Origin of the sequence: Luteibacter jiangsuensis (assembly GCF_030812295.1) — a bacterium.
GTDB classification, from domain to species: domain Bacteria; phylum Pseudomonadota; class Gammaproteobacteria; order Xanthomonadales; family Rhodanobacteraceae; genus Luteibacter; species Luteibacter jiangsuensis_A.
In genome coordinates this window covers 341511-399181 of record NZ_JAUSSK010000004.1, presented here as the reverse complement: position 1 = coordinate 399181, position 57671 = coordinate 341511, and the positions used below count along the sequence as shown (strand labels likewise).

The window sequence follows — 57671 nt, the reverse complement described above, 5'->3', positions numbered from 1 at the left end:
GCGTTCGACGATGTCCAGCAAGGAGACCGTCAAGTGGGAAGACGGTAACGAATACCCGGTGATCAAGCTCGATATCAGCAGCCACTCGCACCCGTTCTATACGGGCAAGCAGAAGACGCTCGACATCGGCGGCCGCGTCGACAAGTTCCGCCAGCGTTACGGCAAGAAGTAATCACCGAAATCCGCGCGCCGCCTGCGGGGTGGCGTTTCGCGAGGATCGACGGACACGGGGCGAGCCCACGGCTTGCCCCGTGTCTTTTTGCGTCCACGGATTGTCCTATGGTCGAACGGACGTTCGAACAGGCTCTGTGCGATAATGGGGAACTTCGGCTGCACGTAGTGGCCGGTACGACACCTTCCCCAGGGTGCCGTTTCCCCAAATCGTCGAGAAGAAGAGGAGCTCGCCGTGTCCGACGCCAAAACCGTCAAATTGGTCGATGAATCCAACAAGCCCGTGAGCGAACTGCCGGTCATCGGCGGCACGCTCGGCGCCGAGTGCGTCGACATCGGCACGCTGTACAAGGACACCGGCTACTTCACCTACGATCCGGGCTACGGCAGCACCGCCAGCACCAAGAGCGCCATCACCTACATCGACGGCGACAAGGGTGTCCTGCTGTATCGCGGCTACCCGATCGAACAGCTCGCCGAGAAGTCCACCTTCCTCGAGACCTCGTACCTGCTGCTCAACGGCGAACTGCCCAGCAAGACCGAGTTCGCGAAGTTCGAGCACGACATCACGCATCACTCGATGATGCACGAGAACCTCAAGTTCTTCCTGCGCGGCTTCAACCACGACGCGCACCCGATGGCCATGCTGGCCGGCTCGATCGCTTCGCTTTCGGCCTTCTACCACGACAAGCTCGACGTCGATAACCCGGAAGACCGCAAGCTCGCCGCCATCCGCCTGATCGCGAAGATGCCGACGATTTCCGCCGCCATCTACCGCCATTCGATCGGCTGGCCGACGCGTTATCCGCGCAACAACCTCGAGTACGTCACGCGCTTCCTGCACATGATGTTCGAAGTGCCGAGCGAACCGCTGGAACTGAACCCGGTCGTCGCCAAGGCGCTCGACCTGCTCTTCATCCTGCACGCCGACCACGAGCAGAACGCCTCCACCTCCACGGTCCGCCTGGTCGGTTCGACCGGTGCCAACCCCTACGCGTCGATCGCCGCCGGCATCACCGCGCTCTGGGGCCCGGCCCACGGTGGTGCGAACGAAGCCGTGCTCAAGCAGCTCGAGGAAATCGGTTCGGCCGACAAGGTCGAGACGGCCGTCAAGCGTGCGAAGGACAAGAACGACTCCTTCCGCCTGATGGGCTTCGGTCACCGTGTGTACAAGAACTTCGACCCGCGCGCCAAGATCATCCGCGAAATGTGCCACAAGGTGCTCAACGAGCTCGGCGTCAACGACCCGCTGCTCGACGTCGCGATGAAGCTGGAAGAAGCCGCGTTGAAGGACGATTACTTCGTCGAGCGCAAGCTCTACCCGAACGTCGACTTCTACTCGGGCATCATCTACAAGGCGCTCGGCATCCCGACCGAGATGTTCACCGTGATGTTCGCCATCGCGCGCACGTCCGGTTGGATCTCGCACTGGATCGAACAGCACGAGACCCCGGGATCGCGCATCGGCCGCCCGCGCCAGATCTACACCGGCGCCGACGTTCGCGATTACGTGCCGAACGACAAGCGTTAAGAAAAAAGCCCCGCGAAAGCGGGGTTTTTTTTGCTCGATGCCTGGGAAAGACTCGGTGCCAGGGAAAGGAGCGCTCCGGTGGGAAAATCGCTCCTGTGGGAGCCGACCTTGTCGGCGATCCCGCGGCAGCGGGCCAGGTCAAGGCAAGCACCCGTCGCCGACAAGGTCGGCTCCCACCAGGACGCTTTCACCATCCGGCACCCACCAGAGTGCTCTCACCATTCGGCTCCCACCATGAGGTCGGTCCTCGCCAGGAGTGCCGACCCGGTCCATTTCCGGCCGTCAAGACGACGCATTGAAGGCGGCGATATCCTCTTCCGCCATCAGCTCCTGCACCATGGCTGCCGTGGCGCGGCGCATCGGACGTTCGTCCACGCGATCCAGTGGCGCCTGACGCAGCGCATCCATCGGCAGCACGGTCAGGTCGAACGGAATGCCGTCGGCACCGAACAGCAGTACCGGATGTTCGCTTTGGGCAGTGCCGCCCGACCACCGTAGCCGCCGTGTCTGGGTTTCCAGCGGAATGCCTTGCTCGCGCAGGAACAGGCCAGGAGCGTCCGGATCGTCGCTGAAGACATGCAGGCACACGGCGGAATGCTCGTCCGCCGTGCCTTCGAGAACGGCGCCGACCAGGCGCGCATCGAAACCGCGAAGGAATCGCATCGCCTCGACCGCGGCCTCGCGCCGGGCGCGTAGCGCCTGTGGCTGGGTGTCGCCATGGAACAGGCGCTGATGTTCACGCAGCGCGTCCTCGATCTCGTTGTTGCGGGGCAGGGCCTGCGTGTCGACGATGCCGAGCCGTTCGGCGGCCTTCACCTTCGCGTGGTGGAAATCCCGGATACCGTGCTCGCTCATCAGGCGTGCCGCCTCCTGGGCGACAAGGACGCGATTGCGCTGCGTCCGGTCCTGGGCATGGATCCTGTGGTGTTCGCCTCGTGCCATGACTCACCCCCGTATGGTGTGAACGTGTGCCAGGCGCGCGACCGCTGGCTCGGCGCGCGCGTCAGAAGATGTCGTAGGCGTGTTCCTGCTGTTCCTCCTGCTGTTTTTGTGTCGCCTGCTCGCGAAGACGATCGACGTCCTCGACCTTCATGATCTCGTTCATGCCGCCCGGCGAGGGCAGGCCGGAGCCCGGATCGATCTGCACCGTGGCGATACCCGGCGGCATCGCCAGCATGTGCGATGGCTTGTCCTTGAGGAACGCACCCATGTAGTCCATCCAGATGGGCAGCGCGGCCTTGGCACCGAACTCTCCACGTCCCAGCGAACTGAAATCGTCGAAGCCGACCCAGACCGCCGTGGACACATCGCCGTTGAAGCCGACGAACCAGGCATCACGATGATCGTTGGTGGAACCGGTCTTGCCCGCGATGTCGTCGCGGCCCAGGGCCTTCGCCGCGGCACCGGTGCCGCGCTTCACCACATCCTGCATCAACGAGGTGACGAGGTAGTCGTTGCGTACGTCGATCACGTGTGGCGCCAGTTTCGGAGATTCCGAAGCGCTCGCGTGGGCGTCGGCGGGAAGCACGGCGTCGCCGGTGCCACTGCCCGCCGCCGTGCTCGAGGTTGCCGGACGCGCGGGAATCAAGGCTGTCGACGCCTGCGTCGGCGGCCCCGGCAGGGTCGGGTTCAACAGGCGCTCCTGGCATTCCGCACACGCCCGCTCGGGATTGGCGAGGTAGACGGGATTGCCGTCGCGGTCGTCGATCCGCGAGATGAAATACGGCGTGACGAGGTAGCCGCCATTGGCGAACACCGCGTAGCCACGGGCCATGCTCATCGGTGACACGGACGCCGTGCCGAGCGCCAGCGACAGGTTTTGTGGCAGTGCGTCCGGCGTGAAGCCGAACCGGGTCATGTATTCCCGCGCGAAGCGCAGGCCGATGGCGTCGAGCAAGCGTACCGAGACCAGGTTCTTCGACTTCACCAGGGCTTCGCGCAGGCGCATCGGGCCGTCGAACTTGTTGTCGTCGTTGGCCGGCGTCCACATGCCATCCGGGCGTGAGGGATCGGGGAAGGCCACGGGGGCGTCGTTGACGATGGAGGCGGGCGTGAAGCCGCGCTCGAAAGCCGCCGAATACAAGTAGGGCTTGAAGCTGGAACCCGGCTGACGGGCGGCCATCACGGCGCGGTTGAATTTCGAGCGCACGAAGCTGAAACCACCGACCAGCGCGCGCACGGCGCCATCTTCCGGGTCGAGCGAGACCAGGGCGGCCTGTACCGCGGGGATCTGGGTGAGGCGCCATTCGAGCTGGGCCGGTTCCGCCTTGGGTGCCGGTACGTCCTTGCCTTCTTCCGCGGCGCCGCTGGCGACGTCCTCGTTCACGTCGTCTTTCGCCGCGCGGAACAGGCGGACGACATCGCCACGCTTGAGCACGGCATCCACGCGGGTCGGTGCCGCGCCGGCGCGTCCTTCGTTGACATAAGGGCGGGCCCAGGCCATGGACTCCAGGCGGAGCGTGACCGTCTCCTTCGGCGAGAGGTACACCTTGGCCTCCTTTGCACCAGTCTCCGTGACGATGCCTGGCATCATGCCGGCGACGCTCGTGTAGCCGGCGAGAACGCGGTCATAGTCCTCCGGACCGGCCTGCGCAGGCAACTCTTCGTGGCCCTCGGGACCGCGATAGCCATGCCGGCGATCGTAGGCCGAGAGGCGCCCGCGCAAGGCCTCGTTGGCGGCGGCCTGGCTGTCGCTGGGCACCGTCGTATGCACGACGTAGCCCTCGGTCAGGGCCTCGTTGCCGAATTTCTCCAGCACCTGCTGGCGGACCATCTCCGCCAGGTACGGGGCGTCGACCTCGATCTGCTGCTCGTGCGGGAAGGCGTCGTTGGGTTCCTTGATGGCTTCGTCGTATTCGGCCTTCGTGATGAAGCGGTTGGACAGCATCTGGCCGAGCACCCAGTCGCGACGGGCGAGCAGGCGCTTGGGATTGTTCAGCGGATTGACGACCGAGGGGAGCTGGAACGTCGAGGCGAGTGACGCGCTTTCGGCAACGGTGAGTTGGTCCAGCGTCTTTCCGTAGTAATACGAGGCCGCCGCCGCCAGGCCATAGGAACGGTGTCCCAGGAACATCTTGTTGATGTAGAGCTCCAGGATCTGGTCCTTGCTGAGCTCGTTTTCCATGCGCAGGGCGATGAACATCTCCGTCAGCTTGCGCGAATAGAGCTTCTCCGGGCTGAGGAAGAAGTTTCGCGCCACCTGCTGGGTGATGGTCGACCCACCCGGTCCCTTGTCGCCTCCGGAAAGGATCACATGGATGCCGGCGCGGGCGATGCCGTGCCAGTCGACGCCCGGATGGCTATAGAAATCGGCGTCCTCGGCCGATAAGACGGCATTCTTGAGGCGTGCCGGCACGTCGGCGATACGCACGGGAATGCGCCGGGTTTCGCCGAAGGAGGCGATCAGGCGGCCGTCGGAGCTCAGGACGCGGAGGGGAACCTGCATGTGGTAGTCGCGCAGGACGGCGACGGAAGGCAGGCGTGGCGCCAGGAGCCAGTAGGCGACGCCCACGGCGCCAACCACGAACAGGATACCGGCCAGGGCGAGGTACAGCGCATAGCGCAGCAGACGCTTGAGGATTCGCATGGAGGGGGAGGGGTCACCGCCGTATGGGTCGTGGCGGAGTATAGAACCAAGCCGGGGGTTGGGCGGGGAGCCGGGGTTCGACCCGGTATGAGGGGATTTCGCTAACCCAGTGACTGGATTTGTGAATTAGTGCCGGTAAGCGGCCCGACGAGCCGTTGCCAATCTGTTAAGTTTTAGATCTAATGCCTTCGCGCCGAAGACCAATTCCGACAAGGCGCGGGGAAGGGGGAATCGTGGGGCTCTTTACACCCAAGGCGGCGCCGTTGATCGGCGTCGATATAAGCTCGACCGCGGTAAAGCTGCTTCAACTCAGCCAAGCCGGCGGGCGCTATCGCGTCGAACACTACGCCGTCGAGCCGCTCCCACCCAACGCGGTGGTGGAAAAGAACATCGTCGAGGTCGAGGCGGTCGGCGAGGCCATCCGCCGCGCCCTGGCCCGCTCCGGCGCCAAGATCAAGCACGCGGCCGCCGCCGTGGCCGGTTCCGCGGTGATCACCCGCATCATTCCCATGTCGGCCGATCTCTCCGAGGACGACCTCGAAGGCCAGATCCAGGTCGAGGCGAACCAATACATTCCTTACCCGATCGAGGAAGTCAGCCTCGATTTCGAGGTGCTGGGCCCGGTTCGCGACAATCCCGAGATGAATAACGTGCTCCTGGCCGCCTCGCGGACGGAGAACGTGGACATGCGCATCGCGGCGCTGGACCTGGGCGGCCTGACCGCACGGGTCATCGACGTGGAGGCCTTCGCCATGGAGAACGCCTTCGGCATGGTGGCCGACCAGCTCGCGGTCTCCCGCGACGCGCTGGTCGCGGTGGTCGACATCGGCGCCACCATGACGACGCTGGCGGTGCTCAAGAACCAGCGCACGATCTACTCCCGCGAGCAGGTCTTCGGTGGCAAGCAGCTGACCGACGAGATCATGCGCCGCTACGGCCTCTCCTACGAGGAAGCCGGGCGTGCCAAGCGCAAGGGCGGGCTACCCGAATCCTACGAGATGGAGGCGCTGGAGCCGTTCAAGGAATCGCTGGTCCAGCAGGTCAGCCGCCTTCTCCAGTTTTTCTTCGCCGGCAGCGAATACAGCCGCGTGGACCAGGTGGTACTCGCCGGTGGTTGCGCTTCCATCGAAGGCATCACCGAACTGCTCGAACAGCAGCTGGGCGTGCCCTGCGTGGTGGCCAATCCGCTGGCCCGGATGGCCTTGTCCAGCCGCGTGCAGGCCCAGACCCTCGCCCAGGACGCCCCCGCGTTGATGATCGCCGTCGGCCTGGCCATGAGGAGTTTCGACTGATGGCACGCATCAACCTACTTCCCTGGCGCGCCGAACGCCGCAAGCAGCGGGAAAGGGAGTTCTATACCCAGTTGGGCCTCGCCTTCGGCGCCGCGCTGGTGGTGTTGATCGGCTGGTCGTTCTGGATGGATGCCCGCATCGACAACCAGGGCGAGCGGAACACGTACCTGCAGGGCGAGATCAAGCAGCTCGACAACCGCATCGCGAAGATCAAGGACCTGGAGAAGGTCCGTTCCGACCTCCTCCAGCGCAAGCAGATCATCGAGCAACTCCAGGCCAACCGGTCGCAGATGGTCCACTTGTTCGACGAACTCGTGAAGACGATACCTTCCAGCGCCCGTTTGTCGGGCATGAAGCAATCCGGTGATTCCATGTCGCTGGACGGCGTATCGCAGTCCAACTCCAGCGTGGCCGAGTACATGCGCAACATCGAGGCCTCGCCCTGGATGGGTCATGCCGACCTGCGCAAGACGGAGAACACGCACGACGCTTCGCGGATGCCGTACCGCTTCGGCCTCGATGTACACCTGAACCGACCCGGCGACACGCCCGATGGCGCGCCGGCGGGCTCGTCCACCGTCGCCGCCCCGGTCAAGGCCGCCGTCGTTCCCGCGCCGCTGGCCGACGCCGCGCAGGCCGTCGCCGGTGCGCCGGCTCTCGCGGCCCCTGCGCCGGCCCCCGCTTCCGCCCCGACAGGCGCGGCCCCGGCCCCGGCCCCGGTCGCCCCGGCAGGAGCCAAGCCATGAAATTCTTCGACGACCTGCGCAATCTCGATCGCCACAACGTCGGCGGCTGGCCGAAGTCGATCAAGCTGTTCTTCACCGTCCTGGTGTTCGCGGTGGTCCTGCTCGTGGGCTGGTATTTCCAGATCAGCACCCAGCAGGACGACCTGACCAACGCCGAGAGCCAGGAGGACCGGCTCAAGACCGAGTTCTCGCAGAAGCAGGCCAAGTCGGCCAACCTCGAAGCGCTCGAACAGCAACTGTCGGACATGCAGGACATGTTGCGCACCCTGTTGCGCCAGCTGCCCAGCAAGACGGAAATGCCGGAGCTGCTGATCGACATCTCGCAGACCGCGCTGGCCGCGGGCATCGAGAACGAGCTGTTCCAGCCCGGTCCGGAGACGCCCAAGGATTTCTACGCGGAAAAGCCGATCACGTTGCGCATGGTGGGCACCTACCACCAGTTCGGCACCTTCATCAGTGGCGTGGCCTCGCTTCCTCGCGTGGTCATCCTGACGCTGCACGATGTCTCGCTGAGCCCGAAGGACGCGAAGGACGGCAAGGCGGGTTCCGGGCAACTCGTCCTCCAGGGCACGGTGAAGACCTACCGGTACCTCGACGACGACGAGACACCCAAGCCTGCGCAGACGGTGAAGGGGAAGAAGCGATGACACGCGCACACGCCATCCTTCGGCCCGTGGCCCTCGCACTGTTCGCGGCCCTTGCGCTTGCCGGTTGCACGCGCGGTACGTCGGACCTGCGCGAGTGGGTCGATGCCGAGAAGCACAAGAAGGGCGAGCCGATCCCGCCGTTGCCGGTGATCCGCACGTTCGAGACATTCGCCTACCAGGACCAGGGCGCCCGTGATCCATTCAGCCCGAGCACGGCGGAAATGGACACGAGTGTCGCGAATGGTCCACGCCCGGACGAAAACCGTCCGAAGGAACCGCTGGAAATGTTCTCGCTCGACAGCCTGAAGATGGTTGGCACGGTCGGTGCTGGCGCCAAGCTGGAGGCGCTCGTGAAGGATCCCGGTGGGGTGATCCATCGCGTCCACCGAAATGAGTACATGGGGCAGGCCTACGGCCGTATCACGGCCGTCGGGGAGGATCGGATCGATCTGGTCGAGCTGGTGCCGAATGGCAGCGGCGGCTGGATGGAGCGTCCGGCAAGTATCGCGGTCGGCGAAAAATAAGAACTCGGGGATGACGCACATGACGACCAAACTCAATCTGCCGGGTAGCGCGCGCCATCGGCCGCGCCGCTGGATCCTCGGCGCCGTGCTGGCCTTGTCCGGAGCTTTCGCGGGCACGGCCTCGGCCGCCAACGCCTTGCAGAACGTCACCTACGACGCGCAGCCGGGAGGCCGCATCGAGTTGACCCTCGCCTTCGCGGACGCCGCGCCGGAGCCGAAGGTCTTCACGACCAGCAATCCGCCGCGCATCGCGATCGACTTGCCGGATACCACCAACGCCTACAGCACCCGCCACCTCGACATCGGCAAGGGCGCCACGTCCGGCGTCTCGGTGGTGTCGGCCGGAGGGCGCACCCGCGTCACGATCGAGCTGTTCCGCGATTCCGCCTACAAGACACGCGTGCAGGGCAAGAACCTGATCGTCACCGTGAACAACGGTCCGAGCAGTGCCACGACGACGACCGCGACCGTTTCGGACCCGACCAAGGCCCTGCCATCCAGCGTGGGCGTGCCCGTGTCGAACATCGACTTCCGTCGCGGCCAGAACGGCGAGGGCCGTGTACTGGTGACGCTCGGCAGCAGTGCCTCCACGCCGGAGATGCATCGCGAAGGCGACCACGTGATCGTCAGCCTGCCCGGTTCGACCCTGCCGCCGAAGCTCGCCCAGCGCCTCGACGTGCTCGACTTCGCGACGCCGGTGCAGTCCATCGAACCCACCTCCCGCCCGGGCGGTGCCCGCCTGGATATCCGTACCAGGGGTGAGATCGAGATCTCGGCATACCAGAACGGCACGGAATACGCCGTCGAAGTGGCACCGAAGAAGGCCGCCGCGCCGACGGGCAAGAACGCGAAGGGTCAGGAACCGACGTATTCGGGTTCGCGCCTGACCTTCAATTTCCAGGACATCCCGGTGCGTTCCGCCTTGCAGCTGATCGCCGACGAAGCCAAGCTCAACCTCGTCGCTTCCGACAGCGTCGGTGGCAGCGTCACCCTGCGCCTCGTCAACACGCCGTGGGACCAGGCGCTGGATGTGATCCTGCGCGCCAAGGGCCTGGACAAGCGCCGCAGCGGCAACGTCGTGTGGATCGCGCCGCAGGCGGAACTGGCCAACTACGAGCAGAGCCTCGCCGACGCCCGCCAGAAGGCCCAGGAGTCCGCGGAACTCATTTCCGACTACATCCCGATCAGCTACGGCAAGGCCGAGGACATCGCCAAGCTGCTGACCTCCGGCAGCATGCAGGGTGGTGGCGGCTCGACCGGGGGTAACACGACGCGTGGCTTCCTCTCCCCGCGCGGCAGCGTCTCCTTCGACGACCGTACGAACACGCTGCTGATCAACGACACGCCGGACAAGATCCGCGACCTGCGCGAACTGATCGGCACGCTCGACCGCCCGGTGCAGCAGGTGCTGATCGAATCGCGCATCGTCGTCGCCACCGACCAGTTCACTCGCCAGCTCGGTGTTCGCTGGGGTGCGCAGGCGTTCAACCATAACAACGCCAACCAGATCGTCGGTACCACGCCGAACCTCAGCGGCGGCACGGACGGCACCGGCACCGCCGGCCTGGTGACGAGCGTCCGCAACAGCGACGTGAATTACGCCAATGCGGTGAACCAGTACAACGCCAACGGCGGGACCGGCGACCTGCCGACGCGCGACGCCTATGAACTGCCTGGCGGCTACAACGTGAACCTGCCCGTCTCGAATCCGGCCGGCAGCATCGGCCTGGCGATCCTCGGCGCCAATTACCTGGTCGATCTCGAACTCTCCGCGGCGCAGACCGAAGGTCGCAGCGAGGTCATCTCCAGTCCGCGCGTCATCACCGCCAACCAGCAGGAAGCGGTGATCAAGCAGGGTACGCAGATCGGCTATGTGACCTACCAGGCCTCCAGCACGGGCGGCGGCGCCTCGAACGCCACGGTCCAGTTCAAGGATGCGGTGCTCGAACTACGCGTCACCCCGACGATCACGGCGGATAGCCGCGTCTACCTCAAGATCAACGTGAAGAAGGACGCCCTCGCCGGCAACACGCCGTCCCCGGGTGGTGGCTTCGTCCCGTCGATCGATACCCGCGAGATCAACACCTCCGTGCTGGTCGACAACGGCCAGACCGTGGTCCTTGGTGGCATCTACGAGATCACCAAGTCGAACACCACGGACAAGGTGCCCGGACTCGGCGACATCCCCGGTATCGGCGTGCTGTTCCGCCGTACCAACCGCGGCAACAACAAGGCCGAACTGCTGATCTTCGTCACCCCGCGCATCCTGAGCGATACGTTGCAGTAAACGAGACCGGCACGACGAAAAAGAAGGCAGCCTCCGGGCTGCCTTTTTCGTCGGGTCGCCGGCGGCCTTACCTTCGGCCCTAAACTTCTCGGCCGCGCTGTGGTCTCATCGGACCTCCGCCAATCCCGGGATTTCTTTCGATGTCCGATACGCCGACCGCCGCCACGCCGCTCCAGGAGGCCTTCGTCCGCCTGCGCGAGGAGCTGTCGCGCGGCATCATCGGCCAGCCGCACCTGGTCGAATGCCTGCTGATCGCCTTGCTGGCCGACGGACACCTGCTGGTGGAAGGCGCGCCCGGCCTGGCCAAGACCACCGCGATCAAGGCCCTGGCGACGCGTGTCGAGGCCGATTTCCACCGCATCCAGTTCACCCCTGACCTGCTCCCCGCCGACCTGACCGGCACGGACATCTTCCGGCCGCAGACCGGTGGCTTCGAGTTCGAGCGGGGGCCGCTGTTCCACAACATCGTGCTCGCCGACGAGATCAACCGCGCGCCGGCCAAGGTGCAGTCCGCCCTGCTCGAGGCCATGGCCGAGCGACAGATCACCATCGGCCGGCGCACCTGGCCGTTGCCCGACCTGTTCATGGTCATGGCCACGCAGAACCCGATCGAGCAGGAGGGCACCTTCGCCTTGCCGGAAGCCCAGCTCGACCGCTTCCTCATGCACGTGACGATCGGCTACCCGGATGCCGACGCCGAGCTGGCCATCCTCCGCCTGGCCCGCGAGCAGGCAAGGCAGGCGCTGCATCCGGTGCCGCCGCCGTCGCACGTGCTGCGTCCCGCCGATGTGTTCGCCGCGCGCGATGCGGTGCTGGACGTGCACATGGCCGAACCGCTGGAGCTGTACATCACCCAGCTCGTGGTCGCCTCGCGCGAGGCCGGCAAATACGGTGCCGAACTGGTCCGCTGGATCGCCTGGGGCGCCAGCCCGCGTGCGACGATCGCACTCGACCGCTGCGCCCGCGCGCGGGCGTGGCTCGCTGGCCGCGACTACGTGGTGCCGGACGACATCCACGCCATCGCGCACGAGGTGCTTCGCCATCGCGTGCTGCCAAGCTACGAAGCCGAAGCCGAGGGCGTGCGCATCGACGCCGTGATCGACCGCTTGCTGGACCTCGTCCCGTTGCCGTGAACGCCACCGCTCCCATCGCCGATGGGCGCGTCCGTGTGTCGCTCCCGGAACTGATCGCCCTGCGCTCGCGCGTCGCCCGCGCACCCGCGCCGCCGGTGGTTTCGCGCGCGCAGCGCAGTGGCCAGAAGCCATCGCGGCTGCACGGGCGTGGCATGGACTACGCCGAGTCCCGCGTCTATCAAGCCGGCGACGATGTGCGCCGCATGGATTGGCGACTGACGGCGCGCAGTGGTGTCGCCCACACGAAGCTCTTCCAGGAGGAACGCGAAGGGCGCCTGCTGATCCTGCTGGACACGAACGCGAGCATGCGTTTCGGAACGCGCGCGCGCTTCAAGTCCGTGCAGGCGGCGCGCGCGGCGGCGATGGCCGCGTGGTACGCGGTGCGCGGCTCGGATCGCGTCGGGGTGCTCGCCTTCGGTGCCCAGCGCCAATTGCTCCGTCCCCAGGGCGGTGCGCGAGGGGCGCTCGCGGTGGCTGGCGCCATCGCCACCTGGGACGGTTTGCCGCCCGGTGGCGACGAGACCCTTTCCGCCGCGCTCCAGCGAGCGGGCAGGTTGATGCACGGTGCGTCGCGCGTGCTGCTGATCAGCGATGGTTTCGCGGTGGACGACGCGGCACGAGGCCGGATGCTCGGCCTCGTCGCGAAGGCCGAGGTCGCGGTGTTGGCCGTGGCCGATCCACTCGAACTGGGCGAGCCCCCCGCGGGCCGCTACCCGTTCGCCCATCGGGGCACGCATTACGACGTGGTCCTGCATGGCGACCGCCAACGCGCCGACTTCGCGCGCAGCATGGGCGAGGGTAACCGCCGCTTGACGGACCTCTGCACGGGGCTGGGCCTGCGCCAGCGCACGCTCGATACGACGGCCGACCCGCTCGACGCGATCGTTGCCCTGCTCGGAACGGCGAGGGGGCGGTGATGCCGGGCAACGGACCCGAATTGCGCGACATCCACGTACCGCAGGTGTCGATGTGGTGGCCGCTGGCGCCCGGCTGGTGGGTATTGCTGGCGTCGCTTGTCGCGTTCGTCGCGGTTCTGGTCGTGTTCCTGCGCCGGCGTGCGGCATGGCGGCGCCATGTCGACGCATCGTTGTCGGACCTGCGTGAGGCCGTGGCGAGGTATGTGACGGATGGCGACAAGCCAGCTTTCGCGGCGGCGGCAAGCGACCTCGTTCGTCGCGTCGCCCGAAGCCGTGACGCAAGCAGCGTGACGAAGTCCGGACAACCGTGGCATGACGCCCTGGCCGCCATGGCGCCGAAACACGACGTCGGCACCCTCGTCGCACTGGACACCGCGAAGTACCGGCGTGACGTGGATCTCGACGTCGCAGCCACGGCGCACGACGTGGAAGCGTGGGTGCGTGCGGCCATGCGCCGCCGAACCGCCGTGCACGGGCGGCGCGGGAGGCGTGATCATGTCGCTGCCTGAGTTCGCGTGGCCGTGGATGTTCCTCGCCCTGCCATTGCCGTGGTTGCTGCGCCGCGTGTTGCATCCGGTGAAGCCGGCGCAGGCATTGAACCTGCCACAGCCGGGGCTCGTGCTCGTGCAGGCCTCGTTGACGAAGGCGCCTTTCTCCGCAACGTTGTTGCTCGCGCTCGCGTGGCTCTGCCTGGTGACCGCCGCCGCCCGCCCGCAGCACCTGGGCCCACCGGAGCCGCAGCGGCGCAGCGGCCGCGCCACCATGCTCGCGGTCGACCTTTCCGGAAGCATGTCGCTCGACGACATGCAGTTGGCCGGCCGGATGGTGACGCGCTTCGCCGCCGTGGAAGCGATCGCGGGCGACTTCATCGACCGCCGCGCGGGCGACGAGCTTGGCCTGATCCTGTTCGGCTCGCAGGCCTATCTCGTCACGCCGCTTACCTACGACCTCGACGCCGTGCGTGCGCAGCTGCATGGTGCAGTGGTGGGTTTGCCTGGGCGCGAGACCGCCATCGGCGACGCACTGGCGGTGGCGGTAAAACGGCTTGCCGACATGCCCGAGCAGGCGCGTGTGGTCGTGCTGCTCACCGACGGCGTCAACAACGCCGGCTCCATCGCGCCACGCGAGGCGGCTCGTGCGGCGAAGGCGGCGGGCGTTCGCGTCTACACCATCGGCATCGGCGCGAACGCCATGCGCGTACCGGATTTCTTCGGCAGCCGCGTGGTGAATCCTTCCGCCGACCTGGATGTCGGCATGCTCACCGACATCGCCAACCAGACCGGCGGCCGTTTCTTCCGGGCTACCGATACCGACGAATTGGCCGACGCCTATCGCGCCATCGACGCACTGGAGCCCGTGCCGCAGCAGGGCGCGTCGCTGCGACCGCATGACGAACTGTTCCGCTGGCCACTGCTCGCCGCGCTGGCGTTCTTCGCGCTCGCGGCCCTGCCGCGTTACGTGTCGGGTAGGAGGGTGGCCGCATGAGCCGGTGGCTTGCGGATTTCCACTTCATCGAACCGCGCTGGTTGTGGTTGCTGGTGCTCGTTCCCGTCATCGCATGGTTCGTCGGGCGGCGTTCCGGCGAGGAGCGCGTGTTGGCCCGTCTTGCCGATCCCGCGCTACTGCCTTACCTGCTGGATGGCACGCCGTCGGCGTCGCGCGCACCGGTCGTCGCGTTCGTCGCCGCCGCCTTGCTCGCCATCCTCGCACTGGCGGGACCGGCGTGGGACAGGCAGACGCAACCCTTGTTTGCCGAGCGCGCGGCGCAGGTGGTCGTCGTCTCGATGTCGCCGCACATGTCATCGCGCGACGTGGTGCCCGACCGGTTGAGCCGCGCTCGTTACAAGGTACGTGAACTCTATGCCGCCAACCGCGATGGCATGAACGCCCTGATCGCCTATACGGGCGAACCCTTCACGGTGGCGCCCCTCACGACGGACGCGCACAGCGTGGATGACTTGCTCACCGCGCTGGCGCCCGACACCATGCCCGTGGAAGGCGACCATCCAGGTAAGGCCATCGATCAGGCGGCCGACCTGATCCGGCATGCCGACTTGCGTGGCGGCTCCATCGTGCTGGTGACCGATCGCGCCGATGCCGAGGCGATCGCGGCCGCACGTCGGGCGCGCGCGTCGGGCGACAGGGTGTCGGTGCTGGGTATCGGCAGCACGCGCGGTGGCCCCATCGCCGCCGCCGATGGGGGATTCCTGAAGGACGAGCGTGGCGCCATCGTGATGGCCCCGCGCGACGATGCCTCGCTGGCCGCCGTCGCCGAGGCCGGTGGCGGACGTTACCTGCCCGTGGCCGACGATGCCTCCGACGTGACCTCGCTCGCCGGCATGCTGCAGGGCGATGGCGATGGCAAGGCGGTCGAAGGGGCCGCCTCCGGCCAATGGCAGGATCGCGGACCGTGGCTGTTGCTGCCCTTGTTGCCGATCGTGGCACTGGCGTTCCGTCGCGGATGGTTGCTGGTGCTTGCCTTGGCCATGTTGCCGCTCTCGCCCGCGCGTGCCGATGGCGTTGTCGACGTATTCCGTACGCGCGACCAGCAAGCCGCGCAGGCCCTGGCCCAGGGCGATGCGAAACGAGCGCAGGCGCTGGCGCGGAATCCGGGGTTGCGTGGGGCCGCGGCCTATCGCGCGGGCGACTACGCGGCCGCCGAAGCGGCGCTCGTGCATGGTGCCGACAGCGACTCGCAATACAACCTCGGCAACGCGCTGGCGAAGCAGCAGCGGTACCAGGATGCGCTCGCCGCGTACGACCGCGCGCTGAAGGCGAATCCGGGTAACGCGGACGCCGCCGCCAACCGCCAGGCGGTGGCCGATTTCCTGAAGCGGCAGCAACAGGACCAGCAGCACAACCAGGACAAGAAGAGCGGCAAGGGACAACAGGACAAGAACCCGCAAGGCCAGTCCGGCGACAAGGACCCGCAGCAAGGCCAGGATGACGGCAAGGAAGGTCGCAACGGCGAGAGCGGCCAGCAATCCGGAGCCGACGGCAAGGAAGGTGGCGACCAGCAAGGCGCGAAAGACAAGGCCGGCGAAGGCGAGGGCGGCGATCGCGGCAAGGACAACGGCAAGGCGCAGGCGCCCCAGGGCGATGCCGCGACGAAGTCGCAAGCCGAGCAGGCGCAGGCGAAGCAGGCCCAGGAAGCGCTCAAGCAGAAGATGGATGCCGCGTTGGCCGGCCAGCGCGACACAAAGGACGGTAAGGACGGCGAGCAGGCTCACGACCTTGGCGCGGTATCGGACAAGGATGCGTCGTCCAAATTGCCGCCCGACGTGCAACGCGCGCTGATGCGCGTGCCGGACGATCCCGGCGGCTTGTTACGGAGGAAGTTCATGCTCGAGTATCAACGGCGCCATGGCGCGGAGCCGGAAGAATGAGATCGCGTCGGTACCTGTTGTGCCTCTTGCTGGCTTGCGTGCCGCTGCTGGCCTGGGCGCAGGCCGCGGCGCCGGTGGCCTCGCTCGACCGTGACAAGGTCGGCCTCGGCGAGACCGTGACGTTGAACATCGAGATCGGTGACGAGACATCCGGCGCACCGGATCTCTCGCCGTTGACACCGGATTTCGTCGTACTGGGCACATCCACCAACCACTCGTTGAGCATCGTCAACGGTCGACGGGAATCGCATACGATCCTCGGCGTCGCCCTGCGTCCCCGTCGCGAAGGCCATCTCACCGTACCTTCGCTCGCGATCGCGGGGCAGCGTACCCAGCCCTTGCCGCTCGACGTGTCCGCGTCCAACGACGCCGGCAATGCCCCGGCGGATCGTCCCGTCGTGCTGGAAGGAAACGTCGAGCCATCGCAGGCGTATGTCGGACAGCAGGTCGACTACACGTTGCGCCTTTACTTCGCCGTGAACCTCGCGGACGGCCAGTTGGGTGACCCGTCCGCCGAGGGTGCCGAAGTGCGCCGCATCGGCCAGGACGCGAACTACCAGACCACGCGTGGCGGCCGGCGATTCAACGTCGTCGAGCGGCACTATGCGATCTTTCCCCAACACGCGGGCACGCTGGAAATCCAGCCGCCGGCGTTCCAGGGCACGGCCGTGGACCCGACGGACGTGAACTCCTTCTTCGGTGCCGGGGAACCCGTCAACGCCGTGGCGCAACGCGCCCGCGTCGACGTACGTGCCCGGCCAGCCTCGGCGGCCGGTGGCGCATGGATTCCGGCGCGCGAACTCAAGTTGTCGCTCGACGGCATGCCCCCCGATGGCAAGGCACGCGTGGGCCAGCCGATCACGCTGAACATGCACCTGGAGGCCACGGGCATTCCCTTCGAGGCCTTGCCCGCGCTCTCCCTGCCGAAGCTGGACGGCGCGGACGTTTATCCCGACAAGGCCGTGACCGGCGGTGGCAGCGCCGGTTCGTGGGTCACCGGACGGCGCCAGCAAAGCTTCGCGGTGGTGCCGACGCGTGTCGGTACCCTGCATATTCCGGAGACCACGCTGCACTGGTGGAACGTCGTCACCGACAAGGCCGAGGTGGCGGTCGTGCCCGCGCAGGATATCGTCGTCGGCGCGGGTTCCGGCGCGGCAGCGCCCGTGACGACGGCCCCGTCCCAGGCGGGTCGTGCGGCGGCGCCGGCGCCTGCGTCGACGACCGGCGTGGCGCCATCGCCGCTTGCCGGCGCCGGCATGCCCTGGCGCTGGCTCTTCATCGCCGCGCTGGTGTTGTGGCTGCTGACGCTCGCCGCATGGATCGTGTTCGGCCGCCGGCGGCGGAGTGCGCCGTCGACCGCCGGTCCCGTCGTTCCGGCCATAACCCGTGAACGCCCCGCGCACGAGTATTTTCTCAAGGTCGCGGCGGGCGACGACCTCGCCGCCACGGAGCGGGCCCTGCTGCAATGGGCCCGCTCCGTGCGGCCCGCCATCCGCACGCCGGGCGAGCTATCGGCGGCGCTGCGCGAGGGCGTGCAGCGGGACGCGATCGCCGCACTGCAGCGCGCGCGCTTCGCCGGGGGAGGGCGTCCGGCCAGCCAGTTACGCGACGCCTTCGCGAAGGGCTTCGACTGGCTGGAGCATCCCCCCGTGAACGGCGGCGATGGCCTCCCGCCGCTCTATCCTCGCTAGGAATTACAGCAGCGCCGCGTATGCCCGGGTCATCGCGTCGCCGTAGGTGCAGAAGATCACCCGCTCCGGAACCCATCCGGCGGCGCGCAAGGCTTCGACGGCCACGCTGGCGGCAGCGCTCGCGGGATAGCCGTAGATCCCCGCGCTGATGGCCGGAAAGGCGATCGATTCCATCCCGTGCCCGCGGGCGAGCTTGAGGCAATTCGCATAGCACGCCGCCAGCAGGTCCGCCTCTCCGCGCCCGCCACCGCGCCAAACCGGCCCGACCGTATGGACCACGAAGCGCGAGGGCAGGTCGAAACCGGGCGTGATCCTGGCTTCTCCGGTCGGGCAGCGGACGCCGGGGTGGACCTCGGGAATGGCCCGGCAAGCGGCCAGCAAGGCCGGTCCGGCGGCTCGATGGATGGCGCCGTCCACCCCGCCACCGCCCAGCAGGGACTCGTTCGCCGCGTTCACGATGGCGTCCACCGCCAGGGTGGTGATATCCGCCTGGATCACCTCGAAAGCCATGGAATTTTCTCCTTGTGACGGCTCGCCAGCATTTAGCTACGATGACTACCTGTCAGTTCTATTAATGCAGCCGAAGGTTATGGCCGACCAGCTCAAAGTTGAAGACATCTCGTTCGCCTACCTCATCAACGACGTGACCTTGCTCTTCCGCAAGCACTTCGATCGGCGGGCGGTGCGCTTCGGCCTGACCCGCGCCCAGTGGCGCGCCCTCAAGGCCCTGCATCGCCGCCCCGGCATGCGCCAGAACGAGCTGGCCGAACAACTGGACATGGAACCGATCGCGGTGGGCCGGGTCATCGACCGCCTCCAGGCAGCGGGCTTCGTCGAGCGCCGGGCCGATCCCAAGGATCGCCGGGCATGGCGGCTGCACGACACCGAGCAGGCACGCGGTGTCATAGACGACATGGAAGATATCGCCCGCGGCCTGCGCCGCGACGCCACCCAGGGGATTTCCACCGCCGACCTGCAGACGATGCTGGCGGTCATGGACCGCATGAAGGAAAACCTGCAGGGGCTCGATGGGCCGGTCGAAGAAAGCTGAGCCCCAGGTCAACCGGCCGGCAACCATGTGCGTTAGCTTTTACGGATATCCGTCCTAAAACCAACGACCGCGTTCCCCAGCGCGGCGACCGGGCCCCCAGGGGTTCGGCCGGAGCCCAGATGCAGCGATCCCCAGGGAAGAAACTCCTCCTCGTCGTCGGCCTCGTGGCTGTCGTGGCCCTTGGCGTCGGTCTCTGGCGTCACGACGCGGGGAGCAAGGACGTGCCCAAGGCAGGGACGGCCGCTCCCGCCGGGGTCCCGGTCGCCACGGCAGTGGCCACGCGGGGCGAAATCGACCTGTCCCTGAAGGTGATCGGCCGCGCCGAAGCCTATTCGACGGTGAACGTGCGCTCCCGGGTCAACGGGCAGCTGGAATCGCTGGCGTTCACACCGGGCACCCACGTGAAGAAGGGCGACCTGCTCGCTCGCGTGGACCAGCGGCCTTTGAAGGCCGCCTACGATGAGGCCCAGGGCAATGTCGCCCGTGACCAGGCGCAGCTGGTGAAAGCCGAGGCGGACCTGGAGCGTTACCAGAACATGCTCGGCAAGGGTTTCGTCAGCCGCGCCGACTACGACCTGTACAAGGCAAACCTCGGCGTGGCCCGCGCCGCGCTGGAAAGCGACCGTGCCGCGGCCCGCGCTGCGCGGACCCAACTGGAATTCACCACCATCGTCGCACCGTTCGATGGCGTGACCGGCGCGCCGCTCGCTTATCCCGGTGCCACGCTGAGCGCCGACACTACCGATATCGTGGTGCTTAACCAGGTCGACCCCATCCGCGTCGCCTTCGCCATTCCCGAGGACAGCCTCGCCGCCGTGCGCAACAGCCTGCGTCGCGGACCGCTGCCCGTGCACGCGAAAATTCCCGGCGACGACGGCGAACCGCTGACGGGCGATCTGGAATTCATCGACAACGCGGTGGACGCCACCACGGGCACGATCGTCCTGAAGGGCCGTTTCGCGAACGCGGACGGACGGCTCACGTCCGGTCAGTTCGCCGAGGTGATGCTACCGACCACGCGCCTGACCGATGTGATAAGCATCCCCGTGGTGGCGTTGCAGAGTTCGACGGCGGGCACCTTCGTCTTCGTGGTGAAGCCGGACGACACGGTGGAGCAACGCACGATCGTCACCGGCGCGACCAGTGCGGATCGCGTCGTCGTCGACAAGGGCCTGCAGGCGGGCGAGCGCGTCGTCACCGAAGGCCAGATGCTGCTCGTCGACGGCGCCCGCGTGCGCGTCGACAAGGGCTGAGGGCGATGCCATGAACCTGCCGGAACTCTGCATCCGCCGGCCCGTGATGACCACCTTGCTGATGGCGGCGCTGGTCATCTTCGGTATCGCGGCCTATCCCAGGCTGCCGGTCAATGAATTGCCCAACGTCGACTTCCCGACGATCAACATCAGCGCGAGCCTTCCGGGCGCCTCGCCCGAGACGATGGCCTCGTCCGTGGCGACACCGCTCGAAGCACAACTGTCCACCGTCGCCGGCATCGATTCGATGACCTCGTCCAGCTCGCTGGGCTCGACCACGATCACGGTCACCTTCGCGCTCGATCGAAGCATCGACGGCGCGGCGCAGGATGTGCAGGCGGCCATTTCCGCCGCGCAGCGCCAGCTGCCGCAGGACATGCCCACCCCGCCGACGTATCGCAAGGTGAATCCGGCCGACGCGCCGATCCTTTTCCTCACCATGCAATCGTCCACGTTGCCGCTGTCCACGGTGGACGACTACGCCGAGACGGAGCTGGCCCAGCGCCTGTCGATGGTCGACGGCGTGGCCCAGGTCAATGTGTACGGATCGCAGAAATACGCCGTGCGTATCGCGGTGGATCCCGACCGGCTCGCCGCCACCGGCATCGGCATCGACCAGATGCGGGCGGCGATCGCCGCGGCCAACGTCAACAAGGCCACGGGTTCGCTCAACGGCAAGCGCCAGTTGCTGTCGATCCGTTCGGATGGCCAATTGATGCGTGCCGCCGACTACGGCCAGGTGGTGGTCGCCTATCGCAACGGTGCACCCGTACGCCTTTCGGATATCGCGGTGCCGCGCGACAGCGTGCAGGACGACCAGAAGGCCAGCTGGTACAACGGCAACCGTTCGATCACCCTGGCGATCCAGCGGCAGCCCGGTGCGAACACGGTCGCGACGGTGGACAAGATCCTGGCCCTGCTGCCCGGCTTTGCCGATACCTTGCCGCCATCGGTGAAATTGAGCGTCATGTACGACCGCTCCGAGTCCATCCGCGACTCGGTGCACGACGTGCAGTTCACCCTGGTGCTCGCGGGTATCCTCGTGGTGCTGGTGATCTACTTGTTCCTGGGCAATGCCTCCGCCACGCTGATTCCGGCCGTGGCGCTGCCTATCTCGGTGCTCGGCACGTTCGGCGCGATGTTCGCGCTCGGCTACAGCCTCGACAATCTTTCCTTGCTGGCGCTCACGCTCGCGGTCGGTTTCGTGGTGGACGACGCGATCGTGATGCTCGAGAACATCATGCGTCATATCGAGCAGGGCGAAGCGCCTTTCGATGCCGCCGTGAAGGGTGCCAACGAGATCGGCTTCACGATCTTCTCGATGACGCTGTCGCTGGTTGCGGTGTTCATTCCGGTGATGTTCATGGGCGGGATCGTGGGCCGCCTGTTCCACGAATTCGCCGTGGTGATCAGCGTGTCGATCCTGATCTCCGGTTTCGTCTCCATCACCCTCACGCCCATGCTGTGCAGCCGCTTCGTCAAGGCGCACGACCATGCGAAACGCAGCTTCATCGTGGTCTGGTTCGACCGCGGGTTCTCGGCCGTGACCACCGGTTACACGCGCTCGCTGGCCTGGTGCATGAGCCACCCGCGCACGGTGGTGGGCGTGTTCGCCCTCAGTCTGGCCGCGACCGCGCTGCTTTTCGTGATCACCCCCAAGGATTTCATCCCCGCGGGGGACAGCGGGCAGCTGCGCGTCACCACCGAAGGCCCGACCGACATATCCTTTGCCGCCATGTCCGCGCGCCAGAAGACGCTTGCCGGCATCGCGATGGCGGACCCGAATATCGAGGCGGTCATGTCCAGCGTCGGTGCGGGCGGCCCTCGTTCCACGGTGAATTCGGGATCGATGCTCCTGCGCCTGAAGGATGCGAGCGATCGCGACGGGACGACGCCGGACGAGATCATCCAGCAGCTCCGGCACAAGTTCGCCGAGGTGCCCGGCATCCGTACCTATATCCAGAATCCCCCGGCGATCCAGATCGGCGGCCGCCAGTCCAAGGCGCAATACCAGTACACGGTGCAGTCGACCGACCTGCATGCGCTGTACGCCTGGTCGGGCACGCTCGTCTCGGCGTTCCAGAAACTGCCCGGCTTCCAGGATGTCACCACCGACCTCGATCTCAACAGCCCGTCGATGGTGGTGACGGTCAATCGCGACAAGCTCGCGCCGCTGGGCCTCACGATGGACCAGGTGCAGACGGCGCTGGGCACCGCGTTCGGCGAGAACCAGATATCCACGATCTACGGGGCCGCCACGCAATACTGGGTGATCCTGCAGGTCGAGCGGAGCATGCAGGACGACCCGGCCGTGCTGTCGAGGCTCTACGTCACCTCGGATAGCGGCAGGCTCATACCGCTCAACACCGTGGCGCGCTTCGAGCGCAAGCCGCAGGTGCTGACGGTGAACCACCAGGGGCAGCTGCCGGCTGTCACGGTGTCGTTCAACCTCGCACCGGGCGTGTCGCTCAGCGACGCGGTGGCGAGCATCGATCGTGCGACCGCGGAGATGAAACTGCCGCCGACCCTGAGCGGCAGCGTGCAGGGCACGGCGCAGGCGTTCCAGGATTCGGTCAAGGGCATGGGCCTGCTCCTGCTGCTGGCCGTGTTCGTGATCTACCTCGTGCTCGGCATCCTCTACGAGAGTTTCATCCACCCTCTCACCATCCTGTCGGGCCTGCCTGCCGCGGCGGTCGGTGCGCTGCTGACGCTGGTGATCTTCAACGCCTCGCTCGACCTGTTCGCCTTCGTCGGCATCATCATGCTGGTGGGCATCGTGAAGAAGAACGCGATCATGATGATCGACTTCGCCCTGGAGCGTCAGCGCGAGGGCGGCGCCACGCCGTTCGACGCGATCTACGAGGCCTGCCGCGTGCGTTTCCGGCCGATCATGATGACCACGATGGCGGCCTTCGCCGGTACGCTGCCGATCGCGCTCGGCATCGGCGCGGGCGCGGAAACCCGACGCCCGCTGGGCCTGGCGGTGGTGGGCGGTCTGGTGGTGTCGCAGATCCTGACGCTCTACCTCACGCCGGTGATCTACCTCTACATGAATCGCCTGCAGGACCGCCTTGCCCCGGCGAAGAAACTGGAAACCCGCCCGGCGCACTGAGAAGCTGTTTCCCGGTGGGAGCCGCTTCAGCGGCGATCCCGCGGCAGCGGGCCAGGGTGAGGCAAGCACCCATCGCCGCTGAAGCGGCTCCCACAGATCCCGGATCAGTCGTGTGCGCCGTCCTTCGCGAAGGCGCCCGGGGCCGAGCCGAAATCACCGTTCGCTTGCGCCGCCATGTATGCGAACGCCGCATACACCGCCACGTTCTGTGCCAGTGCCTTCGGATCGATCTTGTCGAGGGTGTCGTTGGCGTTGTGGTGATAGTCGAAGTAGTCCGTGCCATCCTGCGTGAGCGACAGCGCGGCCATGCCCTTGGCGTGCATCTGCGACAGGTCGGAACCGCCGCCGCCGGGCTTGCTCGCGTCGTAGGCCACGCCGATCGGCTCGATCACCTTGGCGATCTGCTCGATGGCGCCGCGCGCTTCCGGCTTGACGCTGGCGGTCATGCGCCAGATGCGGCCCGCACCGAAGTCGGACTCGGTGCCGAGCTGGAACTTCGAGACTTCCTTCGCATGCGCCTCGGCGTAGGCGCGACCGCCCCACAAGCCCATTTCCTCATTGGCGAAGGCGATCACGCGGATCGTGCGATCCGGGCGCTGCGGCATGTCCTTGATCAGTTTCGCGGCGGCGGCGGCGATCGCCACGCCCGCGCCATCGTCGATGGCGCCGGTGCCGAGATCCCAGGAATCGAGGTGGCCGCCGATCGCGACGACCTGATCCGGATGCTTGCGGCCGGTCACTTCGGCGATGACGTTGGCGCCTTCATACGTGCCCGCGAAGCCGACGTCGAGGTCGAGCTTCAGGGTGACCGGCTTGCCTTCCTTGAGCACGCGCTCGAGCTGGTCCGCGTCGGGTAGCGACAAGGCGGCCGCCGGGATCGCTTCCTTGGGATCCTGGAATCCGGTGACGCCCGTGTGCGGGGTGCGGCTGTGCGGATCGGTACCGGCCGAACGCAACAGGAAGGCGGCGGCACCCATTTTCGCCGCCAGCACCGGTCCGCCTGTGCGCGTGGCCGAGCCCATGCGGTAGTCGTGGCCGTCCTTCTGCTGCTGCATGTGCGTCGAGACGTAGACGATCTTGCCCTTGACCGTCGCGGGGTCGGCCTTCTTGAAAGCGTCCAGGTCGTCGAAGCCGACGACTTCCGCGGTAAGGCCGCCTTGTGGCGTGCCGGCCGAATAACCCAGCGCGGTGAGCAGCAGCGGCTGCGGGAAGGGGGCGACGATTTCGGCGTGCTCGCTACGGCGCTGCCACAACGGATAGCTGACTTTCTCGGTGTATACCTTGTCGAAGCCCATCGCCTTGAACTTGGCCACCGTCCAGGCCACGGCGCGGGCATCGGCGGCGCTGCCAGCCACGCGCGCGCCCACTTCCGTGGTCAGGCCGGAGACGAACTCGTAGCCTGTGTTGTCGTTCATGGCGCGGTCGCGCAGGGCGGTCGCGGCGGCGACAGCCTGCCCGGAAATCGTGGTGGCCTTGTCGGCGGCATGGGCGGAGAAGGCGAGCACGAAGCACGCGGCGAGCGCGTGGAGGCGGAACGTGTGACGCATGAGTGACCCCCGGGGACGGAAAGGTCGATTATGGCCCCGCGACGGGGTGTTCCGGCCTAGGTAGGAAGTCATGCATGGTCAGGCGGCGGACGCCACGCCCGGCAGCGTCACCACCGCGCGCAGTCCGCCTTCCTTGCGATTGCGCAACGTCACGGTGCCGCCATGATCGAGCACGATGGCGCGCACGGTGGCCAGCCCCAGTCCGATACCTCCGGTGTCGCGATTGCGCGATGCCTCCAGGCGAAAGAACGGCGTGAACACGTGTTGCTGCATCGCTTCGGGAATGCCGGGCCCGTCGTCATCCACCTCCAGCACGCAATCGTCGCCGCTGGTGCGCAGGCGAAGGCGGACCCGCTGGCCGTACTTGAGGCCGTTCTCCACCAGGTTCACGACGGCCCGCCGCAGGGCGACCGGGTCGCCTTGCAAGGTGATCGCGGAACCGGGCTGCACGCCCACCTCGTGACCAACGTCCACCAGGTCGTCCGCCACGCTTTCCACCAGCAGGCGGAAATCCAGGGGCTGCCGTTGCACGCCCAGCGAACGGTCGCGGATGAAGTCCAGCGCGGCGGAAATCATCGCCTTCATCTCCTGGATATCGGCGTCGACCTTGTCGCCCAGCGGGCTTGGCAGGCCATCGAGGCGGAACGACAGGCGGGTGAGCGGCGTGCGCAGGTCATGGGCGATGGCGGCGATCATGTGCGTGCGCTCGTGCAGCAGCCGGTTCACCCGGGCCTGCATCGCGTTGAACGCGTCCACCGCCTTGCGCATCTCGGGTGGCCCTTCCCGGGGTACCGGCGGGGCGTGGGTGTCGGCGCCGAGCCTTTGCGCGGCTTCCGCGAAGCGGTCGATCGGCGCGGCCAGGGCACGGGCGAACAGCCAGGCCACCGGCAGCAGCGCCAGGGCACCCAGACCGAACAGCCACAGCAACTCCTGCTGCAACATGTTGGGGAATGCTTCGCGCGGCACGGAAACCACGCGCCATTGGCCATCGTCCTGGCGCAGTCCGATCACGGATCCCGCGCCCAGCATGGCGTGCGTGGGTCCCGGCCGGCGATCGATCGCACTGGCGATGGCGTACACGCGCAGCTTGTCGGTTGGTTGAAGCAGCAGGTCCGACAAGCGTGACGTCAGGCGAGACGAGAGGTTGGCATCGAATTTCGCGGGAGCGGAGGGCGGCTCGGCCTGGGTGGCGATGTCCAGGTCGATGTCACCCGGCGGTGCCACTTCATCGCGTGGCGGGCCCTCGCCGTCGAACGGGTGCATGGCGAAGGGCGGCATCTCCGGCTGCAGCGTGGCGACCACGTCGAACAGGCTGGCCATCGGCGGAGGCGTCGGAGGGCGCACGACCAGCACGGCGAGCCCGATCGCGATAGAGAGCAGCAGGGCGCAGACCGTCATCAGGAAGCTGCGGGCGAAGATCGACAGGCGCGAAAGCGCGATCACAGGCGTGAGACCCTCGGCAGCAGCATATAGCCCTCGTTGCGGATGGTGCGGATCATCTCTTCCTGCGCGCGGTCGTTGAGCTTGCGGCGGAGGCGGCTGATCTGCGTGTCGATGGCGCGGTCGTACACTTCAGCCCGGCCGCCATGGACCAGGTCGAGTAACTGGTCGCGGCTCAGGATGCGCTGGGGGTGCTCCACGAAGGCACGCAACAACGAGAATTCGCCGTCGGAAAGATTGATGAAGATGCCCGTGGGGTCGCGCAGGTCGCGCCGCGTCACGTCCAGGCGCCAGCCGGCGAAGCCGTAGGGCCGGGCATCCTCGGACTTGACCGGCTCCACGCTGCCGGAACGGCGCAGCACGGCCCGCACGCGGGCCAGCAGTTCGCGCGGATTGCAGGGCTTGGCCAGGTAATCGTCCGCGCCCACCTCCAGGCCGATGATCCGGTCGGTGTCGCTGCCCAGGGCGCTCAGGATGATCACCGGTGGGCCATTGCCCGCCGCCAGCCGGCGTGCCGCGCTCAGTCCATCCTCGCCGGGCATCATCACGTCCAGCACGACGAGGTCGGGCCGTTCGCGTTCGATCGCCGCGCTCATCTGGGCAGCGTTCTCGGCCGCCTGCACGCGGTATCCATGACCACCGAGGAAGCTCGTGATCAGGTCGCGCAGTTCGGGATCGTCGTCGACGACGAGGATGAACGACTTCAGGTCCATGGGCATCCGTGGCTAGATACCAGATCAGTCTAAGCGCCGTGTGTCGGCCCGGCAAAAAAGCCGACACGAAGCTGACACACGAGGACAACCGGCGGTGACGCCGGCTCGGTAGCTTGAACGGGCCGTACCGTATATCCCGGAGTTGTGCCTTGTTTTCCAGCCAGTGCGTGTCCTACCCCCCGGTGGCGTCCGATGCCGGGGCGAATCGTGCCCACGCACGGCGGTTCTGGCAGGGTTTCGGGGAAGGGGCGGCCCGGCATGCCATCGCCGCGAGCACATTGGTCGACGGCTATGCCGGGGAGCGGTTGCGACTGGGGGTGTTCCGGCACGCGCCTCATGTACTCACCGACGAAGCATTGCCCCGCGAGCATCGCCAGGCGGTGCTGCTCACCCTCCAGCTCAACGGACACGCCCGGGTGGAGCAGCACGACCGGCGGAGCGAGATCGAGCCGGGCGATTTTTGCCTGATCGACCTGTCCCGGCCGTTCCGGCTCGAGATCGGCCGTTGCACGGTACAGACGGTGCATCTCCCGCTGGCCGTGCTACGCGATGCCGTGCCTCGCCTGGACGAGGTCTCGGCGGTGGGCCTGCATGGGCACCTCAGTTCGGTGGGCTACCTGCGCGTGTTGTACCAGGAGATGTTCGCGCACCCATCGGGACTCACCGAAGCCGTCGCCGACCGGCTTGCCGATGCCATACCGCACATGCTCGCCGCCGCTCTCGAATCCATGGACGTGGCCGCCGCCGCGCCCTCGCGGCTACGTCAGTACCACAAGCGGCAGGTGCGCCTGTTCGCCCGCGAGCATTTGTCCGACCCCGCTTTGTGCGTGGAAATGATCGCCAAGGGCGTGGGCTTGTCGCCCAGCCACCTGTTCGAGTTGTTTTCCGACGACGACATGACCCTGATGCGTTGGGTACGCATGGAACGCCTTGCGCGTTGCCAGCGCGAGCTGGCCGATCCCAGCCTTCGCCATCGCAGCATCGCCCAGGTCGCCCATGCCTGGGGATTCGGTGACATGACCCACTTCAGTCGTTGCTTTCGCGATCGTTTCGGCATGTCTCCCCGCGCCTACCGGCAGACGGCGATATCGGGAACGCGCCCTGTCGTTTCGTACATGGACGTCCATACGTCCAACGAATGATCAAGTTACGAGGCAGTTTCCGCCATATGCGGACGGCTTCTTAACACTAAATTGAGGTTGTGGCTTCACCGCCACTTTTCACCACGTCTTTCACGCGTCACGGACCGGGTGGAGACGGCGCCCCGCCAAGGCGCCGGTCCGGGGACGCCGCACATCCATCTTTCGGGGAGCTTCTCGCTGTGCTGATGAACAAACTGCAATTGATGCGCCTGAGCCGGATCAGCCTCGCGCTGGGCCTGGCGATGACAGGCGCCGGCGCGTATGCGCAGTCCACGACCGGCAGCATCTTCGGCCAGGCACCGGTCGCCGAGGGCGAATCGGTCCAGGTGAAGAGCACGTCCGGCGTGACGCGCGAAGTCGCCGTCGGCGCCGATGGCCGCTACACGGTCGGCTCGCTGCCGCTGGGCACCTATACCGTTTCGCTCGTGCAGGGCGGCAAGGTCGTGGATACGCGCAACGACATCACCCTGCGTGTCGGTTCCGGCACCGAGGTGTCCTTCGCCGCGGCGTCCGGTGCGGACGCCACCAGCCTGAGCTCGGTGACGGTCTCGGCGAACGCCATGCCGGCCATCGACGTGAGCAGCGTCGACGCGCGTACCGTGATCACGTCGCAGCAGCTGGCCAAGCTCCCGCTGGCACGCAGCGCCGAGGCGATCGCCCTGCTGGCCCCCGGCGTCGTTCCGGGTTACAGCGGCTTCACCGGCACCACCACGGGCGGTTCGCTGGTCTCCTTCAGCGGTTCGTCGGTGACCGAGAACGCGTACTACCTCAACGGTTTCAACACGACGGATCCGCTCAGCGGCTTCGGTGGCATCAGCCTGCCGTACGGGGCGATCGACCAGCAGGAAATCCTCAGCGGTGGCTATGGCGCGGCGTACGGCCGTTCCGATGGCGGCGTCATCAGCCAGAGCGGAAAGCGCGGCACCAACGAATGGCACTTCGGTGCGCAGGTGCAGTGGACCCCTGCGTTCGCCAGCGGCGTGAGCCCGGGTTCTTACTATGTTTCGGGCGCCAATGCCGGCAACCTGTATCGCCGCTATTCGGACAACAAGTCGTGGCAAACGACCGAGAGCGCCTATGTGGGTGGCCCGCTGATCAAGGATAAGCTGTTCTTCTTCGCCGCCGTCGAGGGGCAGAAGCAGTCGGGTGACAGCGTCGGCGCGGTGACATCGTCGTATGACACCAAGTACGAGTACCACAACCCGAAGTGGTACTCGAAGATCGACTGGAACATCAACGACAACAACATCCTCGAACTGACAGGGGCGTCGACGAAGACCTCGTACAAGGGCAACCTCTACAACTACGACTACGCCACCAACAGCACCAGCGACCTCAACAGTTTCGACACGTCGACCAAGAACAGCGCATCGGTCTACGTGGCCAAGTTCACCAGCTACATCACCGACGACATCACGCTTACCGCGCTCTACGGCAAGCAGAAGATGACCTATTACAGCGAAACGCCTGGATACGACCCGACGCTGACGTACATCAGCGGGTCGGAGTTCGAGAACCCGGCGATCACCGGCGGCAGCCCGATCGTCAATTCGCAGACCGTTCTGACGGCTGCCGATCCAAGCCACCACGCGACGAGCGACAACCTGCGCCTTGACCTGTCGTGGAAGCTGGGCGATCACACCATCACGGCGGGTATCGACAACCAGAACTCGCATGACATGGACGACGGTGAAACCGGCAGCGCCTGGATCTATGGGTACGGCGACGCCGCCACGGCGATCAGCGACAGCCCGTACGTTGCCGCGCCCAATACGGGGGCGGGTGGCGAGAACGGCTACTACGTGTCCAAGTACCTCTACAGCACGTCGGCGTCGGTGCGCGTGAAGCAGCGTGCACAGTACATCGAGGACAGTTGGCAGGTGGACGATCGCTGGCTGGTGAAGATCGGCCTGCGCAACGACCAGTTCACGAACTACAACCCGGATGGCGATGCCTTCCTGCGCATGACCAAGCCGCAATGGGCGCCGCGCCTCGGCTTCAGCTGGGACGTGAACGGCGACTCCACCCTGAAGGTGTACGGCAACGCGGGCCGCTACTACCTCGCCATGCCGGCCTCCGTGGCACTGCGTGCCGCCGCGGGATCGCTCTATACGAACGAGTACTACACCTACACCGGCATCGACGCGAACGGCAACCCGACGGGTCTTACCCAACTCGCTTCCTCGACCGGTGGAGCGGTGTCGGCCAACAACGAATACGGACAGGCGCCGGATGCGAAGACGGTGGCCGCCAGCGGTATCCAGTCCGAGTACCAGGACGAGTACCTACTCGGCTTCACCCAGCAGATCAACAAGGACTACGTCTGGGGCATGAAGGCGCAGGTACGCAAGCTGCGCAACATCCTCGACGATATCTGCGACACCAACACGATCGCCGCGAAGGCACAATCGCTCGGTTACGATGTCGATGCGACGGCGCTGAACGGTTGCTACCTCTCCAATCCCGGCCGCAGCAACACGTATCGCATTCCCAACAGCTCGGGTGGTTACTACAACGTGACCGTGTCGGCCGACGAATTCGGCATGCCTTCGGCCAAGCGGAACTACTACGGCCTGGAGACCTTCCTCGAGCATCCCTTCGATGGTACCTGGCAGGCGAAGATCGACTACGTCTACTCGAAGAGCTATGGCAATACGGAAGGGCAGGTGCGTTCGGACATCGGCCAGACCGACGTCTCGGCCACCGTCGACTGGGATTTCGGCAAGCTCATGGAGAACTCCAATGGCTTGCTGTCGAACGATCGCAAGCATCAGCTGAAGATCTATGGCTCATGGCAGGCAGCGCCCGAGTGGATGCTTTCGGCGAACATCGCCTTGCTGTCGGGTACGCCGAAGACGTGCCTGGGCTACTACGGCGCGGACGAGAGCAATCCGGTCGGCTACGGCAGCTACTACCACTACTGTGGCGGCGTGGCCTCCGCGCCGGGCGATGCGGGCCGCCAGCCCTGGCAACACATCGTCTCGCTTTCGGCGGAATACCGCCCGATGTGGGCCGGCCAGAAACTTGGCTTCAATGTGATGGTCTATAACGCACTGAACGAGTCGGTGGCCACGGCGACCTACGTGCGCTACGGCAGCTCGACCGCCGTCAACACCAACTACGACCGGGTCACGTACTGGAGCACACCGCGTTACGTGCGCTTCGGCATCAACTACGACTTCTGATCCTCGCCCGACCTTCGCATACCAACAATAAGCGCCCGAGCCTCCCCGGCTCTCCTCCCAGGGCGCAACGATCTCCCCGGATAGGCCGCCGATCTCCCAATCGGCGGCCTCTTTTTTGTGAGCGCGGGAGAGGAGGTGCTGGCAGGGAGTTGTGGTGGGAAGCTCCTGTGGGAGCCGATCTTGTCGGCGATGGGTGCTTGCCTCGACCTGGCCCGCTGCCGCGGGATCGCCGACAAGGTCGGCTCCCACCAGTCACGGGTACCTCCGGCCGGTCAGGGTTTTGCACCGGCGCGGATCGTCGCCTCGTTGATGGCGCGCACCTTGGCTTCGTCGACCTTTTCGACCTTGCGGTCGTAGGTGAAGAGGCCGTTGTGTTCGCCTTCGACGTCGGTGATCTGCGTGTAGACGCTACCGGACACGCCGATGACGGGGCCCTTGTCGCGTAGTACCGCGGTGTTGGCGACGTAGCCTTCGTTCAACGCGGCGTTGTCCTTGACCTCGCCATAGGGGTTGATGGGCGTGTTGGGCCATGTGTGGCCGGGAACGCCGAGGGTGAGGCCGCCGTGTTCACCGTCCATGGATGCGCGGGTGGCGTCGGGGTGGGGCAGGCCGGGTCCCTGGTAGTCGTGCACGTCGTAGACGTCACCGGCCTGCGGATCGCCCTTGGTGTCGCAACAGTTGAGGCCGCTGCGCGCGTTCACCAGGCGTGAAGGATCGAGTTGCTTGACCTGCTTCGCCAGTTCGGCGGCCGCCGGAATGCTCCACTGGCCCCAGCCTTCGTTGAACGGAATCCAGCCGATGATCGAGGTCGTGCCTGCGAGTTGCTCGACGATGGCCGAGACCTCCGTGCGGAAACCGGCCTTGTCCGCCTCGCTGAGTGTGTCGTTGTGGCCGTTCGGCAGCGACGGCATGTCCTGCCACACCATCAGGCCGAGGCGGTCGGCCCAGTAATACCAGCGTGCCGGCTCCACCTTGATGTGCTTGCGGATGGTGTTGAAGCCGAGGTCGCGGGTCTTCTGTATGTCGAACTTGAGTGCCTCGTCGGTGGGGGCGGTGTAGATGCCGTCGGGCCAGTAACCCTGGTCCAGCGTGGCGAGCAGGAAGGTCGGCTTGCCGTTCAACACGATGCGGTTGCGTCCGCCCACTTTCTCGATGGTGATACTGCGCAGGCCGGCATAGCTGGTCACTTCGTCGCGTTGGTCGCCTTGCGCAAGCGTGGCCTTGAATGTGTACAGGAATGGGTCTTGGGGACTCCACGTGCGCGGATGTGCGATGGCCAGGCGCAGCGGCTTGCCTGCCGGCCCACTCGCTTCGCCCACGGGCTCGCCATCCGCAAAGGCCGTGACATGCAGCGTCGCCCCCTTGTCACCGCCATGCAGTTTCGAGTTGACCGTGAAGGCATCCAGGCCGTGTGTGGGAGTGAAATCCAGTTGCGCGAGGCTGGCGGTCGGTACCGGCTCCAACCACACCGACTGCCAGATGCCCGAGGCCGCGGTATAGAAGATCCCTTCGGGCTTCAGCCGCTGCTTGCCCACCATCACGTTGGCGGCGTCCACAGGTGCATGCACGGCTACGACGATTTCCTGCGGACCTCCGGGACGAAGCGCCTGCGTGATGTCCGCACCGAAAGACGTGTAACCGCCTTTATGGCGGGCCACTTCCGATCCGTTGACATACACCGTCGCGTCCTGGGCCACGGCGCCGAAGTTCAGCCGTACGTGCTGGCCGTTCGCGGTGAAGGCGGAGGGGACATCGACCAGCCGACGATAGAACATGAAGTCCGCATGCTGTTGCACACCCGACAACACCGACTCGACCGGGTACGGAACCAGCACCCGATCCTTCAAGGTCTGGCCGAAGGGCGGGGCGGTCCGCTCGTCGGCCGCCGTGTACTGCCACAGTCCGTTGAGGTTCATCCACCGGGGATGGTCCAGCGACGGGCGCGCCAGTTGCGGGCGCGGATACTCGGGCAATGCGTTGTCGGGCGAGACTTCGACTGTCCATGGCGTCGCCAGGGGCGCTTTCTTGCCGCTCCACGTGGCCGCCTGTTCCGGCGCGGGTGCCGTCGCCGCGCCAGCCGGCCCGCTTGTCGACATGGACGGTGGCGCGTCGCGCGGGTCGGTGCCCCAGGTCTTGCTCGGCTCCGGCCCCATCGTGAGTACCAGCGTTGCGCCGTTCTGGATATCCGCATGGCTGAACCAGGGTTTGTTCCATGGCTTGCCGTCGAGCGTGGCGGACTGGATGTACATGTTCCGTGCGGAGTTGTTACGCGCGACGATCTCGAACACCTTGCCGTTGCCCATGCGCAGGCGAACGCGATCGAAGATCGGGCTGCCGATGATGTACTCGGGGCGGGATGGATCGACCGGGTAGAAGCCCATCGCACTGAGCACATACCACGACGATGTCGAGCCCTGGTCATCCATGCCGGGGTAACCGTATCCCGTGGCATCGCTGCCGTACAGGTCGGCGAGGATGCGGCGCGTGAGTGCCTGCGTCTTCCAGGGCTGTCCGCTCCAGGCGTAGAGGTACGCGGCCTGCTGGTCCGGCTGGTTACCCTGCACGTATTGCCCGATCACGCCGGTGCAATCGCGGCAGATGCCTTTCGGCTGGTACGGCGTGTTGAAGAACGTATCGAGCTTGGCGTTGAACGCGTCGCATCCACCCAGCAGGTTCACCAGGCCCTGCACGTCGTGCGGTACCAGCCATAGCGTGGACCAGCCCGAGCCTTCCTTCATCATGAAGTTGTAGTACGGCTCGGCCGGGTCGAACGGCGAGATCCATTTGCCGTCGTCGGTGCGGCCGCGGAAGAAGCCGACCGATGGATCGAATACATTGCGGTAGTTCGCGGCGCGGCGAAGGAACATCGCGGCGTCGTCGTTCTTGCCGAGCCGGCGCGCGACGTCGGCGAGCGCGTGGTCGTCCCAGGCGTATTCCAGCGTGGTGGCGACGCCAGCCTTGCCGCCCGCGTAGGGCGGGCTGGGGTTGCCGGGCGGAACGATGTCGGAGATCCAGCCCTGCTTCACGTACTCGGCCAGGTAGCCACGCGGCCCCTTGGGATCGGTCGCGTTCTTGTGCAGGTATTCGTACGCGGCGGCATAGTCGAAGTCGATACCGCGCTGCCACGCGCCGTCGTAGAGGAACACGGCATGGTCGCCATGGAACGAGGTGTTCATGTAGCCGCGCTCGCGGGCGCGGTCCAGCTCGGAGCGCATGATGTCCTGTATGACCTTCGGCTGGAGCAGCATCAGGAGCGTGATCTGGTTGCGGCCGGTGTCCCAGAACGGCACGGGGCCGTAATGGTCGTAGTCGGCCACCTGGTCATGGCCCTCGGCGTCCGTGAAGTGCTCGCCCTTGCGGGCGATCATGCGTGGGCTGGCAAAGGAGTGATACAGCGTCGAATAGAACAGCATGCGCTGCTTGGGCGTACCGCCGGTCACCTCGACGCGATCGAACAGATCCGCCCACTTCGCCCTGGCTTTCGCATGCACGCGATCGAAGTCCGTGTCGCTGTCCTGCGCCCGAAGCCTCTGGTTGGCCTCTTCCGCGCTGTGACCGTGAGCGATGCGCACCACGACCTGGTCGCCGGTCTTCGTGTCGAAGGTGACATAGGCGCCCGCGTAGTCGCCCGAGACCGTGCGGCGCCCTGCCTGCACGTCTTCGCGTCCGAGGCCTTCACCCGTGTTGGTCACATCGGCGTGGAAGGTGCCGAAGCGGGTGAACGGCCGCGAGAACTCGGCGACGAAGAAGGGGCCGTCGGCGTCCCTGTCCCTGCGCCCGGCGGCGGCGACGCCGCGGAGAATCCGGTCACCCACCACTTCCACGTCGCCACCCTCGCGGCGCAGGTTGACCACGACGTTGGACCGGTGGCTCTCCGGGAAGGTGAAACGCATCAGGCTGGTCCACTGCGTCGCCGTCAGCTCCACCCTGGTGCGGAACGTCGCGAGGTCGACCGCGTAGTAACCCGGCGACGCCTTCTCGGTCGCCTTGTCGTAATACGAGGTCGCATAGTCAGGCGGCACCGTCCAGTCGCCCACGACGGGCATGACCATTGGCGCGCCGCGCGCCCCATAGGTCGAGCCGCCGCCGGTGAAACCGAACATGACGGGACGCCGGTAGTCGTACGCCACCGGCACGCCCGTGGCGAAGCCCAGGTCGGCGTTGATGTTGACCGGCGCCGCCTCGGTGGCGCTCTGCGGAAGGCTGGCGCCGGGCGTCGTCATGCCTGTGTAGGTGGGTTCGCCGGGCGGTGGCGCGTTGCCGAGCAGCACCTGGTTGTCGAGCGAGGCCGTTCCCACCAGGGGGTTGGCGATGTCCACCGGTGCCGCGGAAGACGTCGCGGGCTTGTTGTCTTTCGCCAGCAGGGCGGTCGCCGTGGTCGCGACGAGCATCGACAGCGCGACGGCGAGGGCACGGTGGGGAAAACGTGCCGTGGATGCGTTCATGTGTGATTCCTTCGCTTGGAAAGAAGACGGGGCCGGGCGATGTGCCCGGCCCCGTCGCTTTTTACTTGTTGCTGTCACCACCGAACTTGTAAGTCACGCCCACGTAGTACTGGCGGCCCGGGTACAGCAGCTGCACCAGGCGCGAGCGGGTGTCGCCACCCAGGTAGGTGTGCGGCCTCGCCTTGTTGAAGTTGATGATCGAGGCGGTGACCATGAAGTGCTTGTTGAACTCGTAGTCGCCATTCAGGTCGATCTGGTGATACGGCTGCGCGTAGATCGGCAGGCCGGCGGCCAGACCCTCCATCGTGCGGCCCGTCCAGTTGTCGCTGGCACGCAGCAGCAGGCCGTTCTTTTCATAGAACAGCGAGACGTTCGCCGCGTACTTCGCGCTACCGATCAGTTCGGCCTTGCCGACCTGCGTATCGCCCAGCGACACCGCGGTTTCGTTGGTGTGGTTGAGCGTGTAGTTGGCGATGTAGCCGAAACCCGAGTCCCAGGTGTGCTGCGCGTAGATCTCGATGCCCTTCGATGTACCGGAGCGGCCGTTGGCATTGGTGCTGTACTGCTTGAAATTCGTCTGGGTGCCGCCCACGTTCACGTCGATGTTGTTGACGGTGACAGGCACGACGAAGTTCTTCACCTTCTTCTGGAACAAATCGATACCGACGACGCCGTGCGGCGCGTAGTACCACTCGCCGGCGAGGTCGAACTGGGTGGCGGTGAAGGGCTTCAGGTCGGCGTTGGCGCCGGAGCCGTACCAACCCGGCAGCGGGGCACCGAACTGCTTGCGGTCGTTGTAGTACTCCTGCGTGTTGTTGGTCAGCTGGCCCAGCTGGGCCAGGTCCGTGTAGTTGGCGCGGGCCATCGCCTGGGAGCCGGCGGCACGAAGGACGAAGTCGTCCGCGATCGTCCACGCGATGTTGAAGCTCGGCAGGAGCTTGTTGTAACGCTTGTTGGTCGTCGAGTTGTTGAAGTTCTCGACCACCGCCACCTCGCGCGGCAGGTACTGGAAGTCACCCGGTGCGCACGGGCCACCGCCCGCGTTCACTCCCGAAGCGGGGCAGATCAGGATGTTGCCGCCCGCGTCGTGGTAGTACACCGCGTTGTTGGTGGTGACCTGGTTGGCGACGGTGAGGTCCTGCTTCGTGGTGACGAAGCGCACGCCGACGTTGCCGCGCAGGGTGCCCGTGTCGAAGTTGGCCTGCACATAGGCCGACGCGATCTTCTCGCCGATCGACGACTTGTTCTGCGGCTTGTTGTAGATCGTCCGGTCGTAGGTGTCGTTCAGGTAGTTGTAGTACGCCGGGTAGTTGATGGCCGGGAAGATGCTGTCGCCGTAGGCATGGTTCACGCCATTGAGGTAGTTCGGCAGCAGGAAGTTCGACGGCAGCTGGCCCGCGTTCGGATCGCAGGTCTGGAACTGCAAGGTGGTGCCCTTGCAGTACCAGCGCACTTCGTTGCTCTGCTGCTCGGCATTCGCATCGCTGTACTTCGCGCCGAACTGCAGCGACTGCAACCACGAGGAATCGAACGCCCAGGTGAAGTCCGCCTGCGCGAAGTTCTGCGAGGTGCGGGTGTTCACCATGTTGGAGCCCGTCGAACCGAGATCGACCTGGCCGGCGCCGGACTGCATGTTCTGCAGCACGGACGGGTCGGCCGTGATGCCCGGCTTGCCGCTGAGGTTCCACGCGGCGCCGGTGCTGCCGTTCACCCATTGGCCGTTCACGAAGTTGCGCGGCTTGGCGGCCATGCCCAGTTCGATCGAGGGACCGCCCTTCGCCCAGGTCCGGCCGACGTTGAACGAACCGCTCAGGTCGCCGCCGTTATCCCACTCGCCTTCCAGGTTGAGGGTCTGCGAGGTCGCCTTCTCGACGGAATAGTTGCCGTTGAGCCACGGAATTTCCGTGTTACACACGTCCACTGCCTGGCGGGTGGCGCCCGTGACCGGGTTCACCGTGGAGTTGCAGCCGACGCCGGCCGGCGGGAGCACGTAGTTCGCACCGGTGACGATGGTGCCCGACTTGTCGAAGGTCAGGCCGTTGGGCGCCAGAAGCCGGCCGTTCTGGTCGGCGTAGTTCGTATTGTTCGGCAGGCCCCACTCGGGAATCTCGAGGGTGTTGGTGATCTGGGTCTGCTCGCGTTCGAACCGGAAATAGTTGCCCGTCAGCAGGAAGTGATCGCTCGGCTTGAACTGCATCGTCGCCTGCGCGCCCTTGGTCTTCAGGGTCAGGTCGTTGCGGCTCGTGGCGAACTGCTGCGGCATCCAGAAACCATTGGAGATGTTGCCGGCCTGGTCGACGACGCCGTTGCCCCACAGGTCGATGTTGTTGTTGACCCCGGAGCTGTACGGGTTGCCATGGACATCCACCGGCGGCTGCGTACAGGTCTCGTGGTCCTTGCAGGCGTCCGACCACCAGTGCCAGCTCGAGGCATCCGCCGAATACGTGGTCGCCTGGCGCTTCTGGTAGGCACCGGCGACGAGCACACCGAACGTCTCGTCCTTGTTCTTCCACGACCACAGCGCGGCGCCCTGCGGTTCCGTCTTCGCACTGGTATCCGAGCTCGCGGCGGTGCCGGTGACGAAGCCTTCGTTCGCTCCCATTTCGAGCGGGCGGCGGGTGCGCAGGTCGACGTTGCCACCGATGCCGCCTTCGTCCAGGCGTGCCTCGAGGCTCTTGTAGAGCTTGATGTCCGAGAACATGTTCGCCGGGAACAGCGTGTAGTTGAACGAACGCGTCAGGCTTGCCGAGGTATCGGCCGAGGCGACGTAGTTGCCGTTCAACTGCGTATAGGTCAGTTCCGGCGCGAGGCCGCGGATGCTCACCGTCTTGCCTTCGCCCGATTCACGGCTGATGACCACGCCCGGAACGTGCGCCAGCGCGTCGGCGATGTTCTTCGCGGGGAACTGCGCGATGTTCTGCGCGTTGATGACTTCGACGATGGAGTTGGCTTCGCGCTTGTCCAGCACGTTCTGGTCGATCGACTGGCGGTAGCTCGTGACGACGACCGTTTCGAGATTCGTCGGATTGGGCGATTTCCCGCTCTTTTCCTTGTCGGCTTTCTTTTGCTTGTCGTCCTGCGCCGCTGTCGCGCTATCGGACGTCTGCGCCGGCGAAGACGCCGTCGCGGTGGCTGGCGTGGATGTCTGCGCGAAGGCTTCCGAGGGGATCCCCAGGTAACCGGCAAGCGACAAGGTCGCCGAGGCGAGCGCGGCGTAGAGCGGCTTGCGCTTGAGCATATATGGCAGGTAAGTCATTTTTTTCTATGTCCCCTCAGTGATGCGCCCGTATGGATTCGGCGCGGTACTCCCCCGTTGGATCACTGCTACGTGTGCGGTTTATCGATGCACGCGTGGTCCTCCTCTTGTCGATTGGATCGATCTAAATTTTTGGCGTGCCACGAACGTCGGCGCGTCGGCCGTGGATGGGCGAACTCAGGAAGTCGCTACGGCAGAAGCCTGTCGCGAAGGGTGTGTGCGGAGCGGGGCCTGGTGATGCTCGCGGCCCGTCGTGGGGATGCAGCCAGCTGTGCGGCGCGCGGTTCGGACATGATGAAAATGCGAGCGGTTATCGGTTTCACGTCACGACTCCCCATTCGTTCGATAGTCTCGCGGGAGGCAGCAACACGCGGACGGCGCGCACGCGCACGTCACGGTGCTTCCCCACCCCGTCCCAGGTCCGCGTCCTTCGTAGCCGTGGCACGGCTCGACGCACGCTGAACTTGGATCGATCTAATTTCCCCTGGGGCGCAAATTAAGACGCTGAAGTCGGACGTGTCACGCTGCACCGCAAAAAGTCGCGGCGTGACCGAGCACCGGAAGATCGATGCAGGGCATACCTTTCACCGGGCTAACCCCATGATGTTCGCTGTGTTTGAGGCTCAGAGGGCGTGACGTCGGGCTCGGCTTCGCCATCGTGGTGGCTTTTGCGTCGAGGCGTGGGGGGAGCCGCCGGGTGCCGTCCTCTTCGCTAAGTCCTCGTCCGGCCTTCGCCTCCCTGCGGAATCGCTCTGAGAACGGCACCCGACGACTCCCCCCCAAACGACGCGGTGGGTTGATCGACGAGCAGCGCGAGGGTGCTCGGCCGCACGGTTTTTTTAGGTGGGAGCCGACCCTGTCGGCGATGGATGCTTGCGAAAACCTGTCACACCGCGTAACGCCGAGGGCGTATCGCGTAGGCGAAAAGCGTCGAGGCAACATGGCACCACGCTTTTCACAACAATCCCCGTCACGAGCCGGAGGGGAATCGTCGGGCGTCGCCCTGGGAGCGATTCCGCAGGGAGGCGTAGGCCGGACGAGGACTTAGCGACCAGGGCGACGCCCGACGGCTCCCCCACCTCGAGCCACCCCTTATGGCCGCTGTTGCGACTTCAGCAGGTCGCGGATCTCGGTGAGCAGGGCCACGTCGGCCGGGGGTGCCGCCGGGGCTTCCTCTTCGCGGCGGCTGAGGCGGTTGATCGCCTTGACCACGAGGAAGATCGCGAAGGCGATGATGATGAACTGGATCAGGACGTTGATGAAGACGCCGTACTGCACGGCGACTTCGGCCGTCTTCGTCGCTGCATCGGCGGGTTTCAGCACCCATTTCCAGTCGGAGAAGTCGATGCCGCCGATGGCCCAGCCGATGGGCGGCATGATGATGTTGTCGACCAGCGACGTGACGATCTTTCCGAACGCGGCGCCGATCACGACACCGACGGCGAGGTCGACCACGTTACCGCGCAATGCGAATTTCTTGAACTCCGCAACGAAACTCATCGGTCCTTCTCCTCATGGCATGGCAATAAACATTCGCGACGTCAGACCACGCGCCCTTCGAGCGTGGCGATGCCTTCCAGCGTGGCGCGGAAGCGGTCGCCGCGCTGGAGGGCGGCGACGCCCGCCGGCGTGCCCGTATAGACGATATCACCGGCTTTCAATTCGAACAGCCTGGACAGGGCGCTGAGTATTTCCGGCACGTCGAGCACCATGTCGGCGAGCGTGGCCTGCTGGCGTGTTTCGCCGTTGATCTCCAGGGCGATGCGCGTGTCGGGCAAGGGCTTGGCTTCGCTGGCGGGAACCAGGGCGGAAACGGGTGCGGAATGGTCGAAGCCCTTCGCCACGTCCCACGGTGCGCCCTTGGCCTTGGCTTGCGCCTGCAGGTCGCGGCGGGTGAGGTCCAGCCCCACGCCATAACCCCAGACCAGTGCACGTGCCTCGTCGACGGAGAGATCCGATCCACCCGCACCCAGGGCCACCACCAATTCCACTTCATGGTGGAGATCGTTCGTGGCGGACGGGTAGGGCACATCGGCGCCGTCGGTGACGAGGGCGTCCGCGGGCTTGGTGAAGAACATCGGGTTCGCCTTGTCGACCGAGGCGCCCATTTCACGCGCGTGGTCGGCGTAGTTGCGGCCGATGCAGAAGACACGACGGACCGGGAAGCGCTCGGCGCGGCCGGCGACGGGGATGCTCGGCTGGGCCGGCGGTGGAATGACGGTATTCATCCGCCAAGCGTATCAGGTGACACCTGTCACGACAGATGACTGATGGCCGAAAGTGGTGCACGTTCCGCGCGACTCGCATGATCTTGCTGGGGCGGCGGGCATGCGCTCGAATCTCACGGGGACCCTGGGGACGATGAATTCGAACAAGGAGCTGCTCCGGCAGCTGAAGATCGACAGATCGCAGAAGGAGCCGCATGGCGGCGGCAGCGCGGGGATGCGCAGCGCGCTGGTCGTGGTGGCCGTGCTGGTCCTCGTGCTCGCCGCGGCCGGAGGTGCCTGGGTGTTCCTCGCCCACCGGCCCGTGGAGGTGCGCACCGCCACGGCCGTCTCGTCCAGCGCCGGAACGGAGGCGGGGGCGGTATTGCAGGCTACCGGCTACGTCACCGCCCGGCGGCAGGCGACCGTGTCGGCACAGATCACCGGCACCCTTGTCGAGGTACTGATCGAGGAAGGCGACCGGGTGAAGAAGGGCCAGGTGCTGGCCCGGCTCGAAGACAACGCCCTGCGCGCCAGCCTGGAGTCGGCCCGCGCCAACGCGGCGGCGGCGCACGCCAACGTGGCCCAGACCCAGGCCCAGCTCGACCAGTCGTTGCGCGATGCAGACCGGCAGGAAGCGCTTGTCGGTCGCGGACTGGTGTCCAGGCAGTTGGCCGAGCAGAGCCGCACCCAGGCCCATACCCTCCGCGCCCAGCTCAATACGGTACGCCGACAGGCCGATGCGGCCGAGGCGCAGGTGGCCGTGGGCCAGGTGAACCTCGACTACACGGTGATCCGAGCGCCCTTCGATGGCGTGATCACCGACAAGGCGGCCCAGGTGGGCGAGATCGTCTCGCCGCTGTCGGCGGGAGGCGGCTTCACCCGCACGGGCGTGGGCACGATCGTCGACATGGATTCGCTGGAGATCGATGTCGACGTCAACGAGGCCTATATCGGCCGCGTGCAGCCGGACATGCCCGCCGAGGCCGTGCTGGACGCCTATCCGGACTGGCGCATTCCGGCGCATGTGATCGCCATCGTGCCCGCCGCCGATCGCGGCAAGGCCACGGTGAAGGTTCGCGTGGCGCTGGAAAACAAGGACGCACGCATCGTGCCCGACATGGGTGTCCGCGTGTCGTTCCTCGAACGCCGTGCCCCCGCGCAGTCGAGTGCGCCCATAGGCGTGCTCGTGCCCACGGCGGCGATCGTCAGCCGTGACGGCCACGAGGTCGTCTACACGGTCGCCGATGGCAAGGCCGTCCGTCGCCAGGTGACGGCAGCGAAGCAGGGCGCCGGCGACCTTCGCCTGGTGGCCGATGGCGTGGCCGCCGGCGACACCGTGATCGTTTCTCCTCCCGATGCGCTCGCCGACGGCGCCGCCGTTCGCGTCGCCACCCAGACACCTTGATACGCACGGAGACATAGCGATGGCCACCCTGATCGACATCCAGGATCTTTCCAAGGTCTACGAGCGCGGCCGGCAGAAGGTCGAAGTGCTGCATGGCGTGAACCTGCGCATCGAGGAAGGCGACTTCCTCGCCCTGATGGGCCCGTCCGGTTCCGGCAAGACCACCCTGCTGAACCTGATCGGCGGCCTGGACACGCCCACGGGCGGCAGCATCGCCGTGGCTGGCGACCGCATCGACCAGTTGGGCTCCGGCGCGCTGGCGAAATGGCGGGCCGCCCACGTCGGTTTCGTCTTCCAGTTCTACAACCTCATGCCGATGCTGAGTGCGCAACGCAACGTCGAGCTGCCACTGCTGCTGACGAAGCTGTCTGGCGCGCAGCGCAAGCAGAATGCCGCGATCGCGTTGCAGCTGGTCGGCCTCGCCGACCGGGCGACGCACAAGCCTTCCGAGCTTTCCGGCGGACAGCAGCAGCGCGTAGCGATCGCGCGCGCCATCGTCTCGGACCCCACCCTGCTGGTCTGCGACGAACCGACGGGCGATCTCGATCGCCAATCCGCCGAGGAAATCCTGGGATTGCTGCGCGAACTCAACCGTGAGCACGGCAAGACCATCGTGATGGTGACCCACGATCCCAAGGCCGCCGAATACGCCAACCATACCCTGCATCTCGACAAGGGCACCCTCGTCGAACAGACCGTGGCCTGACGCGGAGGATGCCGGCATGAAATACCTGCACCTCATCTGGGCCGCGCTGTTCCGGCGCAAGGCCCGGACTTTCTTCACGCTGATCTCGATCCTCGCCGCGTTCCTTCTGTTCGGCATGCTCGATGCGACGCGTGCGGCGTTTTCCTCGGGCGGCAGCGTGATCGGCGTCGACCGCCTCATCACCACCTCGCGCTATTCCATCATCCAGTCGCTTCCGGCCAGCCTCGCCACGCGCATGCAGGCCGTCCCCGGCGTGAAGTCGGTGGGTCATGCCAACTGGTTCGGCGGCATCTACCAGGACCCGAAGAACTTCGTGCTCAGTTTCGCGGTGAGCGACAACTACCTCGATATCTACCACGAGATCGTGCTTCCGCCGGAGCAGCGCAAGGCGTACGAGGCGACACGAACCGGTGCGATCGTGGGCGAGGCGTTGGCGAAGCGCTTCGGCTGGAAGGTGGGCGACAAGGTTCCGCTGCAATCCACGATCTTCCCGCAGCGCAATGGCGACAAGACCTGGCCGTTCGACATCGTCGGCATCTACACGCCGGCCAAGGGCGCGGCGAACGGCACCGACCAGCAGTTCTTCTTCCACCACAAGTATTTCGAGGATGCGAACGCGTTCCAGAGCGTCGGCACCACCGTGGGCTGGTACGTGGTGAAGCTGACCTCGGCCGACCAGGCGGATCGCGTGGCCAAGGCCATCGATGCCTTGTCGGCCAACTCGGACCATGAAACCAAGACGCAGACGGAGCAGGCGTTCAATGCCTCGTTCGCCAAGCAGCTGGGCGATATCGGCCTGATCGTCTCGGCGATCATGGGCGCGGTGTTCTTCACCCTGATCCTGCTCACCGGCAACACCATGGCGCAGGCGGTCCGCGAACGGACCAACGAACTCGCGGTGTTGAAGACGATCGGCTTCTCCAGCCGCAGTGTGCTTTGCATGGTGCTGGCGGAGGGCGTGTTGCTGCTCGTGCTCGGCGGTGTACTGGGGCTCGCGCTGGCCGGCGTGCTCGTGCCGATCGTGGCGAAGGGCAGCGGGGGCATGCTCAACCTGCCGCCGATCGGCATGCAGACCTGGATACTCGGCATCGTCCTGATGCTGGTCATCGGTGCGCTCGTCGGCTTGTTGCCCGCCATCCGCGCCATGCGCCTCAACATTGTCGATGCGCTCGCCGGGCGCTGAGGGAACACACGATGAAATCCGCAAAGAAATTCGGTGCCGGCGTCCTCACGTTGCTGGTGATCGCGGTCTTTCTCGCCGTATGGATCGCCCTGCCGTGGCCGGGCATCGTGGCGCTGGCGGTGGTACTCGCACTGTGGATGGCGCTGACCCGCCGCGGCCGGCAGACCTGGGAGGTGACCAAGGTGGGCCTGGCGACGGTCACCCAGCGGCTGGGTTCGTCGTCGGTCGTCGTCGTGGGCATCGCCGGCGTGGTCGGCGTGCTGGTGGCGATGCTGGCCATGAGCGAAGGCTTCGCCGAAACGTTGCGCTCCACGGGCAACGAGCACACCGCGATCGTCCTTCGCGGCGGTTCGCAGGCGGAACTCAATTCGATCCTCGATCGCGACAGCGCGAACGTGGTGATCCAGGCGCCGGGTGTGAAGAAGGATGCGAAGGGCAGGCCGATCGCTTCCGGCGAACTGGTGGTCGTGGCGAACCTGCCACGCAAGGGCGATCCCGCCAGCGACTCGAACGTACCCATCCGTGGCGTGAGCGAGGACGTCTGGAACCTGCGCGACCAGGTGAAGATCGTCGAGGGCCGTAAGTTCCAGCCGGGGCTGCGCGAGTTGATCGTCGGCAAGGGCGCCAAGGCGCAGTTCGAAGGCCTCGATGTCGGCAAGTCCATTCGGCTTGCCGGGCAGACATGGACCATCGTCGGCGCCTTCGAATCGAAGGACGCCCTGGAGTCGGAACTATGGGGTGACACGCAGAGTGTCGCCTCGGCCTATCGCCGGGGCAGCAGCGTGCAATCGGTGACCGTGCTGCTCGACTCGCCCAAGGCGTTCGATGCATTCAAGGCCGCGCTGGTGGCGGACCCTCGCTTGAAGGTGGATGTCTCGACGACTCGCGAGTACTTCGGCAAGCAGTCCGAAGGGCTGACCAAGGTGCTGCGCGCGGTCGGCATCACGGTGGGCGTCATCATGGCGATCGGCGCGGTATTCGGCGCGCTCAACACGATGTTCGCCGCCATCCAGGCGCGCGCCCGCGAGATCGCCACGCTTCGGGCCATCGGCTTCCGAGGCGTGCCCGTGGTGGTATCGGTGATGCTGGAGACGATGCTGCTGGCGCTGCTTGGTGGCATCGTCGGTGCGGGCATCGTGTGGATCGTCTTCAACGGCTACACCGCGTCCACACTGGGGGCGAACTTCAGCCAGGTGGTCTTTCGTTTCCACGTCAGTGGCGAACTCCTGTGGACGGGCATCAAGTGGGCCCTGGCCATCGGGTTCATCGGTGGACTGTTCCCAGCCCTGCGTGCGGCACGGGTGCCGGTGACGACGGCGTTGAGGGAGTTGTAGCCTCGCCGGGCGTGCCTTCCCGGAAGGGTTGGCACGCCGCCAGCGCGGCGATGCCGATGCCGAACACCGTCGTCATGCGCGCCATCCACCATCGAAGCCTGCGCGAGCAGGCGAAGCGCGCCGATCCGGCCCCAGCCATCGTATCTCTCCCACGAACGAGGAGGGCAGCCTAGGGAGTCGTATCTCGCATGGACATCGAAGGATTCTGAAAAACACCCGCTGCCGGGCCGTCTTGCGACCTGCGTCACATTCCCATGCAAGCGCCCGCGCTCAGGCCTTGCGCACGCGCATCATCGTGATGATGCCCACGCCGACCAGGATGATCGCCATGCCGCCGAGGTCGAACGGACCCACGTGCTCGCCGGCCATCGCCACGCCGAACAACACGGCCACCGGCGGATTCACGTACGCATAGCTCGTTGCGAGAGCGGGGCGGACGGTCTTGAGCACGTAAAGATAGGCACTGAAGGCGATGATCGAACCGAACACCGCGAGGTAGGCGAGGGCGGCCGTGGCGCCGGTTTCCGGGTGCGCCGGAAAGCGTTCGCCGTGCAGCAGCGCGATGATCGTCAGCGAGACGCTGGCGCACAGCATCTGCGCGGCGGTGTTCATCGGTCCCTTCGGCATGTCCTGCCGCTTCGACCACACGGAACCGAACGCCCAGGCCATCGCCGCGCAGATCAGTGCGATGGCGCCGAGCGGCGAGCCGGAAAGACCCGCGCCCAGGTTCAGCACGATCACGCCGACGAAGCCGAGCAGCAGGCCGGCGGTTTCGCCGCGTGTGGGCCACTCGCGATAGATGCCGCCGAACAGCGCGGCGAACAGCGGCATGCTCGCCACCGCCACGGCGGCGATGCCGGAGCTGACCGTCTGTTCGGCGAAGCAGACCAGGCCGTTGCCGCCGGCGAGCAGCAGGGTGCCGACGATGGCCGCGTTCTTCCACTGGCGCGTGGTGGGCAGCGCGGCCCCACGCAGGCGGAGCACGGCGAAGAGCAACACCCCGGCCACGGCGAAGCGAATGGCGGCCAGCAGGAACGGCGGGTAGCTCACCAGCGCATAGCGGATGGCGAGGTAGGTCGAGCCCCAGATCACGTAGAGCGCGAACAGCGACAGCGGCACCATCCAGCGTGGATCGCTGAGGGCGGAGGCGGGAGCTTGGCTGGTGCTACAGGCGGCGTCTGACATGCGGGGGGATCCAGGGCGGGAGCGCACCGCGTCGTGCGGCGCAATCTCGCAAGATATCGCCGCCGCCGGACGGACGGTAGCGAAAGGTTCGACGGTCAGCCTTGAGTGGCTTTCATGGCACGCTCGGTGGCCAGCAGTTGTTGCTTGATGTCCATGCCCCATCGCCACCCGCCGAGGCTGCCGTCCTCGCGGATGATGCGGTGACAAGGGACGAGCAGGGCCAGCTTGTTGCTGCCACAGGCGCGACCGATGGCACGCGCCGCCTTAGGTACGCCCAGCGCCGCGGCCAGTTCGCCGTAGCTCAGCGTCTCGCCACGGGGAATGCGCGTGAGCGCATCCCATACGCGCCACTGGAAAGCGGTGGCGGCGACATCCAGCGGTGGCAGGGCGGGGGCATCGCGATCGCTCCAGCCGAGGTCGTGGGCCACGCGGGCGATGACCGCGTCGAGCCATTCCTCGCGGCCCTCGTCGACCCGTTCCCGCTCGGCAAGGGGAAATTCCTCCGCCAGACGCGTCTCGAGTTCACGATCGTCCTGGCCCAGCGTCACCGAGCAGATGCCCTTCGCGGTGGTGGCGACCAGCAGTCGGCCCAGTGGCGTGTGCGTGGTGGTATAGCGAATCGAGGCGCCGGCGCCCCCGGCCCGGTAGCTGGCGGGAGTCATGCCAAGGCGGCGGTCGCTTTCCTCGTAGACCCGGCTACCGGAGCCGAAGCCTGCTTCGTAAACGGCATCGGTGACCGCCGCACCGTCGCGCAGGACCTCGCGCAGCTGATGGAACCGGCGGGCGCGGGCGTATTCGGCGGGGCTGACGCCGTAGCGGCGCCGGAAGGCGCGCTGCAGATGGGTCGGGCTCAGCCCCGCGATGGTGGCGAGGCTGGCGAGATCGGTGGCGCCGTCGGCCTGCTCCAGGGCGGCGCGGACGCGTTCGAGTGCATCGTCGGCGGCGGGACGCATGGCGTAAGCCTGAGAGTTCATGGTGGCCTCCTTCATGGGAGGCCAGCGTAAGCGGGGCGGCGCCCCGTCACCATCCGCTTCTTGCGGACCCGATCAGTGGTGGATGGGCGTGTTCTGCCGGATCACCACGAACTCGCCTTCCAGCACGTCCGGGTCTTTCGGCGAGGCGGGCCGCGCCGTGCCGGCCGCGCGGCCGTGGGCGAGCTTCCACTGGCGCACGGCGAGGAAAACCAGCCCGCCGGCCATCAGGACGCCGAGCACGACCACGCCGAAGACGAGCAGCACCCCCACCACGGCGAGGCCCAGCACCAGCGACAGGGCGCGGACGAGGGGATTACGCGAACGGCGGATGGGTGGGAAGACGAAGCGCATTGGTTAAAAATCCGTATGGCACAATGACATGCGTGCGAGCCTCTTTACCTTGGGGCAATCGATCCTCATAGACAAGTGCCATGACTACTACCGCCGACACCGCTCCTCTCTGCCTGCTGGCGGACATTCCCGATGGCAATGCCATCGAAATCGAGACCCTGGTCGATGGCGAGGTGGAGTCCCTGCTGGTCTACCGGCACGGCGACGAGGCTCATGCCTACTTCAACGTATGCCCGCACGCGGGCCGGCGACTGGACTACGCCCCCGGGAAATTCCTTGTCCGCAGCGGGCAGATCATCTGCGCCGCTCATGGGGCGACCTTCACGGCCGAAAGCGGGGATTGCACGGCGGGGCCATGCCGGGGAGACCGCCTGCGGGCCGTGCCGGTAGGGGTGTTCGACGGCGCCGTACGCCTCGACTCTGAAGAACCGAGAACCCCTACCGGTACATCAGATTGATGGTCACCAGCGTCAGCGCGAGGATCAGGATCGTCAGCGGCAGGCCCACGCGGAGGAAATCCTTCGAGCGGTAGCCGCCGGGTCCGGCGACCATCATCAAGGCGGGATGGCCGGACGGCAGCAGGAACGTGTTCGACGACGATACCGCCACGATCAGCGCGTATGCCGACGGATTGCCGCCCGTGCTGACCGCCACGCTGATCGCGATGGGAACCATCATCACCGTGGCGCCCACGTTCGACATCACCTGCGAGAACATCAGGGTCAGCACGGCGATGGAGAGCTGCAGCGTCCATTGCGGCGCGTGGCCGAGGATGGCCAGCACTTCCTGGGCGATCCAGGAGGCGGTGCCCGTGGAATCCATCGACCAGCCCAGCGGAATGAGGCAGGCGGTGACGAAGATGGTCTTCCAGTTGATCGCCTTGTAGGCCTCGTCCATGTTGAGCACGCCGGTGAGCAGCATGCCCACCGCGCCGGTCATCATCGCCACGGAGAGGTCGAGATGGGTGAACAGGGCCAGGCACTTGGCCAGCACGAAGAAGCCCACCGCCTGCCAGATCTTGCCGGGGCGCTGCTCTTCCTTGGGGATGTCGGTGACCACGACGATGTCGCGGTCTTCCTCGGCCAGCATCAGGTCGCGCCACTTGCTGTGCAGCACGAGGGTGTCGCCCGCGCGCAGCGTCACGGAACGCACGTCCTCGCGGTAGACCTCGTCGCCGCGGTTCACCGCCAGCACCGAGATACCGAAGCGCTTGCGCAGTCGCAGGTCGCCCACCGTCTGCTTGATGAAGCGCGAACTCGGCGGTACCACGGCTTCGGAAATACCGGCGCGGGTGGTGTTGAACTGGTCGCCCAGCTGACGCATGCGCATGGACACGCGACAGAGCTGGTTGTTGGCGAAGGCGTTGATGGCATCGCGCGGGGCCAGCACGCCGAGCACGGTGCCCACCCAGATCATCTGGTCCGAGGGTGGCGCCACGCGGCTCTCGTTGCCGTTCTTGATCGCGAGGATCAGCGGGGCGCCATGCAGTTGCTCCACCTCGCCGATGCTCATGCCCACCAGCGGGCTCTCGGCGGTGACGGTCAGCTCGGCGGTCTCGCCGGCGATGCCGTAGGTGTCGGCGAAGTAGCTCTCGGTACGGCCGGGGGTGACCTTGAGGCGTTCGTCCTCACGCTCCGGGAGCAGCTTGCGGGTGAAGAAGTAGAAGAACAGCACGCCGGTCACCGCCAGCACCAGGCCCACGGGCGTGACGCTGAAAAGACCGAACTTCGGGATGGTGTGCGCGCCCGGCGGCAGGTTGCTGTTCGCGCTGGCGATCAGGTCGTTGAGGACGATCAGCGGCGAGTTGGCGATCAGCGTGGTGTTGGTGGCGGTGAGGATGCAGAACGCCATCGGCAGCAACAGGCGCGACATCGGCACGCCCGTGCGCGCGGACAGGCGGCTGGTGACCGGGATCATCAGCGCGGCCAGCGCCTGGCTGGGAATGACCGCGCTGAACAGGCTGGTGACGCTGTTGATCACCACGCCCAGGCGCGATTCCACGCCACGGGCCATGCGCATGACGAAGGCGGCGGTGAGGTTGAGCACGCCGGCGCGGTCCAGGCCCGCGCCCATGATCATGATGGCGATGATGGCGATGACCGCGTTGCCGGCGAAGCCGTTGAACACCTGGTCGCCGGGGATCAGCCCGGTCAGGCCGATCGTGACCACCACCAGCAGGGCCACCATGTCGGCCCGGATCCACTCCAGAACGAGCATGAGCATGGTGAAGCCCACCAGGCCCAGCACGAGGATCATTTCGGGAGTGAGGGTCAGTGCCACTAGCCGGCTGTCCGGATCCGGTCGGTTGAGGCGTGCGGTGGCATGGTCTTGCCAGGCTGTGGATATTGCCGCAGGAGTATACGCGCTGGGCGTGGCTCCCGGCTGAAGCTGACGGCTCCCGATCCTCGTTGGCTCCTATCCGCTCATCGGCTGAGGTTGCTCAGCGCCAGGTCGACGATCGTATCGCCACGGCCACTCATCACCGCCTTCAGCGCGTACAGGCTGAAGCCCTTCGCCTGCTCCGCGGTGATCTTCGGCGGCATGGACAGCTCCAGGCGGTTGCTCACCACGTCCAGCAGCGCGGGGCCCTCGTGCGAGAGCACTTCGGCGATGGCCGAGGGCAGGTCGCTGGCGCGGGTCACGCGGCGGCCATGGATACCCATCGCGTTGGCCATGGCGGCGAAGTCCGGGTTGCGCAATTCCACGCCGGTTTCGAGCAGGCCCGCCGCCTTCATCTCCAGTTCGACGAAGCCGAGCGTGCCGTTATTGAGCACGATGACCTTCACCGGCAGCTTTTCCTGGGCCAGGGTGATGAAGTCGCCCATCAGCATCGAGAAGCCGCCGTCGCCGGACAGCGAGATCACCTGGCGACCCGGATAGGCGGCCTGTGCGCCGATGGCCTGGGGCATGGCGTTGGCCATGGAGCCGTGCACGAAGGAGCCGAGCAGGCGGCGCTTGCCGTTCATGCGCAGGTAGCGTGCGGCCCATACGGTGGGCGTGCCCACGTCGCAGGTGAACACGGCATCGTCCTCGGCCAATTCACTGACCAGGCGGGACACCTGCTGTGGATGGATCAGGTCATGGCCGGGCTCGATCCTCGCCAGTTCGTCCAGGCCCTCGCGGGCGCGGGCGTAGTGGGCGAGGCAGCGATCGAGATGGCCGCGCACGCGCTTGGGCTCGATGCGCGGAAGCAGTGCGCGAAGAGTCTCGCCGACATCGCCGACCACGCCCAGGTCCACGCGGCAACGCCGGCCGATGTTGCCGGGACGAATGTCCACCTGCGCGATCTTCGCGTCCTCCGGGTAGAACTGGCGATACGGGAAATCGGTGCCGAGCATCAGCAGCGTGTCGCAATCCTCCATCGCGTGATAGCCCGAGCTGAAGCCGATCAGGCCGGTCATGCCGACGTCGAAGGGATTGTCGTACTCGACGAATTCCTTGCCGCCGAGCGCATGCACGATGGGTGATTTCAGCGCATCGGCGAGCGCGATGAGTTCGCCGTGCGCACCGGCCGTGCCGCGCCCGCAAAGCAGGGTGACGCGCTTGCCGGCGTTGAGCAGGGCAGCCAATGCATCGAGTTCGCGCTCGGCCGGGATGACCTTCGGCGCGGGCGGAAGCAAGCCCGCCGCTGGCGTCACCTTCTTCACCGGCGACGCGCGCATGGCCACGTCGCCGGGAATCACCACCACGGCCACGCCGCGCTGCCCGACCGCCGCACGGATCGCCGCATCGAGCACGAAGGGCATCTGCGCCGGATCGGACACCATTTCGCAATACACGCTGCATTCGCGGAAGAGTTCCGTCGGATGCGTTTCCTGGAAGTACCCGCTGCCGATTTCCGCGCTGGGGATGTGCGCGGCGATGGCCAGCACCGGCGTGCGCGATCGATGGCAGTCGAACAGGCCGTTGATCAGGTGCAGGTTGCCGGGGCCGCAACTTCCTGCGCAAACGGCGAGTTGTCCCGTGAGCTGCGATTCGCCGCCGGCGGCGAATGCGCCAGCCTCTTCGTTGCGTACATGCACCCAGTCGATGCGGTGCCGCTCGCGCAGCGAATCGGTGATGGCATTGAGGCTGTCGCCCACCACGCCGTAGATACGACGGATACCGGCTTCTTCGAGGGTCTCGGCGATCAGGTCGGCAAGGTTGGAGATGGACATGGGGAAACTCCGTGGGCACGAAGTTCCATGTTATGCCGCGACGACGGTCAAGAGGCCGTCGTCGCGCCTATCCATTCGTATAGGTAATCCCATACGCCATGACCGAGTCGCGTGCCCCTGCGCTCGAAGTGCGTCTCGATGCGCCATGCCGGACGCTCCGCGGCTTCGCCCGGCCCGACGCGATTGCGCCAGCCATCGGCGGCTTCCATCGTCTCGCGCATGTGCTCCGCGTAGGCTTCCCAATCGGTGGCCAGATGCAGCAAACCGCCGGGTGCCATGCGCGATGCGAGCAACGCCACGAAGGCGGGTTGCACGAGGCGACGCTTGTTGTGACGCTTCTTGTGCCAGGGATCGGGGAACCAGATGCGTACCTCGGACAAGCTGCCCGCGGGGATCTCGTTTTCCAGTACCTCGACGGCGTCGTGCTTGTACAGGCGCACGTTGGACGCATCGCGCGCGGCCAGCGCGTTCATCAGGCGGCCGACGCCGGGGCCGTGTACTTCGACGCCGATGTAGTCGCGCGCGAGATCGTGTTCGCTCGCCCATGCCAAGGCTTCGCCGTTGCCGAAACCGATCTCGAGCACGCGCGGCGCGTGTCGGCCGAAGGTGGCGTCGAGGTCGCGCTCATGGCCCGTGTAGTCGAGACCGAAGCGTGCCCAGTGATCGTCGAACGCGCGCTGCTGCGCCGGGGTCATGCGACCCTCACGCAGTACGAAGCTGCGGATGCGGCGGTGGAACGGGGCGTCGCCCGGTGTGTCGTCGTCGTGTGCCATGGTCAACCGACCAGTCCGTCGACGGGGCTCGAGGCCGAGGCGAAACGCTTGCGCGGGATGCGCCCCGCACGGAAGGCGGCGCGGCCCGCCTCGACGGCGAGCTTCATCGCATGCGCCATCAGCACGGGATCTTTCGCGCCGGCGATGGCCGTGTTCATCAGCACGCCGTCGCAGCCGAGCTCCATCGCGATGGCAGCATCGGAGGCGGTGCCGACGCCCGCGTCGACGATGACCGGCACCTTCGCGTTCTCCACGATCTCGAGCAGGTTGTAGCGATTCTGGATGCCCAGGCCCGAGCCGATCGGTGCCGCCAGCGGCATGATCGCGGCGCAGCCGATCTCTTCCAGGCGACGGGCGAGGATGGGATCGTCGGAGGTGTAGACCATCACGTCGAATCCATCGGCCACGAGCTTTTCGGCCGCGGCCAGGGTCTGCACCACGTCGGGATAGAGCGTGCGTTCGTCGCCGAGCACCTCCAGCTTCACCAGGTTGTGCCCGTCGAGCAGTTCACGTGCGAGACGGCAGGTGCGCACGGCATCGTCGGCGGTGTAGCAGCCGGCCGTGTTCGGCAGCAGGGTGAAACGGTCGGGTGGCAGCGCATCGAGCAGGTTCGGTTGGCTGGCGTCCTGGCCGATGTTCACGCGGCGGATCGCCAGGGTGACGATCTGCGCGCCCGCGGCCTCGGTGGCCCGGCGGGTCTCGTCGAAATCCTTGTACTTGCCGGTGCCGGTGAGCAGCCGCGAGTGGAACGTGCGGCCGGCAACGGTGAGCAGGTCGTCGGCGGCGGGAGAGAAATGGTTCATGCGGGCTATCCGTGGGAGGGCGCGGGGCGTCAGCCGCCGCCAATGGCGTGGACGATCTCCACCCGGTCGCCTTCGGCAAGCAGGTGCGTCGGGTGCGCGCTGCGCGGCACGATCTCTAAGTTGACCTCCACCGCCACGCGCTTGCCGGCATAACCGGCGGCGTCGAGCAGGGCGGACACGGAAGTGCCGGGCGCGCATTCGCGCGCGTCGCCGTTAAGAGTGATCAGCATCCGCCAATTGTACCCAACCCACCTTCCGGAAAAACCGCAACGACCCTCACCGCCCCCGCCAACCATTCCCACCACCCTGCAACGGAATCCCCGTCCCTGGCTGGTTGCCCGATCCCATGCCGGTGCCCGGAAGCGGCGCCCTGCTGTTCGTCATGCCCGTGCCAGGCTGCGGCTGGGGATTCCCGTAGCCACCATTCCAGCCATTCCGCCAGCGGTTGTCCCGCTCCGCAGGCCGCTGCGGCGCCAGTTTCACGCCGGCTCCGCTGGCCGAGGCGTTTCCGCCGGAGGGGGCGGCCAGGCTCACCGAGCCGTTCCGGCCATGGTCGTGATCGTGCCCGCCGTCGTGACCATTGCCCGGACCGTCGTGGTCGTGTCCATGCCCGTTGTCGTGGCCGTCGTGCCCGTGTCCGCGCCGGTCATCCCGGTCGTAGCCGTAACCGTAGCCCGGGGGATAGCCACCGCCGTAGTAATAACCGCTTTCCGCCACGGAGCCATCGCCGTAGCCGGAGGGGGCACGATAGCCATCGCCACCCACGGCATCCTGCCCGCCTGCATAGAACCGTGGCGGCTGGGGCAGGCTTCCGGTACTCACGGTGTCCTTGCGAACGGGTACGGAGGGGCCGGAAATGTAGCTGACCCCCGGCTTGGGCATGTCGGCCGTGGACACGGTGCGCGATTGCGCACCCGCGACACCCGCGCCGAGCGCGAGCCCGATGGCGATGGAAAGCGAAAACGCACGACGCATGGCACGACCCTCGTAGGGATTCCCTCGCCGGATTATGCGCGCAGGGCCTGGAGCCGGCGTAAGAACCCACGGACGCGTTCAGCCACCCGCCACCTTTCCCCCATCGCCACTGTCGTATTACCATCCATGCCCGACGCGGGTGTAGCTCAATGGTAGAGCTGTAGCTTCCCAAGCTACTGACGAGGGTTCGATTCCCTTCACCCGCTCCAGCTTCCTTTGTAGCCCTTGCGGCACAACGGTTGCAGGCAATCAGCGATACCCATCACGGCCCTTCAAAAAGGTATCGTTTGAGGTATCGCCTTCGTGCCAAAGCCCCTTTTTCTGCATCGGCCTGCTGGACTCTATGTCCGCTTTCGTGTGCCTGCGGACCTGCTGCCCGTCGTTGGCTCCCGCTTCCTTGTTCGCCCTCTCCGGATGGTCAAAGGTGACCGCGCTCGGCTGGTTGCCGAGACCATGGCTGTGGCACTCTCCGAGGCGTTCGACCGACTCAGACAGGGGAATGTCGTGGACCTAAAAAAGGCGCTGGATGCTGCCCGCAGCGGTGGGCGCGGTGACCTCACGCTGGGAGAGGTCGCATTGCCCAACGGCACCGTCCTCCGCAACGTCCAAATCGACAACGACCAGGATGCTCGGCAGTTCCAGGCCATCGTGAGAGAGGCGAGCGAGCAGGCGGCGTCCCCACAAGCAAAAGGTCCGGCAGTGCAGCGCCCGGGCCGGGTCAAGCAGGAAGACATGCTGACCCACCAGCTTGGGGTGCATGTGCGTGACTTGGAGCGGGCGGGAAGTGAGAAGAAAACCATTCTCGACAGTCGCCATACCCTTCGCCTGTTTGCCGGCATTATCGGCGACAAGCCGGTCGCCGCCCTGACCTCGGACGACTGCCGGTTGTTCTTCGACGAGGTGTGCTTTTGGCCGCGAAACGCGTCGAAGATTCCCGGCAACAAGGATTTGTCCGTGCGGGACATCATCAGGAAGGCCAAGGCCGTTGGTGTCGAACCACCCGCCGGTCACACCCTGAGCAAGCACCGGCAGCGCCTGTCGGCGTTCTTCAACTTCCTCATCGAGAACGACAAGGTTCAGCGGAATCCGTTGAAGGGCATTGCCAAAGCGTCGAGTTTTGATACGGATGAAGACACGGGGCGTGCGTTTACCCAAGCCGAGCTCGATGCCATCTTTGAGCCCGTGGCCTTTGCCGCATGGTCTGCGAAATACCCGCACCGGTTCTGGGCGCCGCTCATCGGGTTGTTCACAGGTGCGCGGGTGACCGAGGTCTCTCCCAGCTGCATGTCGATGACATTGCCGTGGAACACGGCGTGCCGGGGTTCTACATCCGGAAGGGAAAGCCGGGTCAGAAGCTCAAAAACAAAGGCTCCCTCCGCTTCATCCCCATTGCGAAACCTTTGCTGGACGCTGGATTCCTCGACTTTGTCGAGGACATGCGCAGTGCCAACCACGAGCGATTATTCCCACACCTCCCAAACAACGACGGCAACGGGTTCGGCAGGCAGATGAGCCGGCAGTTTTCCGTCTACATCAAGGCGCGGGGTGTTGCCGACCCCGGCATGGGCTTTCATGCCTTCCGCCACACCTTTGCAACCAGGCTCGACCGGGCGGGCGTGGGCCATGGGACGATTTCCCGCATCACCGGCCACACGCTCGAAGGCGGTGTTTTGCCCAAGTTCTACATCGATGCACCAAGTCTGCCGGAACGTGTGACCGCACTCGCCAGGTTCGACCCGTGCGTCAAGGTTCCCGCGTACAGGCGGGGGCAATTTGCCATTCCTTTGCGGCCAAGGCGCCAGAAGGAGGGAGGTTGATGCGCACCAACCATGTCCTCGTCGACTGACCTGCTCCCCCGCCGAGCTTCAATTGGTCGTGGATCGGTGCGGGCGTTACCAGCAGCGTTATCTGGATGGCCCAGACGAAGCACGGTTCGTTCGGCTCTCGGTCGCGAGCGAGCATCGGGAGGGATGCGAGCAACACCAGCCAGAGCATGGCGAGCCAAGCAGCGGCCAGCCAAGATGGGGCGATCAGCACGCGGGACAGCGCGAAGCGTCGGCGTGGACACGATGCTGCCAGACATTTGATCCGCCGTACCGCCCTGGTGGCGATGACCTTCGCGATAGGTAGCGAGGACCGCCAGATGGGAAGGAAGCTTCCGATCGCGAAAAGTATAAACCTAGCCATCGTCCTGGGGCCAGCAACATCAAGGCAACGCCGGTGGCTAAGGCAACTTGGTCAAGGCGGGCGAGAAGCGATCGAAGGAGGGGCAGCACGCGGCGGCCTTGTGGGAAAGGAGCTGCTGTTATCGGGTGTTCTTCCGGGAGCTTGAGGCACCGCCTGCCTGGTACCCCTCTCCAGCGCCGTCAAGAATTGAAACAGCGTGCCGCTACAGGGGCATCATTATGGAAGCAGCATGCATGCCCAAGGCCAACGGAATCTTCGAAATCGCTTATGCCGCCGCCTCCGGGCGCCTCTGCCTATTCACCGGCACCGGGTTTTCCAAAGCGGTCACCGACGGGCAGGCTCCCACCTGGCAGGGCCTGTTGGAGGCTGTTTGCGA

Annotated in this window: 43 protein-coding genes, 1 tRNA gene and 1 pseudogene (2 of these 45 cut by a window edge); 26 read left to right on the top strand and 19 right to left on the bottom strand. The window is 66.1% G+C overall.

The features are described 5' to 3' along the window. Together J2T07_RS15555 and J2T07_RS15550 are read left to right on the top strand one after the other, a co-directional pair. Window positions 1–172, top strand: the 3' portion of a protein-coding gene (locus tag J2T07_RS15555; protein WP_306851017.1) for a type B 50S ribosomal protein L31. The gene continues 74 nt to the left of window position 1, outside the view; only the last 172 of its 246 coding nucleotides appear in the window; its start codon lies beyond the left edge, outside the window; it ends in the stop codon at window positions 170–172. Window positions 173–406: 234 nt separating this feature from the next. Then, on the top strand, window positions 407–1702 hold the full coding sequence (locus J2T07_RS15550) for a citrate synthase (protein WP_306851016.1): 1296 nt from the start codon (window positions 407–409) through the stop codon (window positions 1700–1702). Between the two features lie 282 nt (window positions 1703–1984). On the opposite strand, the gene J2T07_RS15545 is transcribed toward J2T07_RS15550, so the two are convergent. Continuing rightward, on the bottom strand, window positions 1985–2644 hold the full coding sequence (locus tag J2T07_RS15545; protein ID WP_306851015.1) for a hypothetical protein: 660 nt from the start codon (window positions 2642–2644) through the stop codon (window positions 1985–1987). A gap of 61 nt (window positions 2645–2705) precedes the next feature. Beyond that, window positions 2706–5288, bottom strand: a complete 2583-nt coding sequence (locus tag J2T07_RS15540) for a penicillin-binding protein 1A (protein WP_306851014.1) — start codon at window positions 5286–5288, stop codon at window positions 2706–2708. 233 nt (window positions 5289–5521) lie between these two features. On the opposite strand from J2T07_RS15540, the gene J2T07_RS15535 reads away from it, so the two are divergent. The 11 genes from J2T07_RS15535 to J2T07_RS15485 all read left to right on the top strand — a co-directional run bounded on the left by J2T07_RS15535 (window position 5522) and on the right by J2T07_RS15485 (window position 17911). Then, entirely contained in the window at window positions 5522–6580 is a 1059-nt protein-coding gene (locus J2T07_RS15535; RefSeq protein ID WP_306851013.1) for a pilus assembly protein PilM, read from the top strand. Next, complete coding sequence (locus J2T07_RS15530; RefSeq protein ID WP_306851012.1) at window positions 6580–7326, top strand: PilN domain-containing protein; 747 nt, start codon at window positions 6580–6582, stop codon at window positions 7324–7326. Before J2T07_RS15535 ends, J2T07_RS15530 begins: the two co-directional genes overlap by 1 nt. Beyond that, the gene (locus J2T07_RS15525; RefSeq protein ID WP_306851011.1) at window positions 7323–7973 is read left to right on the top strand and encodes a type 4a pilus biogenesis protein PilO; all 651 of its coding nucleotides are present in this window, start codon (window positions 7323–7325) and stop codon (window positions 7971–7973) included. The genes J2T07_RS15530 and J2T07_RS15525 overlap by 4 nt, the downstream gene beginning before the upstream one ends. After that, a complete protein-coding gene (locus J2T07_RS15520) occupies window positions 7970–8497 on the top strand; it encodes a pilus assembly protein PilP (RefSeq protein WP_306851010.1) in 528 nt (175 codons plus the stop codon). The genes J2T07_RS15525 and J2T07_RS15520 overlap by 4 nt, the downstream gene beginning before the upstream one ends. A 19-nt stretch (window positions 8498–8516) precedes the next feature. Next, a complete protein-coding gene (pilQ, locus tag J2T07_RS15515) occupies window positions 8517–10784 on the top strand; it encodes a type IV pilus secretin family protein (RefSeq protein ID WP_306851009.1) in 2268 nt (755 codons plus the stop codon). A gap of 140 nt (window positions 10785–10924) precedes the next feature. Beyond that, window positions 10925–11917 (top strand): AAA family ATPase, encoded by a 993-nt coding sequence (locus J2T07_RS15510; protein ID WP_306851008.1) that lies wholly within the window; start codon window positions 10925–10927, stop codon window positions 11915–11917. Beyond that, a complete protein-coding gene (locus J2T07_RS15505; protein ID WP_306851007.1) occupies window positions 11914–12834 on the top strand; it encodes a DUF58 domain-containing protein in 921 nt (306 codons plus the stop codon). Before J2T07_RS15510 ends, J2T07_RS15505 begins: the two co-directional genes overlap by 4 nt. Then, complete coding sequence (locus J2T07_RS15500) at window positions 12834–13343, top strand: DUF4381 domain-containing protein (RefSeq protein ID WP_306851006.1); 510 nt, start codon at window positions 12834–12836, stop codon at window positions 13341–13343. Before J2T07_RS15505 ends, J2T07_RS15500 begins: the two co-directional genes overlap by 1 nt. Next, window positions 13336–14319 carry a VWA domain-containing protein gene (locus J2T07_RS15495; RefSeq protein ID WP_306851259.1) on the top strand — a complete coding sequence of 328 codons (984 nt, stop codon included), beginning with the start codon at window positions 13336–13338 and terminating at the stop codon, window positions 14317–14319. Before J2T07_RS15500 ends, J2T07_RS15495 begins: the two co-directional genes overlap by 8 nt. Then, window positions 14316–16220, top strand: coding sequence for a VWA domain-containing protein (locus J2T07_RS15490; protein ID WP_306851005.1), 1905 nt, complete (start codon window positions 14316–14318; stop codon window positions 16218–16220). Before J2T07_RS15495 ends, J2T07_RS15490 begins: the two co-directional genes overlap by 4 nt. Further along, window positions 16217–17911 carry a BatD family protein gene (locus tag J2T07_RS15485; RefSeq protein WP_306851004.1) on the top strand — a complete coding sequence of 565 codons (1695 nt, stop codon included), beginning with the start codon at window positions 16217–16219 and terminating at the stop codon, window positions 17909–17911. Before J2T07_RS15490 ends, J2T07_RS15485 begins: the two co-directional genes overlap by 4 nt. A 3-nt stretch (window positions 17912–17914) precedes the next feature. On the opposite strand, the gene J2T07_RS15480 is transcribed toward J2T07_RS15485, so the two are convergent. Further along, window positions 17915–18421, bottom strand: coding sequence for an O-acetyl-ADP-ribose deacetylase (locus tag J2T07_RS15480; protein WP_306851003.1), 507 nt, complete (start codon window positions 18419–18421; stop codon window positions 17915–17917). 79 nt (window positions 18422–18500) lie between these two features. Here J2T07_RS15480 and J2T07_RS15475 point away from each other — a divergent pair, with 79 nt between their 5' ends. The 3 genes from J2T07_RS15475 (at window position 18501) to J2T07_RS15465 (ending at window position 23327) form a co-directional block, all read left to right on the top strand. Further along, entirely contained in the window at window positions 18501–18962 is a 462-nt protein-coding gene (locus tag J2T07_RS15475; RefSeq protein ID WP_306851257.1) for a MarR family winged helix-turn-helix transcriptional regulator, read from the top strand. Window positions 18963–19081: 119 nt separating this feature from the next. Continuing rightward, window positions 19082–20215 carry an efflux RND transporter periplasmic adaptor subunit gene (locus tag J2T07_RS15470; RefSeq protein ID WP_306851002.1) on the top strand — a complete coding sequence of 378 codons (1134 nt, stop codon included), beginning with the start codon at window positions 19082–19084 and terminating at the stop codon, window positions 20213–20215. Between the two features lie 10 nt (window positions 20216–20225). After that, on the top strand, window positions 20226–23327 hold the full coding sequence (locus tag J2T07_RS15465; RefSeq protein WP_306851001.1) for an efflux RND transporter permease subunit: 3102 nt from the start codon (window positions 20226–20228) through the stop codon (window positions 23325–23327). A gap of 104 nt (window positions 23328–23431) precedes the next feature. On the opposite strand, the gene J2T07_RS15460 is transcribed toward J2T07_RS15465, so the two are convergent. The 3 genes from J2T07_RS15460 to J2T07_RS15450 all read right to left on the bottom strand — a co-directional run bounded on the left by J2T07_RS15460 (window position 23432) and on the right by J2T07_RS15450 (window position 27027). Next, window positions 23432–24874, bottom strand: coding sequence for a M20/M25/M40 family metallo-hydrolase (locus J2T07_RS15460; protein ID WP_306851000.1), 1443 nt, complete (start codon window positions 24872–24874; stop codon window positions 23432–23434). 78 nt (window positions 24875–24952) lie between these two features. Next, window positions 24953–26317, bottom strand: a complete 1365-nt coding sequence (locus J2T07_RS15455; protein WP_430539368.1) for an ATP-binding protein — start codon at window positions 26315–26317, stop codon at window positions 24953–24955. Then, window positions 26314–27027 (bottom strand): response regulator, encoded by a 714-nt coding sequence (locus tag J2T07_RS15450; RefSeq protein ID WP_306850999.1) that lies wholly within the window; start codon window positions 27025–27027, stop codon window positions 26314–26316. The genes J2T07_RS15455 and J2T07_RS15450 overlap by 4 nt, the downstream gene beginning before the upstream one ends. A 149-nt stretch (window positions 27028–27176) precedes the next feature. Between J2T07_RS15450 and J2T07_RS15445 the strand changes: the two genes are divergently transcribed. Both J2T07_RS15445 and J2T07_RS15440 read left to right on the top strand, forming a co-directional pair. Then, a complete protein-coding gene (locus tag J2T07_RS15445) occupies window positions 27177–28169 on the top strand; it encodes a helix-turn-helix domain-containing protein (RefSeq protein ID WP_306850998.1) in 993 nt (330 codons plus the stop codon). 185 nt (window positions 28170–28354) lie between these two features. Beyond that, window positions 28355–31354 (top strand): TonB-dependent receptor, encoded by a 3000-nt coding sequence (locus J2T07_RS15440; protein ID WP_306851254.1) that lies wholly within the window; start codon window positions 28355–28357, stop codon window positions 31352–31354. Between the two features lie 272 nt (window positions 31355–31626). Here the strand turns inward: J2T07_RS15440 and J2T07_RS15435 are convergent, their stop codons facing one another. From J2T07_RS15435 to J2T07_RS15420, 4 genes are all read right to left on the bottom strand, one after another. Continuing rightward, window positions 31627–35799, bottom strand: coding sequence for a GH92 family glycosyl hydrolase (locus J2T07_RS15435; protein WP_306850997.1), 4173 nt, complete (start codon window positions 35797–35799; stop codon window positions 31627–31629). 61 nt (window positions 35800–35860) lie between these two features. Next, the gene (locus tag J2T07_RS15430) at window positions 35861–39055 is read right to left on the bottom strand and encodes a TonB-dependent receptor (RefSeq protein ID WP_306850996.1); all 3195 of its coding nucleotides are present in this window, start codon (window positions 39053–39055) and stop codon (window positions 35861–35863) included. Between the two features lie 1092 nt (window positions 39056–40147). Next, window positions 40148–40555, bottom strand: coding sequence for a large-conductance mechanosensitive channel protein MscL (gene mscL / locus J2T07_RS15425; protein ID WP_306850995.1), 408 nt, complete (start codon window positions 40553–40555; stop codon window positions 40148–40150). A 41-nt stretch (window positions 40556–40596) separates the two neighbouring features. Beyond that, a complete protein-coding gene (locus J2T07_RS15420; RefSeq protein ID WP_306850994.1) occupies window positions 40597–41283 on the bottom strand; it encodes a fumarylacetoacetate hydrolase family protein in 687 nt (228 codons plus the stop codon). 133 nt (window positions 41284–41416) lie between these two features. Between J2T07_RS15420 and J2T07_RS15415 the strand changes: the two genes are divergently transcribed. From J2T07_RS15415 to J2T07_RS15400, 4 genes are read left to right on the top strand one after another with little or no spacing between them, the layout of a single operon-like run. Beyond that, the gene (locus tag J2T07_RS15415) at window positions 41417–42667 is read left to right on the top strand and encodes an efflux RND transporter periplasmic adaptor subunit (RefSeq protein ID WP_306850993.1); all 1251 of its coding nucleotides are present in this window, start codon (window positions 41417–41419) and stop codon (window positions 42665–42667) included. A gap of 19 nt (window positions 42668–42686) precedes the next feature. After that, window positions 42687–43373: an ABC transporter ATP-binding protein gene (locus J2T07_RS15410; protein WP_306850992.1), complete on the top strand. Its 687-nt coding sequence runs from the start codon at window positions 42687–42689 to the stop codon at window positions 43371–43373. Between the two features lie 16 nt (window positions 43374–43389). Continuing rightward, window positions 43390–44556 (top strand): ABC transporter permease, encoded by a 1167-nt coding sequence (locus J2T07_RS15405; protein WP_306850991.1) that lies wholly within the window; start codon window positions 43390–43392, stop codon window positions 44554–44556. A gap of 11 nt (window positions 44557–44567) precedes the next feature. Continuing rightward, complete coding sequence (locus J2T07_RS15400) at window positions 44568–45890, top strand: ABC transporter permease (protein ID WP_306850990.1); 1323 nt, start codon at window positions 44568–44570, stop codon at window positions 45888–45890. A 270-nt stretch (window positions 45891–46160) separates the two neighbouring features. On the opposite strand, the gene yedA is transcribed toward J2T07_RS15400, so the two are convergent. The 3 genes from yedA to J2T07_RS15385 form a co-directional block, all read right to left on the bottom strand. Continuing rightward, complete coding sequence (yedA, locus tag J2T07_RS15395) at window positions 46161–47075, bottom strand: drug/metabolite exporter YedA (RefSeq protein WP_306850989.1); 915 nt, start codon at window positions 47073–47075, stop codon at window positions 46161–46163. Window positions 47076–47170: 95 nt separating this feature from the next. Then, the gene (locus tag J2T07_RS15390; RefSeq protein WP_306850988.1) at window positions 47171–48049 is read right to left on the bottom strand and encodes a methylated-DNA--[protein]-cysteine S-methyltransferase; all 879 of its coding nucleotides are present in this window, start codon (window positions 48047–48049) and stop codon (window positions 47171–47173) included. A gap of 72 nt (window positions 48050–48121) precedes the next feature. Beyond that, on the bottom strand, window positions 48122–48400 hold the full coding sequence (locus J2T07_RS15385) for a hypothetical protein (protein WP_306850987.1): 279 nt from the start codon (window positions 48398–48400) through the stop codon (window positions 48122–48124). Window positions 48401–48480: 80 nt separating this feature from the next. Here J2T07_RS15385 and J2T07_RS15380 point away from each other — a divergent pair, with 80 nt between their 5' ends. After that, a complete protein-coding gene (locus J2T07_RS15380; protein ID WP_306850986.1) occupies window positions 48481–48858 on the top strand; it encodes a Rieske (2Fe-2S) protein in 378 nt (125 codons plus the stop codon). Here J2T07_RS15380 and J2T07_RS15375 read toward each other — a convergent pair. The 6 genes from J2T07_RS15375 to J2T07_RS15350 all read right to left on the bottom strand — a co-directional run bounded on the left by J2T07_RS15375 (window position 48839) and on the right by J2T07_RS15350 (window position 55108). After that, window positions 48839–50656: an SLC13 family permease gene (locus J2T07_RS15375; RefSeq protein WP_306851252.1), complete on the bottom strand. Its 1818-nt coding sequence runs from the start codon at window positions 50654–50656 to the stop codon at window positions 48839–48841. The genes J2T07_RS15380 and J2T07_RS15375 overlap by 20 nt on opposite strands. 167 nt (window positions 50657–50823) lie before the next feature. After that, window positions 50824–52557 carry a ubiquinone-dependent pyruvate dehydrogenase gene (poxB, locus tag J2T07_RS15370; protein WP_306850985.1) on the bottom strand — a complete coding sequence of 578 codons (1734 nt, stop codon included), beginning with the start codon at window positions 52555–52557 and terminating at the stop codon, window positions 50824–50826. A 47-nt stretch (window positions 52558–52604) separates the two neighbouring features. Then, the gene (trmB, locus tag J2T07_RS15365; protein WP_306850984.1) at window positions 52605–53330 is read right to left on the bottom strand and encodes a tRNA (guanosine(46)-N7)-methyltransferase TrmB; all 726 of its coding nucleotides are present in this window, start codon (window positions 53328–53330) and stop codon (window positions 52605–52607) included. 2 nt (window positions 53331–53332) lie between these two features. Next, window positions 53333–54133, bottom strand: coding sequence for a thiazole synthase (locus J2T07_RS15360; protein ID WP_306850983.1), 801 nt, complete (start codon window positions 54131–54133; stop codon window positions 53333–53335). 29 nt (window positions 54134–54162) lie between these two features. Further along, window positions 54163–54363, bottom strand: coding sequence for a sulfur carrier protein ThiS (gene thiS, locus J2T07_RS15355; RefSeq protein WP_306850982.1), 201 nt, complete (start codon window positions 54361–54363; stop codon window positions 54163–54165). A 46-nt stretch (window positions 54364–54409) separates the two neighbouring features. Next, entirely contained in the window at window positions 54410–55108 is a 699-nt protein-coding gene (locus tag J2T07_RS15350; protein ID WP_306850981.1) for a hypothetical protein, read from the bottom strand. A 135-nt stretch (window positions 55109–55243) separates the two neighbouring features. Between J2T07_RS15350 and J2T07_RS15345 the strand changes: the two genes are divergently transcribed. The 3 genes and pseudogenes from J2T07_RS15345 to J2T07_RS15335 form a co-directional block, all read left to right on the top strand. Next, window positions 55244–55317 (top strand) — tRNA-Gly (locus tag J2T07_RS15345). Window positions 55318–55402: 85 nt separating this feature from the next. Then, window positions 55403–56925, top strand: a pseudogene (locus tag J2T07_RS15340) (tyrosine-type recombinase/integrase). Window positions 56926–57528: 603 nt separating this feature from the next. Beyond that, a protein-coding gene (locus J2T07_RS15335; protein WP_306850980.1) for an SIR2 family NAD-dependent protein deacylase crosses the window boundary here: on the top strand, window positions 57529–57671 show its start. It continues 1171 nt past the right edge of the window; 143 of the gene's 1314 nt are visible here — the first part of the coding sequence; its start codon is at window positions 57529–57531; its stop codon lies beyond the right edge, outside the window.

What these genes read in the sequence shown, in the direction of transcription:
- J2T07_RS15350 (WP_306850981.1), bottom strand. Translation starts at nt 55,108, where the DNA reads ATGCGTCGTGCGTTTTCGCTTTCCATCGCCATCGGGCTCGCGCTCGGC.
- J2T07_RS15460 (WP_306851000.1), bottom strand. Translation starts at nt 24,874, where the DNA reads ATGCGTCACACGTTCCGCCTCCACGCGCTCGCCGCGTGCTTCGTGCTC.
- J2T07_RS15430 (WP_306850996.1), bottom strand. Translation starts at nt 39,055, where the DNA reads ATGACTTACCTGCCATATATGCTCAAGCGCAAGCCGCTCTACGCCGCG.
- J2T07_RS15470 (WP_306851002.1), top strand. Translation starts at nt 19,082, where the DNA reads ATGCAGCGATCCCCAGGGAAGAAACTCCTCCTCGTCGTCGGCCTCGTG.
- J2T07_RS15500 (WP_306851006.1), top strand. Translation starts at nt 12,834, where the DNA reads ATGCCGGGCAACGGACCCGAATTGCGCGACATCCACGTACCGCAGGTG.
- J2T07_RS15390 (WP_306850988.1), bottom strand. Translation starts at nt 48,049, where the DNA reads ATGAACTCTCAGGCTTACGCCATGCGTCCCGCCGCCGACGATGCACTC.
- J2T07_RS15525 (WP_306851011.1), top strand. Translation starts at nt 7,323, where the DNA reads ATGAAATTCTTCGACGACCTGCGCAATCTCGATCGCCACAACGTCGGC.
- yedA (WP_306850989.1), bottom strand. Translation starts at nt 47,075, where the DNA reads ATGTCAGACGCCGCCTGTAGCACCAGCCAAGCTCCCGCCTCCGCCCTC.
- J2T07_RS15435 (WP_306850997.1), bottom strand. Translation starts at nt 35,799, where the DNA reads ATGAACGCATCCACGGCACGTTTTCCCCACCGTGCCCTCGCCGTCGCG.
- mscL (WP_306850995.1), bottom strand. Translation starts at nt 40,555, where the DNA reads ATGAGTTTCGTTGCGGAGTTCAAGAAATTCGCATTGCGCGGTAACGTG.
- J2T07_RS15510 (WP_306851008.1), top strand. Translation starts at nt 10,925, where the DNA reads ATGTCCGATACGCCGACCGCCGCCACGCCGCTCCAGGAGGCCTTCGTC.
- J2T07_RS15540 (WP_306851014.1), bottom strand. Translation starts at nt 5,288, where the DNA reads ATGCGAATCCTCAAGCGTCTGCTGCGCTATGCGCTGTACCTCGCCCTG.
- J2T07_RS15480 (WP_306851003.1), bottom strand. Translation starts at nt 18,421, where the DNA reads ATGGCTTTCGAGGTGATCCAGGCGGATATCACCACCCTGGCGGTGGAC.
- J2T07_RS15420 (WP_306850994.1), bottom strand. Translation starts at nt 41,283, where the DNA reads ATGAATACCGTCATTCCACCGCCGGCCCAGCCGAGCATCCCCGTCGCC.
- trmB (WP_306850984.1), bottom strand. Translation starts at nt 53,330, where the DNA reads ATGGCACACGACGACGACACACCGGGCGACGCCCCGTTCCACCGCCGC.
- J2T07_RS15490 (WP_306851005.1), top strand. Translation starts at nt 14,316, where the DNA reads ATGAGCCGGTGGCTTGCGGATTTCCACTTCATCGAACCGCGCTGGTTG.
- J2T07_RS15485 (WP_306851004.1), top strand. Translation starts at nt 16,217, where the DNA reads ATGAGATCGCGTCGGTACCTGTTGTGCCTCTTGCTGGCTTGCGTGCCG.
- J2T07_RS15545 (WP_306851015.1), bottom strand. Translation starts at nt 2,644, where the DNA reads ATGGCACGAGGCGAACACCACAGGATCCATGCCCAGGACCGGACGCAG.
- J2T07_RS15450 (WP_306850999.1), bottom strand. Translation starts at nt 27,027, where the DNA reads ATGGACCTGAAGTCGTTCATCCTCGTCGTCGACGACGATCCCGAACTG.
- J2T07_RS15520 (WP_306851010.1), top strand. Translation starts at nt 7,970, where the DNA reads ATGACACGCGCACACGCCATCCTTCGGCCCGTGGCCCTCGCACTGTTC.
- J2T07_RS15410 (WP_306850992.1), top strand. Translation starts at nt 42,687, where the DNA reads ATGGCCACCCTGATCGACATCCAGGATCTTTCCAAGGTCTACGAGCGC.
- J2T07_RS15415 (WP_306850993.1), top strand. Translation starts at nt 41,417, where the DNA reads ATGAATTCGAACAAGGAGCTGCTCCGGCAGCTGAAGATCGACAGATCG.
- J2T07_RS15400 (WP_306850990.1), top strand. Translation starts at nt 44,568, where the DNA reads ATGAAATCCGCAAAGAAATTCGGTGCCGGCGTCCTCACGTTGCTGGTG.
- J2T07_RS15530 (WP_306851012.1), top strand. Translation starts at nt 6,580, where the DNA reads ATGGCACGCATCAACCTACTTCCCTGGCGCGCCGAACGCCGCAAGCAG.
- J2T07_RS15385 (WP_306850987.1), bottom strand. Translation starts at nt 48,400, where the DNA reads ATGCGCTTCGTCTTCCCACCCATCCGCCGTTCGCGTAATCCCCTCGTC.
- J2T07_RS15475 (WP_306851257.1), top strand. Translation starts at nt 18,501, where the DNA reads ATGGCCGACCAGCTCAAAGTTGAAGACATCTCGTTCGCCTACCTCATC.
- J2T07_RS15380 (WP_306850986.1), top strand. Translation starts at nt 48,481, where the DNA reads ATGACTACTACCGCCGACACCGCTCCTCTCTGCCTGCTGGCGGACATT.
- J2T07_RS15440 (WP_306851254.1), top strand. Translation starts at nt 28,355, where the DNA reads ATGAACAAACTGCAATTGATGCGCCTGAGCCGGATCAGCCTCGCGCTG.
- poxB (WP_306850985.1), bottom strand. Translation starts at nt 52,557, where the DNA reads ATGTCCATCTCCAACCTTGCCGACCTGATCGCCGAGACCCTCGAAGAA.
- J2T07_RS15375 (WP_306851252.1), bottom strand. Translation starts at nt 50,656, where the DNA reads ATGATCCTCGTGCTGGGCCTGGTGGGCTTCACCATGCTCATGCTCGTT.
- J2T07_RS15465 (WP_306851001.1), top strand. Translation starts at nt 20,226, where the DNA reads ATGAACCTGCCGGAACTCTGCATCCGCCGGCCCGTGATGACCACCTTG.
- J2T07_RS15405 (WP_306850991.1), top strand. Translation starts at nt 43,390, where the DNA reads ATGAAATACCTGCACCTCATCTGGGCCGCGCTGTTCCGGCGCAAGGCC.
- pilQ (WP_306851009.1), top strand. Translation starts at nt 8,517, where the DNA reads ATGACGACCAAACTCAATCTGCCGGGTAGCGCGCGCCATCGGCCGCGC.
- thiS (WP_306850982.1), bottom strand. Translation starts at nt 54,363, where the DNA reads ATGCTGATCACTCTTAACGGCGACGCGCGCGAATGCGCGCCCGGCACT.
- J2T07_RS15360 (WP_306850983.1), bottom strand. Translation starts at nt 54,133, where the DNA reads ATGAACCATTTCTCTCCCGCCGCCGACGACCTGCTCACCGTTGCCGGC.